At 68.8% G+C, this 56913-nt stretch carries 52 protein-coding genes, 3 rRNA genes and 2 pseudogenes (2 of these 57 running past the window's edge); 21 read left to right on the top strand and 36 right to left on the bottom strand.

The features are described from left to right. Nucleotides 1-89, bottom strand: partial view of a CTP synthase gene (locus OH809_RS32795; protein ID WP_406418143.1) — the start only. The gene continues 1597 nt to the left of window position 1, outside the view; only the first 89 of its 1686 coding nucleotides appear in the window; its start codon is at nucleotides 87-89; the stop codon falls past the left edge of the window. 405 nt (nucleotides 90-494) lie between these two features. Here OH809_RS32795 and OH809_RS32790 point away from each other — a divergent pair, with 405 nt between their 5' ends. The 3 genes from OH809_RS32790 to OH809_RS32780 all read left to right on the top strand — a co-directional run bounded on the left by OH809_RS32790 (nucleotide 495) and on the right by OH809_RS32780 (nucleotide 5556). Beyond that, nucleotides 495-2297 carry a glycoside hydrolase family 15 protein gene (locus OH809_RS32790; protein ID WP_406424839.1) on the top strand — a complete coding sequence of 601 codons (1803 nt, stop codon included), beginning with the start codon at nucleotides 495-497 and terminating at the stop codon, nucleotides 2295-2297. Between the two features lie 101 nt (nucleotides 2298-2398). Beyond that, entirely contained in the window at nucleotides 2399-3817 is a 1419-nt protein-coding gene (locus tag OH809_RS32785; protein ID WP_406418145.1) for an FAD-binding oxidoreductase, read from the top strand. Between the two features lie 95 nt (nucleotides 3818-3912). Beyond that, nucleotides 3913-5556: a PucR family transcriptional regulator gene (locus OH809_RS32780; RefSeq protein ID WP_406515993.1), complete on the top strand. Its 1644-nt coding sequence runs from the start codon at nucleotides 3913-3915 to the stop codon at nucleotides 5554-5556. 43 nt (nucleotides 5557-5599) lie between these two features. Here OH809_RS32780 and OH809_RS32775 read toward each other — a convergent pair whose 3' ends face one another. From OH809_RS32775 to OH809_RS32750, 6 genes are all read right to left on the bottom strand, one after another. Continuing rightward, nucleotides 5600-6700 (bottom strand): glycosyltransferase family 4 protein, encoded by a 1101-nt coding sequence (locus OH809_RS32775; RefSeq protein ID WP_406418149.1) that lies wholly within the window; start codon nucleotides 6698-6700, stop codon nucleotides 5600-5602. A gap of 185 nt (nucleotides 6701-6885) precedes the next feature. Further along, nucleotides 6886-7656: a hypothetical protein gene (locus OH809_RS32770; protein WP_406424841.1), complete on the bottom strand. Its 771-nt coding sequence runs from the start codon at nucleotides 7654-7656 to the stop codon at nucleotides 6886-6888. 160 nt (nucleotides 7657-7816) lie between these two features. After that, nucleotides 7817-9562, bottom strand: coding sequence for a DNA repair protein RecN (gene recN, locus OH809_RS32765; protein WP_406418151.1), 1746 nt, complete (start codon nucleotides 9560-9562; stop codon nucleotides 7817-7819). A 96-nt stretch (nucleotides 9563-9658) separates the two neighbouring features. Next, on the bottom strand, nucleotides 9659-10564 hold the full coding sequence (locus tag OH809_RS32760) for an NAD kinase (protein ID WP_406418153.1): 906 nt from the start codon (nucleotides 10562-10564) through the stop codon (nucleotides 9659-9661). Beyond that, a complete protein-coding gene (locus OH809_RS32755; RefSeq protein ID WP_406418155.1) occupies nucleotides 10561-11376 on the bottom strand; it encodes a TlyA family RNA methyltransferase in 816 nt (271 codons plus the stop codon). Before OH809_RS32755 ends, OH809_RS32760 begins: the two co-directional genes overlap by 4 nt. 7 nt (nucleotides 11377-11383) lie before the next feature. After that, complete coding sequence (locus tag OH809_RS32750; protein WP_406418157.1) at nucleotides 11384-11683, bottom strand: hypothetical protein; 300 nt, start codon at nucleotides 11681-11683, stop codon at nucleotides 11384-11386. A 42-nt stretch (nucleotides 11684-11725) separates the two neighbouring features. Between OH809_RS32750 and OH809_RS32745 the strand changes: the two genes are divergently transcribed. After that, the gene (locus OH809_RS32745; protein ID WP_406418159.1) at nucleotides 11726-12073 is read left to right on the top strand and encodes an SCP2 sterol-binding domain-containing protein; all 348 of its coding nucleotides are present in this window, start codon (nucleotides 11726-11728) and stop codon (nucleotides 12071-12073) included. 139 nt (nucleotides 12074-12212) lie between these two features. Here OH809_RS32745 and OH809_RS32740 read toward each other — a convergent pair whose 3' ends face one another. The 4 genes from OH809_RS32740 to OH809_RS32725 form a co-directional block, all read right to left on the bottom strand. Then, nucleotides 12213-13031 (bottom strand): ABC transporter ATP-binding protein, encoded by an 819-nt coding sequence (locus OH809_RS32740; protein WP_406424843.1) that lies wholly within the window; start codon nucleotides 13029-13031, stop codon nucleotides 12213-12215. A gap of 77 nt (nucleotides 13032-13108) precedes the next feature. After that, on the bottom strand, nucleotides 13109-14170 hold the full coding sequence (locus OH809_RS32735) for a FecCD family ABC transporter permease (RefSeq protein WP_406424845.1): 1062 nt from the start codon (nucleotides 14168-14170) through the stop codon (nucleotides 13109-13111). Between the two features lie 5 nt (nucleotides 14171-14175). Further along, nucleotides 14176-15135, bottom strand: coding sequence for a FecCD family ABC transporter permease (locus OH809_RS32730; protein WP_406424847.1), 960 nt, complete (start codon nucleotides 15133-15135; stop codon nucleotides 14176-14178). Nucleotides 15136-15400: 265 nt separating this feature from the next. After that, a complete protein-coding gene (locus OH809_RS32725) occupies nucleotides 15401-16429 on the bottom strand; it encodes an HAD hydrolase-like protein (RefSeq protein ID WP_406418160.1) in 1029 nt (342 codons plus the stop codon). Nucleotides 16430-16501: 72 nt separating this feature from the next. On the opposite strand from OH809_RS32725, the gene OH809_RS32720 reads away from it, so the two are divergent. Then, nucleotides 16502-17779, top strand: coding sequence for a DUF1015 domain-containing protein (locus OH809_RS32720; RefSeq protein ID WP_406418162.1), 1278 nt, complete (start codon nucleotides 16502-16504; stop codon nucleotides 17777-17779). Between the two features lie 71 nt (nucleotides 17780-17850). Here the strand turns inward: OH809_RS32720 and OH809_RS32715 are convergent, their stop codons facing one another. From OH809_RS32715 to OH809_RS32690, 6 genes are all read right to left on the bottom strand, one after another. Next, a complete protein-coding gene (locus OH809_RS32715) occupies nucleotides 17851-18573 on the bottom strand; it encodes a tetratricopeptide repeat protein (RefSeq protein WP_406418164.1) in 723 nt (240 codons plus the stop codon). Next, nucleotides 18573-19844 carry a hypothetical protein gene (locus tag OH809_RS32710; protein ID WP_406515992.1) on the bottom strand — a complete coding sequence of 424 codons (1272 nt, stop codon included), beginning with the start codon at nucleotides 19842-19844 and terminating at the stop codon, nucleotides 18573-18575. The genes OH809_RS32715 and OH809_RS32710 overlap by 1 nt, the downstream gene beginning before the upstream one ends. A gap of 301 nt (nucleotides 19845-20145) precedes the next feature. Beyond that, nucleotides 20146-20262: ribosomal RNA gene (gene rrf / locus OH809_RS32705) — 5S ribosomal RNA — on the bottom strand. 108 nt (nucleotides 20263-20370) lie between these two features. Then, a 23S ribosomal RNA gene (locus OH809_RS32700) occupies nucleotides 20371-23493 on the bottom strand. A gap of 309 nt (nucleotides 23494-23802) precedes the next feature. Next, nucleotides 23803-25328: ribosomal RNA gene (locus OH809_RS32695) — 16S ribosomal RNA — on the bottom strand. Together the 16S, 23S and 5S rRNA genes form the textbook arrangement of a ribosomal RNA operon. Before the next feature lie 681 nt (nucleotides 25329-26009). Further along, nucleotides 26010-26651, bottom strand: coding sequence for a DNA-3-methyladenine glycosylase (locus tag OH809_RS32690; protein WP_406418167.1), 642 nt, complete (start codon nucleotides 26649-26651; stop codon nucleotides 26010-26012). 73 nt (nucleotides 26652-26724) lie between these two features. Here OH809_RS32690 and OH809_RS32685 point away from each other — a divergent pair, with 73 nt between their 5' ends. The 3 genes from OH809_RS32685 to OH809_RS32675 all read left to right on the top strand — a co-directional run bounded on the left by OH809_RS32685 (nucleotide 26725) and on the right by OH809_RS32675 (nucleotide 28746). Beyond that, complete coding sequence (locus OH809_RS32685; RefSeq protein ID WP_406418169.1) at nucleotides 26725-27507, top strand: sporulation protein; 783 nt, start codon at nucleotides 26725-26727, stop codon at nucleotides 27505-27507. Nucleotides 27508-27550: 43 nt separating this feature from the next. Next, nucleotides 27551-28081 (top strand): YbhB/YbcL family Raf kinase inhibitor-like protein, encoded by a 531-nt coding sequence (locus OH809_RS32680; protein WP_406418171.1) that lies wholly within the window; start codon nucleotides 27551-27553, stop codon nucleotides 28079-28081. A gap of 158 nt (nucleotides 28082-28239) precedes the next feature. Beyond that, nucleotides 28240-28746 carry an HNH endonuclease gene (locus OH809_RS32675; protein WP_406418172.1) on the top strand — a complete coding sequence of 169 codons (507 nt, stop codon included), beginning with the start codon at nucleotides 28240-28242 and terminating at the stop codon, nucleotides 28744-28746. 69 nt (nucleotides 28747-28815) lie between these two features. On the opposite strand, the gene OH809_RS32670 is transcribed toward OH809_RS32675, so the two are convergent. From OH809_RS32670 to OH809_RS32655, 4 genes are all read right to left on the bottom strand, one after another. After that, complete coding sequence (locus tag OH809_RS32670; protein WP_406418173.1) at nucleotides 28816-29583, bottom strand: sulfite exporter TauE/SafE family protein; 768 nt, start codon at nucleotides 29581-29583, stop codon at nucleotides 28816-28818. Between the two features lie 62 nt (nucleotides 29584-29645). Continuing rightward, entirely contained in the window at nucleotides 29646-30575 is a 930-nt protein-coding gene (locus OH809_RS32665) for an SPFH domain-containing protein (protein WP_030920228.1), read from the bottom strand. Between the two features lie 126 nt (nucleotides 30576-30701). Beyond that, nucleotides 30702-31130: an NfeD family protein gene (locus tag OH809_RS32660; protein WP_266987230.1), complete on the bottom strand. Its 429-nt coding sequence runs from the start codon at nucleotides 31128-31130 to the stop codon at nucleotides 30702-30704. Nucleotides 31131-31214: 84 nt separating this feature from the next. Further along, nucleotides 31215-32012: an ABC transporter ATP-binding protein gene (locus OH809_RS32655; protein WP_406418176.1), complete on the bottom strand. Its 798-nt coding sequence runs from the start codon at nucleotides 32010-32012 to the stop codon at nucleotides 31215-31217. A gap of 123 nt (nucleotides 32013-32135) precedes the next feature. On the opposite strand from OH809_RS32655, the gene OH809_RS32650 reads away from it, so the two are divergent. After that, nucleotides 32136-32918 (top strand): hypothetical protein, encoded by a 783-nt coding sequence (locus OH809_RS32650; protein ID WP_398958380.1) that lies wholly within the window; start codon nucleotides 32136-32138, stop codon nucleotides 32916-32918. A 204-nt stretch (nucleotides 32919-33122) separates the two neighbouring features. Here OH809_RS32650 and OH809_RS32645 read toward each other — a convergent pair whose 3' ends face one another. The 3 genes from OH809_RS32645 to OH809_RS32635 all read right to left on the bottom strand — a co-directional run bounded on the left by OH809_RS32645 (nucleotide 33123) and on the right by OH809_RS32635 (nucleotide 35303). Beyond that, a complete protein-coding gene (locus OH809_RS32645) occupies nucleotides 33123-33371 on the bottom strand; it encodes a chaplin (RefSeq protein ID WP_406418177.1) in 249 nt (82 codons plus the stop codon). Nucleotides 33372-33520: 149 nt separating this feature from the next. Next, entirely contained in the window at nucleotides 33521-34165 is a 645-nt protein-coding gene (locus OH809_RS32640) for a response regulator (RefSeq protein ID WP_406418179.1), read from the bottom strand. Beyond that, nucleotides 34158-35303: a GAF domain-containing sensor histidine kinase gene (locus OH809_RS32635; protein ID WP_406418181.1), complete on the bottom strand. Its 1146-nt coding sequence runs from the start codon at nucleotides 35301-35303 to the stop codon at nucleotides 34158-34160. Before OH809_RS32635 ends, OH809_RS32640 begins: the two co-directional genes overlap by 8 nt. 192 nt (nucleotides 35304-35495) lie before the next feature. Here OH809_RS32635 and OH809_RS32630 point away from each other — a divergent pair. From OH809_RS32630 to OH809_RS32620, 3 genes and pseudogenes are all read left to right on the top strand, one after another. Then, nucleotides 35496-35690 (top strand): annotated as a pseudogene (locus OH809_RS32630) (SDR family NAD(P)-dependent oxidoreductase); the annotation flags it as partial. After that, a pseudogene (locus OH809_RS32625) lies at nucleotides 35687-36262 on the top strand (S-adenosylmethionine:tRNA ribosyltransferase-isomerase); the annotation flags it as partial. The pseudogenes OH809_RS32630 and OH809_RS32625, both read left to right, overlap by 4 nt. Before the next feature lie 270 nt (nucleotides 36263-36532). Beyond that, nucleotides 36533-37315: a transglycosylase SLT domain-containing protein gene (locus tag OH809_RS32620; protein ID WP_406418183.1), complete on the top strand. Its 783-nt coding sequence runs from the start codon at nucleotides 36533-36535 to the stop codon at nucleotides 37313-37315. A gap of 96 nt (nucleotides 37316-37411) precedes the next feature. Here OH809_RS32620 and OH809_RS32615 read toward each other — a convergent pair whose 3' ends face one another. Next, nucleotides 37412-39967, bottom strand: a complete 2556-nt coding sequence (locus OH809_RS32615; protein WP_406418185.1) for an FHA domain-containing protein — start codon at nucleotides 39965-39967, stop codon at nucleotides 37412-37414. Between the two features lie 245 nt (nucleotides 39968-40212). Between OH809_RS32615 and OH809_RS32610 the strand changes: the two genes are divergently transcribed. Both OH809_RS32610 and serB read left to right on the top strand, forming a co-directional pair. Then, nucleotides 40213-41853 (top strand): streptophobe family protein, encoded by a 1641-nt coding sequence (locus tag OH809_RS32610; protein WP_406418187.1) that lies wholly within the window; start codon nucleotides 40213-40215, stop codon nucleotides 41851-41853. 263 nt (nucleotides 41854-42116) lie between these two features. Beyond that, nucleotides 42117-43379 carry a phosphoserine phosphatase SerB gene (gene serB, locus OH809_RS32605; RefSeq protein WP_406418189.1) on the top strand — a complete coding sequence of 421 codons (1263 nt, stop codon included), beginning with the start codon at nucleotides 42117-42119 and terminating at the stop codon, nucleotides 43377-43379. Nucleotides 43380-43455: 76 nt separating this feature from the next. On the opposite strand, the gene OH809_RS32600 is transcribed toward serB, so the two are convergent. The 4 genes from OH809_RS32600 to OH809_RS32585 all read right to left on the bottom strand — a co-directional run bounded on the left by OH809_RS32600 (nucleotide 43456) and on the right by OH809_RS32585 (nucleotide 45850). Continuing rightward, nucleotides 43456-43974 (bottom strand): SixA phosphatase family protein, encoded by a 519-nt coding sequence (locus OH809_RS32600; RefSeq protein ID WP_406418190.1) that lies wholly within the window; start codon nucleotides 43972-43974, stop codon nucleotides 43456-43458. A gap of 74 nt (nucleotides 43975-44048) precedes the next feature. Continuing rightward, entirely contained in the window at nucleotides 44049-44255 is a 207-nt protein-coding gene (locus OH809_RS32595; RefSeq protein WP_406418192.1) for a hypothetical protein, read from the bottom strand. A 168-nt stretch (nucleotides 44256-44423) separates the two neighbouring features. After that, nucleotides 44424-44540, bottom strand: a complete 117-nt coding sequence (locus OH809_RS32590; protein WP_266987204.1) for an SGM_5486 family transporter-associated protein — start codon at nucleotides 44538-44540, stop codon at nucleotides 44424-44426. A gap of 17 nt (nucleotides 44541-44557) precedes the next feature. Then, the gene (locus OH809_RS32585; RefSeq protein WP_406418194.1) at nucleotides 44558-45850 is read right to left on the bottom strand and encodes a CynX/NimT family MFS transporter; all 1293 of its coding nucleotides are present in this window, start codon (nucleotides 45848-45850) and stop codon (nucleotides 44558-44560) included. A gap of 109 nt (nucleotides 45851-45959) precedes the next feature. On the opposite strand from OH809_RS32585, the gene OH809_RS32580 reads away from it, so the two are divergent. Beyond that, entirely contained in the window at nucleotides 45960-46634 is a 675-nt protein-coding gene (locus tag OH809_RS32580; RefSeq protein ID WP_376664423.1) for a FadR/GntR family transcriptional regulator, read from the top strand. Nucleotides 46635-46649: 15 nt separating this feature from the next. Here the strand turns inward: OH809_RS32580 and OH809_RS32575 are convergent, their stop codons facing one another. The 6 genes from OH809_RS32575 to OH809_RS32550 all read right to left on the bottom strand — a co-directional run bounded on the left by OH809_RS32575 (nucleotide 46650) and on the right by OH809_RS32550 (nucleotide 50103). After that, a complete protein-coding gene (locus OH809_RS32575; RefSeq protein ID WP_406418197.1) occupies nucleotides 46650-47018 on the bottom strand; it encodes a hypothetical protein in 369 nt (122 codons plus the stop codon). Nucleotides 47019-47184: 166 nt separating this feature from the next. Continuing rightward, entirely contained in the window at nucleotides 47185-47952 is a 768-nt protein-coding gene (fabI, locus tag OH809_RS32570; RefSeq protein WP_267005884.1) for an enoyl-ACP reductase FabI, read from the bottom strand. 5 nt (nucleotides 47953-47957) lie between these two features. Continuing rightward, nucleotides 47958-48677 carry a 3-oxoacyl-[acyl-carrier-protein] reductase gene (fabG, locus tag OH809_RS32565; protein WP_406418198.1) on the bottom strand — a complete coding sequence of 240 codons (720 nt, stop codon included), beginning with the start codon at nucleotides 48675-48677 and terminating at the stop codon, nucleotides 47958-47960. A 131-nt stretch (nucleotides 48678-48808) separates the two neighbouring features. Then, entirely contained in the window at nucleotides 48809-49195 is a 387-nt protein-coding gene (locus OH809_RS32560) for a PIN domain-containing protein (protein ID WP_406424849.1), read from the bottom strand. 5 nt (nucleotides 49196-49200) lie between these two features. Then, nucleotides 49201-49488: a type II toxin-antitoxin system Phd/YefM family antitoxin gene (locus tag OH809_RS32555; protein ID WP_406418200.1), complete on the bottom strand. Its 288-nt coding sequence runs from the start codon at nucleotides 49486-49488 to the stop codon at nucleotides 49201-49203. Nucleotides 49489-49626: 138 nt separating this feature from the next. Continuing rightward, complete coding sequence (locus tag OH809_RS32550) at nucleotides 49627-50103, bottom strand: ATP-binding protein (RefSeq protein WP_406418201.1); 477 nt, start codon at nucleotides 50101-50103, stop codon at nucleotides 49627-49629. 188 nt (nucleotides 50104-50291) lie between these two features. Here OH809_RS32550 and OH809_RS32545 point away from each other — a divergent pair, with 188 nt between their 5' ends. The 5 genes from OH809_RS32545 (at nucleotide 50292) to tyrS (ending at nucleotide 56315) form a co-directional block, all read left to right on the top strand. Further along, nucleotides 50292-51161 (top strand): helix-turn-helix domain-containing protein, encoded by an 870-nt coding sequence (locus OH809_RS32545; protein WP_406424851.1) that lies wholly within the window; start codon nucleotides 50292-50294, stop codon nucleotides 51159-51161. Continuing rightward, complete coding sequence (locus OH809_RS32540) at nucleotides 51158-51382, top strand: DUF397 domain-containing protein (protein WP_406418203.1); 225 nt, start codon at nucleotides 51158-51160, stop codon at nucleotides 51380-51382. Before OH809_RS32545 ends, OH809_RS32540 begins: the two co-directional genes overlap by 4 nt. A 695-nt stretch (nucleotides 51383-52077) precedes the next feature. Further along, nucleotides 52078-53601, top strand: coding sequence for a TldD/PmbA family protein (locus OH809_RS32535; RefSeq protein WP_406418204.1), 1524 nt, complete (start codon nucleotides 52078-52080; stop codon nucleotides 53599-53601). Continuing rightward, nucleotides 53598-54992, top strand: coding sequence for a metallopeptidase TldD-related protein (locus OH809_RS32530; protein ID WP_406418206.1), 1395 nt, complete (start codon nucleotides 53598-53600; stop codon nucleotides 54990-54992). The genes OH809_RS32535 and OH809_RS32530 overlap by 4 nt, the downstream gene beginning before the upstream one ends. Before the next feature lie 54 nt (nucleotides 54993-55046). Beyond that, on the top strand, nucleotides 55047-56315 hold the full coding sequence (gene tyrS, locus OH809_RS32525; RefSeq protein ID WP_406418208.1) for a tyrosine--tRNA ligase: 1269 nt from the start codon (nucleotides 55047-55049) through the stop codon (nucleotides 56313-56315). Between the two features lie 74 nt (nucleotides 56316-56389). Here the strand turns inward: tyrS and OH809_RS32520 are convergent, their stop codons facing one another. Then, complete coding sequence (locus tag OH809_RS32520) at nucleotides 56390-56665, bottom strand: GlsB/YeaQ/YmgE family stress response membrane protein (RefSeq protein WP_406515991.1); 276 nt, start codon at nucleotides 56663-56665, stop codon at nucleotides 56390-56392. Nucleotides 56666-56867: 202 nt separating this feature from the next. Here OH809_RS32520 and OH809_RS32515 point away from each other — a divergent pair, with 202 nt between their 5' ends. Continuing rightward, nucleotides 56868-56913, top strand: the start of a protein-coding gene (locus OH809_RS32515) for a DUF3099 domain-containing protein (protein ID WP_406424853.1). The gene runs 329 nt beyond the window's last position; 46 of the gene's 375 nt are visible here — the first part of the coding sequence; it begins with the start codon at nucleotides 56868-56870; the stop codon falls past the right edge of the window.

Genomic DNA, 56913 nt, shown 5'->3' with positions numbered 1-56913 from the left:
AGGCTGGAGGCAGTCAGACCCTTGCCGAGGGATGAGGCGACACCCCCGGTGACGAAGATGTGCTTGGTCGTCGTGGATGTGGGCTGCATAGCCAAAGGGGGCTCCCGTGGTCGCGGATCTTGAGGTGCGTACCGGCGTTGCCATCCGGAGATTCGGAGGCGCCGTCGCTGCGGTTCGGGGGCCTCGTCCGCTGTTGCTGACGACCACCGGTCCACGGGCTACCAGGGTATCAGCGACCGGGGGAGCCCGCTTCCGGCCACACCCGGCACACTCGCCACACAGAATCACCACGCCACGTTCACGCCCCACCCGTTCGGCGCAGACGCATTGCCGGGGCCGTCGCGCGGTCATGCACGTGCGTCGTATCCTGCTCGGACACTCGCCCCGGGCGAGGCATTGGAGCCCTCGGCTCACCACAACAACCCCTTGCAACGACCTCTTGACCCGCAGTAAGCGCCCCACGGGGCGACATGGCCGTTCGACTGGAGATGCACGTGGCCGGGCGCATCGAGGATTACGCACTCATCGGAGACATGCAGACCGCTGCCCTGGTCTGCCGGGACGGCACAGCCGACTGGCTTTGCCTGCCCCGCTTCGACTCGCATGCCATCTTCGCGGGACTGCTGGGTACCGAGGAGCACGGCTTCTGGCGCCTGGGCCCCGCGTACGCGACCGGGGCGGAGGCACCGGCAGCGGACCGGCGGCGCTACCGCGGGGACTCCCTCATCCTGGAGTCGGAGTGGGACACGCCGCGCGGCACGGTCCGCGTGACCGATTTCATGCCCCCGCGTGACGGCGCGCCGCAACTGATCCGGATCGTGGAAGGGATCAGCGGCCGGGTGCCGATGCGCTCCGAGCTGCGCATGCGGTTCAGCTACGGGCGGGTCATCCCGTGGGTGCACAAGGTCGACGGCCGTACGGTCGCGGTCGCCGGCCCGGACTCCGTCTGGCTGGACACGCCCGCCGACACGTACGGCGAGAACCTGACGACGTACTCCGACTTCACCGTCGCACCGGGGGACCGGATCGCCTTCACCATCAGCTGGCAGCCCTCGCACCACGAGCCGCCCGGACTGCCGGACCCCGAGGGGTCGCTGGAGGCGACGGAGGACTTCTGGCGCGAGTGGGTCGAGCAGTGCACGTACCACGGCCCCTACCGCGAGGCGGTGGTCCGCTCCCTGATCACCCTGAAGGCGCTGACGTACGCACCGACCGGCGGCATCGTCGCCGCCCCGACCACCTCCCTGCCGGAGGACATCGGCGGCTCGCGGAACTGGGACTATCGCTACACCTGGCTGCGCGACGCGGCAATCACTCTCTCCTCGCTGCTGCGCACCGGCTACCGCGAGGAGGCCCGCGCCTGGCGCGAGTGGCTGCTGCGGGCCGTCGCGGGTGACCCGGAGAACCTGCAGATCATGTACGGCATCGCGGGCGAGCGCGAGCTGGGCGAGGCCGAGCTGGACTGGCTGCCCGGTTACGAGAACTCAGGCCCGGTCCGGGTCGGCAACGGCGCGGTGGGCCAGCTGCAGCTCGATGTGTACGGCGAGGTCATCGAGGCGCTGCACCTCGCCCACATGACGGGCCTGACCCGCAACGACTACGCGACGGGGCTCCAGCTCAAGCTGATCTCGTACCTGGAGAACCACTGGGACGAACCGGACGAGGGCATCTGGGAGGTGCGCGGGCCGCGCCGTCACTTCGTCCACTCCAAGGTCATGGCCTGGGTCGCCGTCGACCGCACCATCAAGCTGATCGAGTCCGGGGACACCGAGGGACCTCTGGAGCGGTGGCGGGAACTGCGCGACGTCATCCACCGCGATGTCTGCGAAAACGGCTACGACAAGGAACGCAACACCTTCACCCAGTCCTACGGGTCGAGGGAGCTCGACGCGTCACTGCTGCTGATCCCGCAGATGGGCTTCCTGCCGCCGGACGACAAGCGGGTCATCGGCACGATCGAGGCGATCCAGCGCGAGCTGTCCACGGAGGACGGCTTCGTGCTGCGCTACCCCACCAAGGGCGAGGACACGGGCGTCGATGGTCTCGAGGGCGACGAGGGCGCGTTCCTGGCGTGCTCGTTCTGGCTGGCCGACGACCTGGCGATGATCGGACGGGTCGACGAGGCACGCCAGCTCTTCGAACGGCTGCTCTCGCTCCGCAACGACCTGGGGCTGCTCGCGGAGGAGTGGGATCCGCGGCTGCAGCGGCAGGTGGGGAACTTCCCGCAGGCGTTCAGCCATGTGCCGCTGATCGACACGGCACTGCGGCTGACGGCGAGCGGGGCCTACGTCGGCTGACCGCCGGATGCGTTGGCAGGGCCGGTCTTCCCGGGCCGGTGCGGTCCGGGAGCACCGCCCTACGATGGAACTGACCTGTCACGCCCTCGGAAGGGGGCATCATGACGCCCCGCAGCACGGCCGGCACCAGTGACACCGCCGGTACGACGGACCTCGCCGTGGACAGTCTCCGTCGCGATCTCACCGGCGAAGCCTTCGCACCCGGTGACGCCGGATACGACGGGGCGCGCATGATCTTCAACGGCATGATCGACCGACGGCCCGCAGTGGTCGCCCAGTGCGCCTCGGAGGCGGACGTGGCGCTGTCGGTCCGGTTCGCCCGTGAGCACGGCCTGGAGATCGCGGTCCGTGGCGGCGGCCACAGCGTCGCAGGCATGTCACTCACCGACGGCGGACTGGTGGTCGACCTCCGCCGCATGAACAGCGTGACGGTCGCCCCGAGCGACCAGGCGGCACGCGTCGGCGGCGGCGCGACCATGAGCGATCTGGACCGGGCCACCCAGCCGTACGGGCTGGCGACCACCGGCGGCCGGGCCTCCACCACCGGTGTTGGCGGCTTCACACTGGGCGGCGGCTCCGGCTGGCTGGAGCGGAGATTCGGTCTGGCCTGCGACAACCTGCTGGCCGCCGAGCTGGTGATCGCGGACGGCAGCATCGTCCACGCGAGCCTCGACGAGAACCCTGAACTGTTCTGGGCGCTGCACGGCGGCGGCGGCAACTTCGGCGTCGCCACCTCGCTCACCGTCGACCTGCACGAACTGCCGGAGATGTCCTTCGCGCTGCTGCTGTACCGCCCGGAGGCCGGTCCCGAAGTGCTGCGTGCGTACCGGGACCTGATGGCCTCCGCGCCTGACGAGGCCGGCGGAGCCCTTCTCTACATCACCGGGCCACCCGAGGAATTCGTACCGGAGCATCTGGTCGGCACACTCGTCTGCGGCGTCCTGCTCACCTGTACCGGGCCGTCGGCCCGGGCCCGGGAACTGGCCGGGCCGCTGCTCGTCCTCGACCACGAGTCCGAGGTGATCACCGACATCCCGTACGCGGACCTGCAGTGCATGCTCGACGCCCCGCCCGGGATGCGGAACTACTGGTCCGCCGAGTACCTGGACACCTTCCCCGACGAAGCGGTGGACCTGTTCTGCTCCCGCGCCGCAGACATGCCCGTCCCCTCCGCTTCGCAGCACGCCCTCTTCCCGATGGGCGGTGCGGTGGTCCGCGGCCCCGCCGAGTACCCGCTGCCTTGGCGCACCGCCCGCTGGGCCGTGCACCCGTTCGGCGTCTGGGAGAGCCCGTCCGACGACGAGCGCGGCCGCCAGTGGGTACGTCAGGTGCGCGCCGATGTGCGCCCCTGGTCCACCGGCGCCGTCTACCTCAACTTCATCGGGCGCGAGGGCTCGGACCGGGTCGTCGCCGGACTCGGCGCCGAGAACTACGCCCGGCTCGCTGCGGTCAAGGCCGCCTACGACCCTGACAACGTGTTCCATCTCAACCACAATGTCGAGCCTGCCGCCGCCCGGTGAACTCCCCCGACGACGGCACCGCAGCATCCGGCCGGTACCTTCCTGACCAGGACGACAGCCCGCCCGACCCGAACGGAAGCACGAGGCCAGAACCAGTGGAGAACCAAGGCGGAATCACCGTGCAGCGCGCCCTGGAGCTGCCGGGGCTGCGCAGCGGACTCCCCGAGGTGGTGGCCGGCGCGGACCGGCTGAACCGCACGGTGCGCTGGGTGCATGCGGGCGAGGTCCCGAACATCGCATCCCTCCTCAAGGGCGGTGAGCTGCTGCTCACCACCGGTCTGGGGCTCGGCACCCGCCCCGCCGAGCAGCGCACCTTCGTGCGCAGACTCGCCGACCGCGGGATCGCCGCCCTGGTGGTGGAGCTCGGGCCGCGCTTCAGCAGACTGCCCGCCTCGATCGTGGACGCCGCGCGGGCAGCCGGTCTACCGCTCGTGCAGCTGCACCGCGAGGTGCCGTTCGTGACGGTGACCGAGGAGATCCACACCGAGATCGTCAACGGCCATTACGCGCTGCTGCGGCAGGCCGAGGACGTGCACCGGCGGTGCACGGAGGCGCTGCTCGGCGGCGGCGGGGTCCCGCAGGTGCTCGGCATCCTGGCGGACTTCACGGCCAACCCGGTCTTCCTGGAGACGGCGGACGGCCAGCTGCTGTACGCGGCGGGCACCGAGTCCGGTCCGGTCTCCGCCGATCCGCTCCAGGTATGGGACGGGATGCGCGGTGGCCGGGCGGCCCGCGAGGCACCGCCCACGGGTGCGGTGCTGGTGGATGTGCCGGGCGGTGGCCCCGGGTCCGGTTCGGTACGGGCCAGGCTGGTGCTCCTCGCGGTGTCCGGGCCGCTGGTGACGGTGCACCGGATGGCGGCGGAGCGGGCGGCGGGCATCCTCGCCGTGGTGCTGATGCAGGCCCGCCAGGAGGAGGAACTCGCCGCGCGCGGCCGCGGCGACTTCCTGACGGACCTCGCGGAGGGCCGGATCACTCCGGAGGACGCACCCGCACAGGCCCGCGTACTGGGCTTCAAGCCGGGCGAGGCGCCGCTGCTGCCGGTGGTGATGCGACTGGCCCCCGAGCTGTCCCCGTCGGGCAACTGGGCGCTGCTGGCGCGCGCGGTCCTGGAGGAGCTGTCATCGGTGGGCGTGCCGGTGCTGCTTGGCGTACGCCCCGTGGAGGGCAGGGTTCCGCTGCTGCTCGGCCTGCGGTCCGAGTCGGAGCGTACGGCGGTGGCCGACCGGGTCGCGGCAGCGCTGCGGGCCGGCGTCGAGCGGGCCGGGCTGGAGCGGGCGGGCGCGCAGCCGCCGGTCGTGGTGGTCGGGGTCGCGGGCGGCTGGGCGGCGGCCGGGGCGGGGCTGCGGCACGCGGCGGAGACGGCGACGGCCGCGCAGGGGCTCAGCAACCGGCCCTGGTACGACGCCCGGCGCCTGGACATCGACCTGCTGCTGTGGCGGCTGCGGGACCATCCGGACCTGGCGGCGTTCGTGGAACGGGCGATCGGACCGCTGCGCGATCACGACCGCACCTCGCGCCCGCCGCTGCTGCCCACCCTGGAGTCGTATCTCGCCCACGCCAGCCGCAAGGCGGAGACGGCCCGCGAACTGCACCTTAACCGCCAGACCCTCTACAACCGTCTGGCCCGCATCGGCGAGCTGCTGGGCACGGACCTGGACGACCCCCAGACGGTCCTGGCTCTGAGCCTGGCCCTGAGAGCCCGCCGCCACGCCAAACCGGGAGCATCAGGCGACTGAGAAAAAGACGGCCGCGGGACGCTCCGACAACCCCGCCGTCACCTCACCATCCCCGCCCGATCGCCAACGACTGAGCCAACTCGTCGTAAACGCTGAGGACTTGCGCAATCGTGTCGTCCTCCGTTGGCCAACTCGCCGCCTGCACACGCCCCGCGTCGGCCATCCGCTCCCGAGCCGCCGGGTCCCCCAGCAGCCGCACAACAACCCGCGCCATGGCCTCCGCGTTGCCGTACGGCACAAGTTCCGCCGCGTTCCCGACCAGTTCGGGCATCCCCCCCACCGCCGTGGCGACCAATGGCACCCCCATCCGCAGCGCCTCCTGCGCCACCAGCGACCGCGCCTCCCACCGGCTGGGCAACAGAGCCAGATCGGCGACGGCAAGAAGCTCGGCGACGTCGTCGCGGCTCCCGATCAGCCTGACGGGCAGTTCCTCGTCCCGGATCCGCCGCTGGAGCGCACCCCGCTCCCGCCCCTCCCCCGCGATGACCAGCAGGGGTACGGGGTCGAGTTGACGCCACATCCGTGCCACGTCGAGCAGTGTGTCGTACCCGTGATGCGGTACGAGACTGCCGATGGAGACAAGTAACGGCCGCCCCACCACTCCGAGTTCGGCCCGCACCTTGCCATCGTCGCGGACAGCGGCGGAAATGCGCGACAGGGGAATGGCAACCGGCGCGAGTCTCGCGTCACGCGCGCCCCGCCGCCGCGCCCGGTCGACCAGATCCGACGACGTACCGAGCACAACGGCCGCCGCCCGGGCGGCCTTTCGCTCCAGGAGGTGGAGCAGCCGGCTGCGGGCACCTTCGGCGTACGCCCGGGTGTGCCAGGTCAGAACCAGTGGGGTACGCCGCCCGCCGAGCGCAAGACCCGTGCGTACGGCGGCGTGCAGCCCGTGCGCATGGACCACATCCGCCCCCACGCAGGCGCCCCGCAGGGCGGCGACGGCGGCGGGGTCACTGCGCCGCGGTACGGGGACAAAGCGGGCCCCCGTGCCGGAGAAGTCGTAGGCGCGGTCCAGTTCGGCGGGGGCGCAGACGGTGACGTGTACGCCTCTCGCGATCAGCCCCGCGGCCAGCGAGCTGACGTGAGCGCTGCTGCCCGCACTGCCGCCGCCCAGGACTTGGACCGTACGCAGCTGTGACACGTTGAATGGCTCCAGGGGCTACCGAGTCGGCGGTATGTGCACCGCCAAGGATGCCAGTCCGTACGCACGTTCCGGCACCTCGGAGCCGTGGTTCCGGTGTGCACAGCGACAACCGGGCGTGCGTTACCACCCGGACGGGTGAGGACAACGGTGCGATATTGCCACGCCGGCGACCCGGCGACGCGTCAGCGCCCCGACAGCACGTCACCGATCCGACAGCGCCGGGCGAGCCCGCTGATCCGGTCCCCGTACACCGCCGCGGCCAGGACCCCCGCCGCATGGGCGGCGAGCCCGCCCCGGCCGTTGCCCGCAACGATCGCGAGACCGACGGCCGCGCCCAGGGCATGCGCGCCCGCGTCCCCGAACATGGTGCGTTCCCCCAGCTCCTCGGCGGCGAGGGCTGCCACGGCCCCCATCGGCGCGGCAGCGAGTCCGCCCCTGACCAGCCCCGGGGTCCCGAGGGCGAGCACGGTGGCGGTCGCGACGCCCGGCCGCAGGTCCGTGAGGTTGACGAGATGAGTGGTTCCGGCGATCACGACACCCGCGAGGATCCGGTCGACGGGCCGTTCCTTCAGCAGGACGCCCGCAGCGAGCCCGGCCGCCCCGATACCGAAGAGCTTCACGGCGCCACTGGTCACCTCGCCGTGCCGCAGCGCGGTGAGATGGGCGCGGAACCCGCGGCGCGGATCCTCGGCGCCGGCGAAGTCGTCGTACCCGCCACAGCCCCCGGCGGCCAGCACGGCGAGGGCGGCGGCGGTCCGGGTACGGGGCGACAGCGGGAGCACGGCGGCTCCGGCGGCGGCACCGAGCGCGACGGCGGGCCCGGCGTACAGATCGACGGTGCGCCCCGCGTAGTTGGTCCGCAACCACCCCGGGCGCGGCCGCCCCCGCAGCGCCCGGTACACCCCGCCCGCGACCCCGGCGGCGACGGCACCGGCAGCGACCCTGCTGATCATTGCTCCCATGCGCGCCAGGCTACGAGTCGGCCCCGAACACTCGGACACAGGGGCGCCGAGGCCCGCCCGCACACCGCACCGCACCGCACCGCAGAAACCGAAGCCGGCCCGTCCCCGCGCCGAACGGCAAAGACTCCCCCGCACAGCAGTGCGCCGCCGCCTACCCGTCCGTCCGCGCCGCGGCCAGCAGCTCCTCCGCATGCGCCCGCGCCGTCTCCGAGTCCTCCTGTCCCGCAAGCATCCGGGACAGCTCCCGTACCCGGTCCTCGCCCTCCAGGACCGTGACGCCGCTCCGGGTCACCGCCCCGTCGACCGTCTTCTCGACCAGCAGCTGCCGGTCGGCGAACGCCGCCACCTGCGGCAGGTGCGTGACGACGACCACCTGCGCGGACTTGGCGAGCTTCGCCAGCCGCCGTCCGACCTCGACGGCCGCCTTGCCGCCGACGCCCGCGTCGACCTCGTCGAAGAGGTACGTGGGTACGGGGTCGGAGCCCGCGAACACCACCTCGACGGCGAGCATCACCCGGGACAGCTCACCGCCCGACGCACCCTTGGCGATCGGCCGGGGCTGGGCGCCGGGGTGCGGGGCCAGCAGCAGTTCCACCTCGTCGGCGCCGGACGGACCGTAGAGCACGCTCCGCCCGCCGATGTCGATGCCGGACGCCTCGTCCGCCGCGTCGGTCTGCCGGATGTCGAAGGAGACCCGGGCGTGTGGCATGGCGAGGGAGGCCAGTTCCTCGGTCACCGCTTCGGCGAAGAGCGCCGCCGCCGCCGTCCGGGCATCGGTCAGCGCCTGTCCGAGCCCGGAGAGTTCGGCCCGCAACGCGTCCCGCTCGGCCGTCAGCCCGCCGATCCGGTCGTCGTCGCCCTCGAGTTCGGTGAGCCTGCCGGCCCCGTCCTCGGCCCAGGCGAGCACGGCGGCGATGTCCTCGCCGTACTTGCGCGTGAGCGCGGTGAGCGCGGCGCGCCGCTCCTCCACCGCGGCGAGCCGCAGCGGGTCGGCGTCCAGCTGGTCGGCGTACCCGGCCAGTTCGCCCGCCACATCGGCGAGCAGGATGGAGATCTCGCCGATCCGGTCGGCGAGGGCGGCGAGCGCCGGGTCGTGGGCGCGGACGGCGTCGAGCGACCGCCCGGCCGCGGCGACGACGGTCGTCGCGTCGACGGCCTCCTGGTCCTCCGGGTTGCCCGCGAGCGCGGCGTGCGCGAGGGCGGCCGCGGAGGCGAGCGCTTCGGCGTGACCGAGCCGTTCGGCCTCGGCGGCGAGATCGGTGTCCTCGCCGGGCAGCGGTTCGACGCCGGCGATCTCGCCCAGTCCGAAGCGCAGCAGATCCGCTTCCTGGGCGCGTTCGCGGGCGCGCGTGGTCAGCTCCTCGAGCTCCGTGACGACGGCCCGCAGCCGCCGGTAAGCCGCCGCGTACTTGGCGTGCGGCACGGCGACGCCGTCGCCCGCGTACCGGTCCAGGGCCTGCCGCTGCCGCGCGGGCTTGAGCAGCCCCTGCTGGTCGGTCTGGCCGTGCACGGCGACGAGTTCGTCGGCGAGTTCGGTGAGGACGCCCACCGGCACGGACCGTCCGCCGAGATGGGCGCGCGAGCGCCCTTCCGCGGAAACGGTACGGCTGATCAGCAGCGCACCCTCGTCGATTTCGGCCCCGGCCTCCTCGGCCCGTACCGCTGCCGCGTCACCGGCGGACACCGTGATCCGTCCCTCGACGACGGCAGCCTTGGCACCGATCCGCACCAGGGCGGGGTCGGCGCGCCCGCCGAGCAGCAGCCCCAGGCTGGTGACGACCATGGTCTTGCCCGCGCCGGTCTCGCCCGTCACCGCGGTGAACCCGGGTGACAGCTCCACCACCGCGTCGTCGATGACTCCGAGCGACCGTATCCGCATCTCCTCCAACACGGACACGACCTTACGAGGTCCGGACCCCGGTGTGCGACGGGCCCCGGCCGCGGATTCACTCTCCCGTGCGCCGGAGGACCGTGATCTGCGGCACCGACGCGATCAGTGGGGCGCGCCCCGCCACCCCGAGACGGGCAGCGCGAACTTCGCCACCAGCCGGTCCGTGAACGAGGCCTGGTGCAGCCGCGCCAGCCGTACGGGCACGGCCCCGCGCCGCACCTCGACCCGCGCTCCGGCCGGCAGCACCACGGTCCTGCGCCCGTCGCACCACAGCACCCCGTGCGGCGTATGCGGCTGGACCTCGACGGCGAGCACCGAGGCCGGCGACGTCACCAGCGGCTTGGCGAACAGGGCGTGGGCGCTGATCGGGACCATCAGCAGCGCCTCGACCTCCGGCCACACCACCGGCCCGCCCGCCGAGAAGGCGTACGCGGTGGAGCCGGTCGGCGTCGCACAGACGATCCCGTCGCAGCCGAAGCCGGTGACCGGGCGCCCGTCGATCTCCAGGACGACTTCGAGCATCCGCTCGGGCGACACCTTCTGCACGGCCGCTTCGTTCATCGCCCAGTCGGTGTGGACGATGTCGCCGTTGCTGTGCACGAGGACGTCGATCGTCATGCGCTCCTCGACCTGGTACGCCCGGGTGACGACCCGGTCGACCACCTTGTCCAGGTCGTCCCGCTCGGCCTCGGCGAGGAAGCCGACCCGGCCGAGGTTGACGCCGAGCATCGGCACCCCGGAGGCCCGGGAGATCTCGGCGCCGCGCAGCAGCGTCCCGTCCCCGCCGAGGACGATCAGCAGCTCACAGCCGTCCACGGCCGCGGGCGTGGCGTCGTCGACCGTCTCCACGGCCGTCGGGAGCGGCAGGTCGGCGGCCTCCGCGGCAAGGACCCGTACCCCGAGTCCGCTGCGCAGCAGCCCCTGCACCACGAGCTCGGCGCTGCGGATCGCGGCCGGCCGGCCGGTATGTGCCAAAAGAAAGACAGTTCGTGCCGCATTCGTCGTCAACGAGGCCCCTCCGCCACTGCACGGTCGACATCCGCGGGATCCAGTTCAGGCGCTCCGGCCCGCAGCCAGAGAAAATACTCGACATTGCCGGAAGGCCCGGGCAGCGGGCTCGCGGTCACTCCGCGCACTCCGAGTCCCAGCGCCCAGGCCCGGCGCGCCACCTCCCGTACCGCTTCGGCCCGCAGCTCGGGGCTGCGCACCACGCCACCGCTGCCCAGCCGCTCCTTGCCGACCTCGAACTGCGGCTTGACCATCAGGACCAGGTCCGCGTCGGGGGCCGCACAACGCGCCAGGGCAGGCAGGACGAGCCCCAGCGGGATGAACGACAGATCGCCGACCACCAGGTCCACCGCCTCTCCGTCGATCGCCTCCAGCGTCAATTCACGTACGTTGGTACGGTCCTTGACGGTGACGCGTTCATCGGACTGCAGCGACCAGGCGAGCTGCCCGTAGCCCACGTCGACGGCGACGACATGACCGGCTCCGGCCCGCAGCAGTACGTCGGTGAATCCACCGGTCGACGCCCCTGCGTCCAGCGCCCGCCGTCCCTCGACCTCCAGCCCGAGGGGTACGAAGGCGGCGAGGGCGCCCGCGAGCTTGTGCCCGCCGCGCGAGACGTACTCGGGGTCGCTGTCGTCCTTGATGACGACGACCGCGGCGCTGGTCTCGACCTGGGTGGCGGGTTTGGTCGCGGTGTTGCCGCCGACGGTCACCCGCCCTGCGGCGATCAGCTGGCTCGCATGCTCGCGTGAGCGGGCGAGCTTTCGGCGTACCAGCTCGGCGTCGAGGCGGCGACGTGCCACTCCTGCCACGTTCGGTTCAGCTCCTGTTGTTGTACGGGGGCATCGGTGCGGGTACCGGTGCGGGTGCGGGCCGGGCATCCAGCGCGGTCAGCGCATCGCGCAGCCCACTGTGTACATCCTCGTACACCTCGATGTGTCCCTCCGCCGGGAGGTGGTCCGCATCGGTCAGCCGCTCCAGTCCCGCGTCCACCTCGGCGTGTCCGGTGGGGGTGCGCGTGACGCCGAGGGGCGCGGCGGCTGCGGGCTCAGGTGCGGGGCCGGCCGCCTCCGCCGATTCCCCGGGCGCCGTCCCGGGCTCCGGCATCAAGTCGCTCATGCGGAAACGCTACCGCGAAGGCCTGGGGTACCGTCGGTCACGATGGCGACCATGACGGAGTGCCGCAGCGCACTCGACAAACTTTCCGACAACCTCGCGACGGCCGAGGGCGACGTGCGCAGCGCGGCTGCCCTGGACCGCTCGCTGAGCTGTCACATCAAGGACCTCGGGATCACCTTCACCGGCCGTCTCAAGGATGGCCGGATCCAGGTACTCGACACGATCGAGGGCCCGCCGAGCGAGAAGGCCGAGATCCGGCTCGCGATGAACGGCGACGACCTGGTGGCCATGGTGAACGGGAACCTGAACTTCGCAAAGGCCTGGGCCTCGGGCCGAGTCCGGCTGGAAGCAAGCCTCCGAGACCTCATGCGCCTCAGAACACTGCTGTAGTACACCCACCCCACCAGTCCCTGGGGCAACCGACCACACCCACACCATTGAGCCCGTCGCGCTGACCGATCACGCCCGCCGGAATCAAGCCCGTCCGGTGATTGCGGACAAAGCGCGCCGACAGGCAGCGCAACCCCGCTCAGGCCCGCACCGAATCCGCAACGCGAGCGCCCCGCGCGCCCCGCGCAGCCGGCACCACCAACGGCGTCCCCGTCTCCGGATCAGCAATCACCTGACACCGCAGCCCGAACACCCGTTCCACCAGCTCCGCCGTGACCACGTCCCCCGGCGCCCCCTCGGCAATGACCTCGCCCCCGCGCATGGCAATCAGATGCGTGGCGTAGCGCGCGGCGTGGTTCAGGTCGTGGAGCACGGCGACCAGCGTCCGCCCGCGCGTCTCATGCAGCTCCGCGCACAGGTCGAGGACATCGATCTGGTGCTGAATGTCGAGGTACGTCGTCGGCTCGTCGAGCAACAGCAACGGCGTCTCCTGCGCAAGCGCCATCGCGATCCAGACACGCTGCTGCTGACCGCCGGACAATTCGTCGACATAGCGATCGGCCAGCTCGCGGACACCGGTCGACACCATCGATTCCTCGACAATGCGCTCGTCGTCCGGCGACCACTGCCGCAGCAGCCCCTGATGCGGATACCGCCCGCGTGCGACCAGGTCCGCGACGGTGATGCCGTCGGGCGCGATCGAGGACTGCGGCAGCAGGCCCAGGGTCTTCGCGACCTTCTTCGCGGGCATCGCATGGATCGTCTGCCCGTCCAGCAGCACCTGCCCCCGGCTCGGCTTGAGCATCCGGGACAGTGCCCGCAGCAGCGTGGACTTCCCACAGGCATTGGGGCCGACGATCACGGTGAACGAGTTGTCGGGAATCTCGACCGAGAGGTTCTCCGCGATGACCCGCTGGTCGTAGCCGAGGGTCACCGAGTCCGCGGTGAGGCGCTGCATGGTCGTACTCCGGGAGTCGGTGGGATGGGTCATTGATGGGCTCGTCCTTCGGGGCGGATTCACCGTCCGACGGGTTCTCATATCCGCCCAGCCCTGCGCTCGGAGACGAGCAGCCACAGCAGGTAGCAGCCACCCAGCACGCCGGTGACGACACCCACCGGCAGCTGCCGGTCGCCGAAGGCGTCCATCGCGATCCAGTCGGCGACGAGCAGCAGCGCAGCCCCCATGGAGGCGGCAGGCGCCAGATTGGGGCCGGGCGAGCGGGTGAGCCGGCGTGCCAGCTGGGGGGCACTCAGCGAGACGAACGCGATGGGCCCGGCCGCGGCGGTGGCGACGGCGACGAGCAGCACAGCACAGCCCATGAGGACGAGCCGGGTGCGTTCCACCCGTACACCCAGGGCGTACGCGGCGTCGTCACCCATCTCCATCATGCGCAGCGCCCGTCCGTGCCCGAGCACCAGCGGAATGAGCAGCCCGCACACCGCGAGCAGCGGCCAGACCTGCGCCCAGTCCCGCCCGTCGAGCGAACCGGTCATCCACACGACGGCACGGGTCGCGTCGACCAGGTTGGCCTTGGTGATCAGGTACTGCGAGGCGGCGGTGAGCATCGCGGCCGCGCCGATACCGACGAGCACCAGCCGGTAGCCGTGGACCCCTCGTTTCCACGCCAGCAGGTACACCGCGGCGCCGGTGAGCAGCCCGCCGACCACGGCGCCGCCCGCGACCGCGGCGGCCCCGCCCTGGAAGAGGACGATCACCGTCAGCGCACCGACGGTGGCGCCCTGGCCGAAGCCGAGCACGTCGGGGCTGCCGAGCGGGTTGCGGGAGATGGTCTGGAACACGGCGCCGCCGACCCCGAGTGCCGCGCCGACCAGGAGCCCGACGAGGACCCGCGGCAGGCGCAGGTCCGTGACGATGAACTCCTGCTGGAAGGTGCCGTGCCCGAACAGCGTGCTGACAACCTCGCCGGGCGTCATCGCGTAGTCCCCGCTGCCGATGAGCACGATCCCGGCCCCGGCTGCCACGGCGCCAAGGAACACGATCACCACGAACGCCCGGGCGTCCACCCGGAAGGAGAGCCCTCCGCCGGTCCGTACGGCCCGAACCACGCCGGCTCCGCCCTTCGTACGGGTCTTCATGGCCTTCACAGCTGGGCCATCCTCTTGCGGCGTACGAGATGGATGAAGACGGGACCACCGAGCAGCGCGGTGACGATGCCGACCTGCAGCTCGGACGGTCGGGCGATCACCCGCCCCACCACGTCCGCGCCGAGCAGCAGCACCGGCGCGAGCACGGCCGCGTACGGCAGGATCCACCGCATGTCGGGGCCGGTGATCGCGCGCACCAGGTGCGGGATCATCAGCCCGATGAAGACGATCGGCCCGCAGGCGGCGGTCGCGGCCCCGCACAGCAGAGTGACGGCGAGCATCGCGAGGACGCGGGTGCGGGTCGGATGGGCGCCGAGCGCCCTGGCGGTGTCGTCGCCCATCTCCAGGGCGTTCAGCGGCCGGGCGATGAGCAGTGCGAGGACGACACCGACCGCGATGAACGGCCACACCTTGCCGACGGTCTCCATGTTCGCCGAGGCCAGCGACCCGACCGTCCAGAACCGCAGCCGGTCGAGCGCCGCCGCGTCCAGCAGCTGTACGGCGTTGACATAGCCGAACAGCGCGGCGCCGGCCGCGGTCCCGGCGAGGGCGAGGCGTACAGGCGTCGCGGACCGGCTGCCACCGAGCAGGTACACCGCGACCGACACGACCGCGGCGCCGAGGAGCGCGAACCACACATACCCGGTCAGCGAGGTGACACCGAAGAAGCTGATCGCGGACACGACAGCTGCCGAGGCTCCTGCGTTGACCCCGAGCAGTCCGGGTTCTGCCAGTGGGTTACGGGTCAGGGCCTGCATCACCGCGCCGGCGAGGCCGAGTGCGGTGCCGACGATCAGCCCGAGCACGGTCCGCGGGATGCGCACCTCCCGTACGAGGACATCGCCGTGGGTCCCCGAGGCGTGGAACAGACCGTGCCAGACATCGGCGAGGGGCAGCGCCTTGGCACCGATCGCGATACTCGCGAGGCATACCAGCACCAGCGCGACCACAGCGATCAACAGCCCTACGGCACGGATCGCATGGCGCCCGGGGGACGCGGATGTCACCGGCGCGGCCCTGGGGCCTGCGCTCGATTCCGGCGGACTCTCAACCAACACGAGGTTAGGTTAGCCTAACCTATTGAGTTGTCGAGCCGCCCGGCTCCCCGTACCCAACGGAACGCCACATACGCCCGATTCATCCCACAAGGATCTGTCGCCCCCGCCGAATTCCAGGACGCCTCCGCCCAGTTGCCCACGCCCCGCCCGCAGCACCCTCCGGCTACAGCCCGAGCCTGGCCACCGCCTTCCCCGCATCAAGCCGACACGTGCCCTCACCGGCATACGACCAGGCAGCCCCGCACAGCGCCCGCAGCCCGTCGAGCACGTCCCCGTCGCCCTCCAGCGCCAGCTCGTCGCCGCGCACCGCGGCCGTCCAGCCGCCGCAGCCGAACCCACCGCCGTTCTCCGTCACCTCGGGCTGTCCGGTGAGCAGTCCCCGCAGATCCGCATCCACATACGTCGGCCGGTGCTTCGGCTCTGCCGCCACCAGCTGCGCCGCGTCCGTCACCCCGGTGAGCACCAGCAGTGAGTCCACTCCACCGTTGAACGCACCCTCGATGTCCGTGTCCAGCCGGTCCCCGACCACCAGCGGCCGCTCCGCCCCGGTCCGCAGCACGGTCTCACGGTGCATCGGCGGCAGCGGCTTCCCGGCGACCTGCGGCTCGGCACCGGTGGCGAGCCGTACGACCTCGACCGCCGCACCATTGCCCGGCGCGATCCCCCGGGCGCTCGGAATCGTCAGATCGGTGTTGGACGCGAACCACGGCACCCCACGGTTGATCGCGTACGCAGCCTCCGCGAACCGTCCCCACGCCATGTCGGGACCGCCGTACCCCTGCGCCACCGCCACCGGCTCGTCGTCCGCCGACTCCACCGGCACCAGCCCGCGCTCCACCAGCGCGACCTTCAGCCCCTCGCCCCCGACCACAAGCACCCGGGCCCCGGCCGGCAGCTGATCGGCCATCAGCCGCGCCACCGCCTGCGCCGAGGTGATCACGTCGGCGGGCTCGGCCGGCACCCCGAGCTCGGTCAGATGGTCCGCCACGGCAGCCGGCGTACGCAGCGCATTGTTGGTCACGTACGCAAGATGCATTCCACCGTCCCGCGCGGCGCCCAGCGAATCGACGGCATGCACGATCGCGTGACCGCCCGCGTACACCACCCCGTCAAGATCCAGCAGAGCCGTGTCGTACGCCTCGCTCAGCGCAATGCTGATCCCGCTCGGCCGGGTCCTGCTCGCCTGACTCATATCTTTTCGCTCCTCATTGCATGCTTCTTCCCCGATCATCGCGCATCGCCACAACGCACATACGATGCAGAAATGAAGACATCAGGTCCGACCGGCCAGGGACTGCGCCTGATCCCGTTCCGCGGTCTTCGCTACGTCCCCGAGCGGGTCGGCAGTCTCGCCGCGGTGACCTCACCGCCGTACGACGTCGTCGTGCGCCCCGACGGGCTGCACCACCTGGAATCGGCGGACCCGCACAACATCGTCCGGTTGATCCTGCCGCAGGCCGACACGCCCGCCGCCCGCCAGGAGCAGGCCGCCGAGACTCTGAACCGCTGGCTCGACGAGGGCATACTGGTCCCCGAGAGCGAGCCCGCGCTCTACGTCTACGAGCAGCGCAGCGGCGAGATCCTGCAGCGCGGCATCGTGGGAGCACTGGCGCTCTCCTCCCCCGCCGACGGCATCGTCCTGCCGCACGAGGACGTCATGGCCCATGTCGTCGAGGATCGCGCCAACCTGATGCGCACCACATCCGCCCACCTGGAACCGCTCCTGCTCACCTACCGCAGCGAGGGCGACCAGACCGGCGTGACCGCTGTGATCGAGCGCACCATCCACCGGCCGCCGCTGCTCGCGACGACCACCGAGGACGGCTACCGGCACCAGCTCTGGGCGGTCACCGACCCGGCCGACCGGTCCGAGATCGAGACCGACCTCGCCCGCCACCAGGCGCTCATCGCCGACGGCCACCACCGCTGGGCCACCTACCTCCGGCTGCAGCAGGAACACACCGAGCCGGGCCCCTGGGACTTCGGCCTGGTCCTCCTCGTCGACACGGCCCGCTACCCGCTCCGGGTCCGCGCCATCCACCGGCTGCTGCACCGCCTCCCCGTCGCCGACGCACTGGGTGCGTTGAACGGCACCTTCCGAGTCCGCGACATCGAGGAACCACTCCCCGTTGCCCTCGACGCCCTCGCCGAGGCGGCCGCCGAGGGCAACGCCTTCCTGCTGGCGGGCGACGGCCGCTTCCATCTCGTCGACCGCCCGGACGAGGCACTGCTGGCCCGCACAATCCCGGCCGACCGCCCACTCGCCTGGCGCACTCTCGATGCGACGGTCCTGCACTCGACGCTTCTCGACCATGTGTGGCAGATCCCCGACAGCCCAGAACGCATCGCGTACATACACGACACCGAGGCAGCCGTGGAACAGGCCGAGCGCCGCAACGCCACCGCGGTCCTGATGCATCCGGTACGCGAAGAAGTCGTCCGGGACCTGGCCCGACAGGGAGTCACCATGCCCCGCAAGTCGACATCGTTCGGCCCCAAGCCGGCCACGGGCCTGGTCCTGCGCAGCCTCGCCCTCGACTGACCGTGGGCACGGACGCCGGACACAAAAAAAGAGGGCGGCATCCCTTCCGGGATGCCGCCCTCTCTCAGGTCTTACGCCTTCGTCGACCCGTCCTCATCCGCATCGTCGACATCGCCATCGACATCGACATCAGCGTCGGTGCCGGCTTCGGCCTCGACCGTCTCGTCGTCGCTCTCACCGAGAGCGTCGACGAACTCGACACCGTCCAGCTCGGCGAGCCGGTCGGACGCGTCGGTGGCACCGTCCTTGTCTGCCTCCAGGGCCTTCGCGAACCACTCACGCGCCTCGTCCTCGCGCCCCGCGGCCAGCAGCGCATCGGCGTACGCATAGCGCAGTCGCGGCGTCCACGGGTGCACGGCGCTCGATGCGAGCTCGGAGCTCTGCAGGGTGACGATGGCGGCATCGATCTGCCCCATGTCCCTGCGCGCCCCGGCAGCCACCAGACGCATCTCGACCTGCCCGGCCTTGTCCAGCTTCTGCACCTCGGGCTCGCCGGCCATGGCCATCGCCCGCTCGGGCCGCCCGAGTCCACGCTCGCAGTCGGCCATGACGGGCCACAGCTCCACGGAACCGGTCATCCGCTTCGCCGCCCGGAACTCGGCCAGCGCCTCCGAGTACTTCTGCGTCGCGTACGCGGCGAAGCCGGCCGCCTCCCGCACAGCAGCCACCCGCGAAGCCAGCCGCAGCGCGATACGCGAGTACGCGTAAGCCTGCTCGGGGTCCTCGTCGATGAGCCGGGCGACCATGACGAGGTTGCGGGCAACATCCTCGGCCAGGGTCTTCGGCAGGCTCATCAGCTCCTGCCGCACATCCTTGTCGATCTCGTCACCGGTGACGTCGTCAGGAATGGGAAGCCTCTTGATCGGCTCACGGTCCCGGTCGTCCCGGCGGTCGTAGCCACCACGGTCGTCGCGCCCCCGGTAGCCACCGCGCTCGCGGTCGTCCCGCTGTCCGCGGTATCCACCGCCGCCACGGCTGTCGTCACGGCGGAAGCCGACGCTGCGGCTGTCGTCGTCGCGACGGGGCCCACGCGGCCGGTCCTCACGACGCTCGAAGCCACCACCGGGACGCCCACCGCGGTCGTCATCACGACGCGGCCCGCGGTACCCACCACGATCGTCCTCACGCCGCGGCGCACGGTCGTCGCGGGGGAACCTGCCGGCGCCGCCACCGCCACGACTGTCATCCCGACGGAAGCCACCGGCACGGTCGTCGCGACGGAAGCCACCCCGGTCGCCGCCGCTCGTGGGCCGACTGTCATCCCGGCGGAACCCACCACCGGAGCCACCGCGGCTGTCGTCGCGACGGGGCCCACGCGGCCGGTCCTCACGACGCTCGAAACCACCACCGGGACGCCCACCGCGGTCGTCATCACGACGCGGCCCGCGGTACCCACCACGATCGTCCTCACGCCGCGGCGCACGATCATCGCGACGGAACCCACCACCGGAACCGCCACCGCGGCTGTCGTCACGACGGAACCCACCCCGGTCGCCGCCGCTCGTGGGCCGACTGTCATCCCGGCGGAACCCACCACCGGAGCCACCGCGGCTGTCGTCGCGACGGGGCCCACGCGGCCGGTCCTCACGACGCTCGAAACCACCACCGGGACGCCCACCGCGGTCGTCATCACGACGCGGCCCGCGGTACCCACCACGGTCGTCCTCACGTCGCGGCGCACGATCATCGCGACGGAACCCACCACCGGAGCCACCGCCACGGCTGTCGTCACGACGGAACCCACCACCGGAACCGCCACCACGGCTGTCGTCACGACGGAACCCACCACCGGAACCGCCACCACGGCTGTCGTCACGACGGAACCCACCACCGGAACCGCCACCGCGGCTGTCGTCACGACGGAACCCACCACCGGAACCGCCACCGCGGCTGTCGTCACGACGGAACCCACCACCGGAACCGCCACCGCGGCTGTCGTCACGACGGAACCCACCACCGGAACCGCCACCGCGGCTGTCGTCACGACGGAACCCACCACCGGAACCGCCACCGCGGCTGTCGTCACGACGGGGCCCGCGGTCGCTGTCGTCGCGACGGAAGCCACCCCGGTCGCCGCCGCTCGTGGGCCGACTATCATCGCGACGGAAGCCACCACGGTCGTTGTCCCGACGCGGGCCGCCGGACCGGTCGTCACGACCACCCCGGAAGCCGCCCCGGTCACCACCGTCCCTGCGACGCGGCTCGCGCTCCGAACGATCGTCGGGAGAGTTGGTGGACATGGGTGGAACTCCTGTCTTCGGGTACTACAGACATTCTCGCGCAGCCGGACACCCGACGCGCTTCGGCAAAACAAAAGGACCCCTGGTCCCAGCGTGAACGCTGGGACCAGGGGTCCTTGAAAGATTGTTCGGCGGCGTCCTACTCTCCCACAGGGTCCCCCCTGCAGTACCATCGGCGCTGAAAGGCTTAGCTTCCGGGTTCGGAATGTAACCGGGCGTTTCCCTAACGCAATGACCACCGAAACCCTATCGGGTTCTAGCGAACAAGCACACTTTTTAATTAATGAGTGAAGCTGTTCAACCGGTGCGACTGTTCGCAACCCGGGAACAACACAGTGGACGCGAGCAACTGAGGACAAGCCCTCGGCCTATTAGTACCAGTCAGCTCCACCCGTTACCGGGCTTCCACATCTGGCCTATCAACCCAGTCGTCTACTGGGAGCCTTAACCCCTCAAAGGGGGTGGGAATACTCATCTCGAAGCAGGCTTCCCGCTTAGATGCTTTCAGCGGTTATCCTTTCCGAACGTAGCCAACCAGCCATGCCCTTGGCAGGACAACTGGCACACCAGAGGTTCGTCCGTCCCGGTCCTCTCGTACTAGGGACAGCCCTTCTCAATATTCCTACGCGCGCAGCGGATAGGGACCGAACTGTCTCACGACGTTCTAAACCCAGCTCGCGTACCGCTTTAATGGGCGAACAGCCCAACCCTTGGGACCGACTCCAGCCCCAGGATGCGACGAGCCGACATCGAGGTGCCAAACCATCCCGTCGATATGGACTCTTGGGGAAGATCAGCCTGTTATCCCCGGGGTACCTTTTATCCGTTGAGCGACAGCGCTTCCACAAGCCACTGCCGGATCACTAGTCCCGACTTTCGTCCCTGCTCGACCCGTCGGTCTCACAGTCAAGCTCCCTTGTGCACTTACACTCAACACCTGATTGCCAACCAGGCTGAGGGAACCTTTGGGCGCCTCCGTTACTCTTTAGGAGGCAACCGCCCCAGTTAAACTACCCATCAGACACTGTCCCTGATCCGGATCACGGACCCAGGTTAGACATCCAGCACGACCAGAGTGGTATTTCAACGGCGACTCCACAACCACTGGCGTGGCTGCTTCAAAGTCTCCCACCTATCCTACACAAGCCGAACCGAACACCAATATCAAACTGTAGTAAAGGTCCCGGGGTCTTTCCGTCCTGCTGCGCGAAACGAGCATCTTTACTCGTAGTGCAATTTCACCGGGCCTATGGTTGAGACAGTCGAGAAGTCGTTACGCCATTCGTGCAGGTCGGAACTTACCCGACAAGGAATTTCGCTACCTTAGGATGGTTATAGTTACCACCGCCGTTTACTGGCGCTTAAGTTCTCAGCTTCGCCGACCCGAAAGTCAGCTAACCGGTCCCCTTAACGTTCCAGCACCGGGCAGGCGTCAGTCCGTATACATCGCCTTACGGCTTCGCACGGACCTGTGTTTTTAGTAAACAGTCGCTTCTCGCTGGTCTCTGCGGCCACCCCCAGCTCATGGAGTAAATCCAATCACCAGTGATGGCCCCCCTTCTCCCGAAGTTACGGGGGCATTTTGCCGAGTTCCTTAACCATAGTTCACCCGAACGCCTCGGTATTCTCTACCTGACCACCTGAGTCGGTTTAGGGTACGGGCCGCCATGAAACTCGCTAGAGGCTTTTCTCGACAGCATAGGATCATCCACTTCGCCACAATCGGCTCGGCATCAGGTCTCAGGCTCATGTGTGACGGATTTGCCTATCACACGCCCTACACCCTTACCCCGGGACTACCACCGCCCGGGCTGGACTACCTTCCTGCGTCACCCCATCGCTTACCTAGTACAAGTCTGGTTCGTCGGCTCCACCACTACCCTCAACTCCGAAGAGATCGGGCCGGCTTCACGGACTTAGCATCGCCTGATTCAGTATTGGGCGTTTCAAAGCGGGTACCGGAATATCAACCGGTTGTCCATCGACTACGCCTGTCGGCCTCGCCTTAGGTCCCGACTTACCCTGGGCAGATCAGCTTGACCCAGGAACCCTTAGTCAATCGGCGCACACGTTTCTCACGTGTGTATCGCTACTCATGCCTGCATTCTCACTCGTGAACCGTCCACAACTCGCTTCCGCGGCTGCTTCACCCGGCACACGACGCTCCCCTACCCATCCCAGCAGGCGTTGGCCCTATACGCTGGAATGACACGACTTCGGCGGTACGCTTGAGCCCCGCTACATTGTCGGCGCGGAATCACTTGACCAGTGAGCTATTACGCACTCTTTCAAGGGTGGCTGCTTCTAAGCCAACCTCCTGGTTGTCTCTGCGACTCCACATCCTTTCCCACTTAGCGTACGCTTAGGGGCCTTAGTCGATGCTCTGGGCTGTTTCCCTCTCGACCATGGAGCTTATCCCCCACAGTCTCACTGCCGTGCTCTCACTTACCGGCATTCGGAGTTTGGCTAAGGTCAGTAACCCGGTAGGGCCCATCGCCTATCCAGTGCTCTACCTCCGGCAAGAAACACACGACGCTGCACCTAAATGCATTTCGGGGAGAACCAGCTATCACGGAGTTTGATTGGCCTTTCACCCCTAACCACAGGTCATCCCCCAGGTTTTCAACCCTGGTGGGTTCGGTCCTCCACGAAGTCTTACCTCCGCTTCAACCTGCCCATGGCTAGATCACTCCGCTTCGGGTCTTGAGCGTGCTACTAAAACGCCCTATTCGGACTCGCTTTCGCTACGGCTTCCCCACACGGGTTAACCTCGCAACACACCGCAAACTCGCAGGCTCATTCTTCAAAAGGCACGCAGTCACGACATGCAAGCAAGCTTGCATGCGACGCTCCCACGGCTTGTAGGCACACGGTTTCAGGTACTATTTCACTCCGCTCCCGCGGTACTTTTCACCATTCCCTCACGGTACTATCCGCTATCGGTCACCAGGGAATATTTAGGCTTAGCGGGTGGTCCCGCCAGATTCACACGGGATTTCTCGGGCCCCGTGCTACTTGGGTGTCTCTTAAACGAGCCGTCAATGTTTCAGCTACGGGGGTCTTACCCTCTACGCCGGACCTTTCGCATGTCCTTCGCCTACATCAACGGTTTCTGACTCGTCTCACGGCCGGCAGACCGTGAAAAAGAGATCCCACAACCCCGCATGCGCAACCCCTGCCGGGTATCACACGCATACGGTTTGGCCTCATCCAGTTTCGCTCGCCACTACTCCCGGAATCACGGTTGTTTTCTCTTCCTGAGGGTACTGAGATGTTTCACTTCCCCTCGTTCCCTCCACACTGCCTATGTGTTCAGCAGCGGGTGACAGCCCATGACGACTGCCGGGTTTCCCCATTCGGACACCCCCGGATCAAAGCTCGGTTGACAGCTCCCCGGGGCCTATCGTGGCCTCCCACGTCCTTCATCGGTTCCTGGTGCCAAGGCATCCACCGTGCGCCCTTAAAAACTTGGCCACAGATGCTCGCGTCCACTGTGAAGTTCTCAAGCAACGACCAGTCACCCATCAGCTCACCTTTGCAGGCGAGTTCACTGGGGCCGGCGTTCGAAGGCAGCCTTACGGCCATACCTTCAGACACCCAACAGCGCGCCCAGTACCCGGAATTCAATCGGTTCGCTTTCCACGCTCCAAAGAGCAGTACTTACGACCCGGTTGAACAACCAGGTACTGAATAGTCAACGTTCCACCCATGAGCTACCACCGTCGAACATTTGCCGACGTAGTGGCCTCTGACCAAGCAGGCTTGGTAAGAAGTGCTCCTTAGAAAGGAGGTGATCCAGCCGCACCTTCCGGTACGGCTACCTTGTTACGACTTCGTCCCAATCGCCAGTCCCACCTTCGACAGCTCCCTCCCACAAGGGGTTGGGCCACCGGCTTCGGGTGTTACCGACTTTCGTGACGTGACGGGCGGTGTGTACAAGGCCCGGGAACGTATTCACCGCAGCAATGCTGATCTGCGATTACTAGCAACTCCGACTTCATGGGGTCGAGTTGCAGACCCCAATCCGAACTGAGACCGGCTTTTTGAGATTCGCTCCGCCTCGCGGCATCGCAGCTCATTGTACCGGCCATTGTAGCACGTGTGCAGCCCAAGACATAAGGGGCATGATGACTTGACGTCGTCCCCACCTTCCTCCGAGTTGACCCCGGCAGTCTCCTGTGAGTCCCCATCACCCCGAAGGGCATGCTGGCAACACAGAACAAGGGTTGCGCTCGTTGCGGGACTTAACCCAACATCTCACGACACGAGCTGACGACAGCCATGCACCACCTGTATACCGACCACAAGGGGGGCACCATCTCTGATGCTTTCCGGTATATGTCAAGCCTTGGTAAGGTTCTTCGCGTTGCGTCGAATTAAGCCACATGCTCCGCTGCTTGTGCGGGCCCCCGTCAATTCCTTTGAGTTTTAGCCTTGCGGCCGTACTCCCCAGGCGGGGAACTTAATGCGTTAGCTGCGGCACCGACGACGTGGAATGTCGCCAACACCTAGTTCCCAACGTTTACGGCGTGGACTACCAGGGTATCTAATCCTGTTCGCTCCCCACGCTTTCGCTCCTCAGCGTCAGTAATGGCCCAGAGATCCGCCTTCGCCACCGGTGTTCCTCCTGATATCTGCGCATTTCACCGCTACACCAGGAATTCCGATCTCCCCTACCACACTCTAGCCTGCCCGTATCGACTGCAGACCCGGGGTTAAGCCCCGGGCTTTCACAACCGACGCAACAAGCCGCCTACGAGCTCTTTACGCCCAATAATTCCGGACAACGCTTGCGCCCTACGTATTACCGCGGCTGCTGGCACGTAGTTAGCCGGCGCTTCTTCTGCAGGTACCGTCACTTTCGCTTCTTCCCTGCTGAAAGAGGTTTACAACCCGAAGGCCGTCATCCCTCACGCGGCGTCGCTGCATCAGGCTTTCGCCCATTGTGCAATATTCCCCACTGCTGCCTCCCGTAGGAGTCTGGGCCGTGTCTCAGTCCCAGTGTGGCCGGTCGCCCTCTCAGGCCGGCTACCCGTCGTCGCCTTGGTAGGCCATCACCCCACCAACAAGCTGATAGGCCGCGGGCTCATCCTTCACCGCCGGAGCTTTTAACCCCGTCCCATGCGGGACAGAGTGTTATCCGGTATTAGACCCCGTTTCCAGGGCTTGTCCCAGAGTGAAGGGCAGATTGCCCACGTGTTACTCACCCGTTCGCCACTAATCCACCCCGAAGGGCTTCATCGTTCGACTTGCATGTGTTAAGCACGCCGCCAGCGTTCGTCCTGAGCCAGGATCAAACTCTCCGTGAATGTTCTCCCGTAATCGGGATGACACACACGAGAGCGGAACGACCGGTCGGAATAGGACCGATCGTTCACAGCGTCCTCGCTGTGTAATTGCCTACCGGAACCGTGAGGCCCGGCAGGACTTTCAAAGGAACCTCCAACCTGCCGAAGCAGGCCGGGGTATCAACATATCTGGCGTTGACTTTTGGCACGCTGTTGAGTTCTCAAGGAACGGACGCTTCCTTTGTACTCACCCTCTCGGGCTTTCCTCCGGGCTTTCCCTTCGGTCTTGCGTTTCCGACTCTATCAGACTCTTTCGTGTCCGATTCCCGGTCGAAGCGGGCCCTCTGCGAAGCAGAAGATTTGTTACTGCGCTTTCCAGTTCTTCGCTTTCGCGTTTCCCTTTCCGGCGGTTCCAACCTTACCAGACTCTTTTTCGTTTCCGTTTCCGGTCCGAATTTGATTCCGGTGGCCTTTGGAGTGGCCTTTGCCTTTCGGCGTGTCCACTACTTTAGTCGATTTCCTTGGCAGCTCATAATCGAGCCGATGGGATCGAATTACGGCATGCCGAATTCGCACCCGCCAGGGTGAGTCGAAGGTAGTGATTGGTCGCTTCCGGGTGCTCAGCCTCGGTCCGATGGACCGTGCCGACAGCAGTACCCGTTCAAGCGGCTCGGACTACGTTAGGTGTCCGGCAGGGGCGAGTCAAGTTGCGCGGCGGCGTGGTGTGTGGGGTCGGTACAGGCTCACCGTGGGGTCTCCGTCGATCCAGAAGCGCCAGGGGTGTGTGGCTCCGTCACCGCCCACGCCGGTGCGGGGGCCGTTGCGTACCTGGTCGCGCGGTGGTGGGGTGCCGTGCAGTACGGACAAGGGGGCACCCCGGTGGGCGATGGCGTCAGTGCCGTTCAGGCCTCGGCCGATGTCGAGGGCGGTAGCCAGACGGGCCGGGCCTTTGGCCAGTTCTCGGTCATTGCGGGCCGAGATTCGACGTTTACGGCTTAGCTCGGCACCCACCTGGACCTCGCCCGCCCGGAGCAGTACACCGCTCGCCACGCCTTCGGGGCCGCACACCAGGTTGAGGCAGTGCCACATGCCGTAGGTGAAGTAGACGTAGGCGTGGCCGGGTGGTCCGAACATTACGCTGTTGCGCGCGGTGCGGCCGCGGAAGGCGTGCGAGCCGGGGTCGATCTCGCCGGCGTACGCCTCCACCTCGGTGAGGCGGAGTTCGATGGGGCCGTCGCGCGTGATGCGTACCAGGGTCCGGCCCAGCAGGTCGGGTGCCACCTCCAGCACGGGACGGTCGAAGAAGTCCCGCGTCAGCGGCGTACGGTCCAGGCCCTCGATCATGGGGTTCGAGGCTACCGGGAACCGACTACGGTCGTGGCGCGTATGTAGGGGTCAGAACCAAGGAGGAGTAAATATGGGCTTCAAGCGGCTGCTCGCGAGCATGGGTGCCGGTGGCGCTTCGGTGGAGACGGAGCTGACCGAGCTCAACGTCGTACCGGGTGGGGTTGTCCAGGGCGAGGTGCGGATCCAGGGCGGTTCCGTGGCGCAGCAGATCGAGGGGCTCTCGGTCGGTCTGCAGGCACGCGTCGAGGTCGAGGGCAACGACCAGGAGATGAAGCAGGACATCGAGTTCACCAAGCTGCGGCTCGGTGGCGCGTTCGAGGTGCAGGCCGGTGCCGTGCATGTCGTTCCGTTCGGGCTCGAGATCCCGTGGGAGACGCCGATCACGATGTTCGGCGGTCAGCACCTGCACGGCATGAACATCGGTGTGACCACCGAGCTGGAGATCGCGCGGGCGCTGGATTCGGGTGACCTCGACCCGATCAACGTCCATCCGCTGCCGGCGCAGCAGGCGATCCTGGATGCGTTCGGACAGCTCGGCTTCGGATTCCGCAGCGCGGACATGGAGCGCGGTCATATCCGCGGCACGCGTCAGCGGCTGCCGTTCTACCAGGAGATCGAGTTCTTCCCGCCGCAGCAGTACCGCGGGCTGAACCAGGTGGAGCTGACGTTCGTCGCGGACGACCACGAGATGGATGTCGTGCTGGAGATGGACAAGAAGGCGGGGCTCTTCAGCGAGGGCAGCGACTCGTACCGGGCGTTCAAGGTCGGTCTGAACGACTTCCGTGGGACCGATTGGGCGGCCTACCTCAATCAGTGGCTCGCCCAGGTCGGCGGCCAGCGCAACTGGCTCTAGGGTCGGTGGCGAGACTCCAGAGCCGATCAGGAGAGGTGCTGACGTGACCGAGCCGAAGAGGCCGCCGCTGCCGCATGACTTCCATCCCGAGGTGCCTTCGTTCGCGGTGGTGAGCGAGGATCTCGATCCCGGGGCCGTGCTGGCGGACGCCCAGGTGTTCGCGGCCGGGAACACTTCGCCGCAGCTGCGGTGGGAAGGGTTCCCGGTAGAGACCAAGAGTTTCGCCGTGACCTGCTTCGACCCGGATGCTCCGACGGGCAGCGGGTTCTGGCACTGGGTCGTGTTCGACATCCCGGCATCGGTCACGGAGCTGCCGGCCGGTGCGGGCACCGGGAAGTTCGAGGGGCTGCCCGCCGGTGCCGTTCAGGTCCGTAACGACTACGGCTCGAAGGAGTTCGGCGGCGCCGCGCCGCCGGCCGGGGAGAACCACCGGTACGTCTTCACCGTGTATGCGGTGGACAGCGAGAAGCTGGGGCCGGACAGTGATGTGTCGCCCGCTGTGGTCGGGTTCAATCTGCGGTTCCACACACTGGGACGGGCTCAGCTGATCGGTGAGTACACCGGTCCCGCGTAGTACCTGGTGAGCTGAGAGTTCCCCTGCTGTTTGCCCTGCCCTGGTCCTGGAGAGATCAGGGCAGGGCATTTTTTTTATTGCGTTGTCCATCCCGGCCCGCCCAGCCAGAGTTGATCCGGGCCTGCCAGGGGGTGGGCGGCACACGGGAGGTGGGCGAGATGCGGGACACGCTGGTTCTCAACGCGAGCTTCGAGCCGCTGTCGACGGTGACACTGAACCGTGCGGTGGTGCTGATTCTGCAGGACAAGGCTGTTGTCGAGCAGTCGCATCCCGATCTCCGCATGCGTGGTGCCGCCGTGGACATTCCGGTACCCCGGGTGATCAGGCTCTGCCGGTACGTACGGGTGCCGTTCCGAAGACAGGCGCCGTGGTCCAGAAGGGGTGTGCTGATACGGGACCAGCACCGGTGCGCGTACTGCGGGCGACGGGCGACAACCGTCGACCATGTGATGCCGCGCGCCCAGGGCGGCCAGGACACCTGGCTCAATACGGTGGCGTCCTGTGCCGAGGACAATCACCGCAAGGCGGCCCGGACGCCGGAGCAGGCGGGGATGCCGTTGCTGCGGCAGCCCTTCGTACCGTCGCCCGCGGAGGCGATGCTGCTGGCGATGGGGGCCGGTGAGCGGTCGGCGCTGCCGGAGTGGCTGGACCGGACCGCCGCCTAGTCGGCGTGGGCCGCCTACGTGGATCGTCGTATCGGAAGCCCGTCTCCGTGCGGAGGCGGGCTTCCGGGTTCAGCGGAACACCAGCTGGACGATGGCGACCGTGCCGACCGCCACGATGAGACCGCGCAGCACGGTGGGGCTGAGGCGGCGCCCGACCTTCGCGCCGATCTGGCCGCCGAGCGCGGAGCCGGCCGCGATCAGTGCGACGGCCGTCCAGTCGAAGTCCGCGACGAAGAGGAAGAAGAGCGCGGCAACGCTGTTGACGACTGCTGCCAGCACGTTCTTGACGGCGTTGAGGCGCTGCATCGTGTCGTCGAGCAGCATGCCCATCAGGGAGAGGTAGATGATCCCCTGGGCGGCGGTGAAGTAGCCGCCGTAGACGCTGGCGAGCATCAGTCCGACGACGAGGAGCGGGCCGCCGTCGGAGCGGGCGGTGGTGCCGTTGAGCTCGCGGCGGCGCTGGACAGCTTTGCTGATGCGAGGTTGCAGAATGACCAGGGCGAGGGCCAGGGCGACCAGGATGGGCACGATGGTCTCGAACGCCGTGGAGGGCAGGGCCAGCAGCAGGGTGGCGCCGGTGAGGCCGCCGATGAGCGCGCCGATGCTCAGCTTGAGGACGCGGCGCCCCTGTCCGGCGAGTTCCTTGCGGTAGCCGATGGCGCCGCTGATGGAGCCGGGGATCAGGCCGAGGGCGTTGGAGACGGTGGCGGTGACCGGGGGCAGGCCGGTGGCGAGCAGGACCGGGAAGGTGATCAGCGTCCCGGAACCGACGACCGTGTTGATGGCGCCCGCGCTGATACCCGCGCCGAAGACCGCGAGCATTTCCCACATGGACATTCCGATTCCCCCGTGCATGATCAGTGCTTGGTGCACTGATCATGCACGATGGTATGTACGCGTCAGTCGACCGGGGGTTCCTCGCGGCGCTCCTTGCCGGTGTTGAAGCCGGGGACGCCGGTGCCGAGGTTTCCGAAGGCACCGCTGAGGCCCTTGAGAGCGTCACCGATCTCGCTCGGCACGATCCAGAGCTTATTGGCGTCGCCCTCGGCGATCTTCGGGAGCATCTGGAGATACTGGTACGAGAGGAGCTTCTGGTCCGGGTCGCCGGCATGGATGGACTCGAAAACCGTACGGATGGCCTGGGCCTCGCCCTCGGCGCGCAGGGCCGCGGCCTTGGCCTCACCCTCGGCGCGCAGGATCGCGGACTGCTTCTCGCCCTCCGCGGTGAGGATCGCGGACTGCCGGGTTCCCTCGGCCTGAAGGATCGCGGCACGCTTGTCACGGTCGGCGCGCATCTGCTTCTCCATCGAGTCCTGGATGGAGGTCGGCGGCTCGATCGCCTTGAGCTCGACGCGGTTGACGCGGATACCCCACTTGCCGGTGGCTTCGTCGAGGACGCCGCGGAGGGCGGCGTTGATCTCCTCGCGGGAGGTCAGGGTCCGCTCCAGGTCCATGCCGCCGATGATGTTGCGGAGGGTGGTGACGGTGAGCTGCTCGATCGCCTGGATGTAGCTGGCGACTTCGTACGTCGCGGCCCGCGCGTCCGTCACCTGGTAGTAGATGACGGTGTCGATATTGACGACCAGGTTGTCCTGGGTGATCACCGGCTGGGGCGGGAAGGGGACGACCTGTTCGCGGAGGTCGATCCGGTTGCGGATGGTGTCGATGAACGGAACGACGATGTTCAGGCCTGCGTTGAGCGTGCGGGTGTAGCGGCCGAAGCGCTCAACGATGGCGGCGCTGGCCTGCGGGATGACCTGGATCGTCTTGATCAGGGCGATGAAGACGAGCACCACCAGAATGATCAGGACGATGATGATCGGTTGCATCGTGTTCCTCGTGCCCTTCGGTTGCCGACGGATCGCGATGATCGGGGTCGGATCTCATGAGGTCCGGATCTCATGATGATCGACATCGAGTCTGGCAGACCGCGGTCCGCCGTGTGAGCGGTTCGGTCACATGACGACGGCCGTGGCACCGTCGATGTCCACGACATCCACCTGCCGGCCGGGTTCGAAACTCTGGTCTCCGTCGTAGGCACGGGCCGACCAGATCTCTCCGGCCAGCTTGATCCGTCCACCGCTGCCGTCGACCCGTTCCAGGACGACGGCCTGACGGCCTTTCAGTGCATCGATGCCGGTGGCCAGTTGGGGCCGGTCGGCGCGGTGCCTGGCGGCGATCGGGCGGACCACCGCGATGAGCGCGACGGAGACGACCACGAAGACCAGGACCTGGGCCACGATGCCGCCGCCGAGTGCCGCGACGACCGCCGCGGCGACCGCTCCGACGGCGAACATCCCGAACTCGGGCATCGCGGTCAGGACGAGCGGAATACCCAGCCCGACCGCGCCGATCAGCCACCACACCCACGCATCGATGTCCACCCGGTCATGGTAGGACCGCGAGTCCCTCGCCGACAGGGCTTCGATCAGGACATTCGGGGCACAGTGCGTTCAGGACGCCGGCGTTCAGGACAGCGGGAGGCCGTGTGCGGTGTACCGGTCGCCGGTGTGCTCGACGATGAGCGGCAGACCGAAGCAGAGGGAGAGGTTGCGGGAGCTGAGCTCGGTCTCCATGGGGCCCGCGGCGAGGACCTTGCCCTGGCGGATCATGAGGACATGGGTGAAGCCCGGGGCGATCTCCTCGACGTGGTGCGTCACCATGATCATGGACGGGGCGAGCGGGTCGCGGGCGAGCCGGCCGAGGCGGCGGACCAGGTCCTCGCGGCCGCCGAGGTCGAGACCGGCGGCGGGCTCGTCGAGGAGGAGCAGCTCGGGGTCGGTCATCATGGCGCGGGCGATCAGGGTGCGCTTGCGCTCGCCCTCGGAGAGGGTGCCGAACCTACGGTCGAGGAACTCGGTCATGCCGAGCCGGTCGAGGAAGGCGCGGGCCCGGTCCTCGTCGACGGCGTCGTAGTTCTCGTGCCAGGTGGCGGTCATGCCGTACGCGGCGGTGAGCACCGTCTGCAGGACGGTCTGGCGCTTGGGCAGCTTCTCCGCCATGGCGACGCCCGCGATACCGATCCGCGGGCGCAGGTCGAAGACGTCGGTGCCGACGCCGCCGAGTTGTTCACCGAGGATCGTGGCGCTGCCCTTGGTCGGGAAGAGGTAGCTGGACGCGATGTTGAGGAGGGTGGTCTTGCCGGCGCCGTTCGGGCCGAGGATGACCCAGCGCTCCCCCTCCTTGACCGACCAGGAGACGTCGTCCACCAGAGCGCGTCCGTCGCGGACCACGGATACGTCCACCAGCTCCAGTACATCGCTCATGAGCGCGTTGTCTCCCCATGCAGTCTCGAGATCGTCGCGTGCCTGTGGGCACAGCTCCCAGGGAAAACCTACGCCACCCCGGGAGTGCTCCAGCTCCTAGGTCCGGTTCCCTAGGCTGTTCCCATGCTTTCGGAACCACGCTCGGGGCTGCTGGCCTCATGGGGAAACGCGCTTCTGGCCGGACTTGTCTCACCGGACGATGCTGCGCTCGCGATTGTCGGAGAGGACGCGGTGCACCGCGTCGAGGGGCTGCCGGGTGAGGCGGGGCCGGTCGGGCTCACGCTGGCGCTGGGGCGGCTGCGGGGATTGGGAGTGACGGGCTTCCGGGTCGCACTGCCGGTGCCGGGGCATCCGCTCGGGCTCAGCGGCCCGCCCGAGTTCAATGCGCGGGCGCTGGAGGCGGAGGAGGCGGTGGTCGCGTCCGGTGCGCCGTACGGGCTGGTGCCCGAGGTGCGGGAGGCGGGGCCTGCCGGTGATCTGCACGTCGAGGTGGTGTGGCACTGCCTGCCGGTGCGGGAGGCGCCGCCGGCCGATGTGCCGTCGCTGAGTGAGGCGGAGCGTGAGCTCGCGGAGGCGTTGCGGGATGCGACGGCGGCACTGTCGCGGCTCGACGTGGCCGGGTCCGGGCCGGTGGCGGAGGCGGCGCTGGATGCGTACCGGGCGCGGGCGGAGCGGGGGCGGGAGCTGCTCGCTCCGGGATATCCGCCGCGGGCGGTACGGGTGCTGGAGCTGGCGCAGCGGGTGGGGCTGCTGATCTCGCTGGCGTACGAGAACGGGCACGGCGGGGCGGTGAGCGCGTCGGAGATCGCGGCCCGGGGGGCGGCGCTGCGGCCGGTGGAGCGGGTGGCTCGGCGGGCGCAGGTGGCGGCGTACAACGCGTATGTGGAGGGGCGGGAACGGGGCTAGGCGGTGGGGGACGAGGCACCGGGGCGTCGGGGGGTGCTCCGTCCTCGGTCGCCGGACGGGCTTGATGGTGCCGGGCGGGCGTTGCTCGACCCGTTGCGGCTCGATCCTCGGTGGTGAGGGACCGTGAGTTGTGGTGTGGGGCAGCATGGTTGATGCCGGACCAGTCCCTTTCGGGGCCGTCCGGCATCGAGGGAACCGGGATGGTCAGCCGTTGTGGCCGACGTTGCCGAAGGCCGGGTTGAGCAGGCCGATCACGTTCACCGTGTTGCCGACCGCGTTCACCGGGACGTGGACCGGGACCTGGATGACGTTGCCACTGACCACGCCCGGGGAGTGGGTCGCCACACCGTGGGCGCCCGCGCCGTGACCGGTGGCGGAGGCCGCGCCGGCGCCTGCGGCGATGATGCCACCGGCGATCATGGTGACGGCAGCGGCCTTCTTCAGGTTCTTCACTTCTGGATCCTCCTCGCGGTCGCTGCGGCCGGCTGCCGCAGCTCGCCATGGAGAACGCCCTCGGGCCCGAACAGGATGCGCCGTACGGGTGACATACACCCGACAGTATGAATCTCAGTCCGGAGGGAACCGTTCCGTTTCGGTGCTGATCAGCCCGCCACCCCATGGCGGACGGCCCAGAGCGCTGCCTGGGTGCGGTCCGCCAGATCCAGCTTCATCAAGATGTTCGAGACGTGCGTCTTGACGGTCTTTTCGGAGAGAACCAGGGCCCGCGCGATCTCGCGGTTGGAGCGGCCGTCGGCGATCAGGCCGAGGACCTCCCGCTCCCGTTCGGTGAGGGTGCTCCCCCGGCCGGTCCCGGTGCCTCCGTCCTCCTGGGCGAGGAGAGCCCCGGCGACCTCCGGCTGGAGCAGGACATGGCCCGCATGGACCGAGCGGATGGCGCCGGCCAGCGCTTCCGGGTCGACGTCCTTGTACACGTAACCGGAGGCGCCCCCACGCAGGGCCGGGACCACCGTCCGCTGCTCGGTGAAGCTGGTGACGATCAGCACCTTGGCCGGGTTGTCCAGTTCGCGGAGCCTGCGGAGCGCCTCGATGCCGTCGGTGCCCGGCATCTTGATGTCCATCAGCACCACGTCGGGGTGGAGTTCCTCGGAGCGGGCGACTCCTTCGGCGCCGTCGGCCGCCTCGCCGACGACCTCTATGTCGTCCTGGATCTCCAGGAACGTACGCAGACCGCGGCGGACCACCTGGTGGTCGTCGACCAGCAGCACCCTGATGATCTTGTCAGCCACCGGGGACCTCCATCTCGATCGTGGTGCCCTTGCCGGGCGCCGATTCAACGGTGAGTCTGCCGCCGACACCGCTCGCGCGGTCCCGCATCGACACCAGACCCAGATGGCGGCCCGCCTGCCGCGTCGCCGTGGGCTCGAATCCGCTGCCGTCGTCCGTGATCCGCAGCACCGTGCCGTTGCCACGACGGGCGAGCGTGACGCAGACCTGCTCGGCGCCCGAGTGGCGCAGTGCGTTGTGCAGGGCCTCCTGGGAGACCCGGAGCAGCGCCTCCTCCTGGGCGGCGGGCAGGGCTCGCACACCGAGGCTCTCGAAGGTGACCTTGGCGGTGTGGGCGCGGTCCAGGACCTGGACCTGGGTGCGGAGCGTGGCGATCAGGCCGTCCTCGTCGAGCGCTGCGGGGCGCAGTTCGACGACGGCGGCGCGCAGCTCGTCCACTGCCTCCGCGGCCAGCGCGGCGACCTGCTGGAGCTCGCCCTTGGCGCGGGCCGGGTCGCGGTCGACGAGGGCGGCGGCTGCCTGGGCCGTCAGCCGCAGGGAGAACAGCTTCTGGCTGACCGCGTCGTGCAGCTCGTGGGCGAGGCGGGAGCGCTCCTCGGCGATGGTGAGCTCGCGGCTGCGCTCGTACAGCCGGGCATTGGTGAGGGCGATCGCCGCGTGCTGGGCGAGGATCGACAACAGCTCTTCGTCCTGCGCGGTGAAGCCGCAGCCGCCCTGGGGTTTGGGGCAGCGCTTGTTGGCGAGGAAGAGCGCGCCGATGATCTCGTCGCCGTCCCTGATGGGCAGGCCCAGGAAGTCGGACATGTCCGGGTGGGCGGCCGGCCAGCCCTCGAAGCGGGGGTCCTTGCGGACGTCCGCGAGGCGCTCCGGCTTCGCCTCGTGGAGCATCGCGGCGAGGATGCCGTGCTGCCGGGGCAGCGGACCGATGGCCTTCCACTGCTCGTCGCTGACGCCGTCGACGACGAACTGGGCGAAGCCGCCGTGGTCGTCGGGGACGCCCAGGGCCGCGTACTCGGCGTCCAGCAGTTCGCGGGCCGAGGCGACGATGGTCTTCAGGACGTCACGCACTTCGAGGTGGCGGCTCATGGCGAGCAGCGCGTCACTCACCGCTGCGAGGCCCGACGGTGGGCTGTGGCTCATGGCCTCACCGTACCGGCGTGGGTGGGGGTTCCGTATGGGCCTGTGGACGGCCGGTGCCTAGGGCGTCGGCCCTAGGCCGAAGTGCCTTGCGGGGGTGCGGCTCGCGGACGAGGCGCGGGGCACGGCGACGTTCCTACGTTGGGGGTGCCGAGGTCCATCGGTGATCGCCTGGGTAACAAGGGGACGGTTGGCATGCCTGTCGCGTTGATCACGGGCGCTTCGAAGGGACTGGGGCGTGCGCCGGCGGCCGCGCTCGCTCAGCGGGGCTGGGATCTGGTGCTGGACGCCAGGACCGCGAGCGCGCTGGAGGAGACGGCGAAGGAACTGACGGCGTGCGGGGCGCGGGTGGCGGCCGTACCCGGGGATGTCACGGATGCCGCCCCGCGTATCAGACGGTGTTCGCGGTGGAGGCCCCCGACGGGAGCGGTTCGGCGGAGATGCCGAGCGCAGCGAGGCCGTTCACGCCGCGGATGGTGGCCGCGCTGGTGCGTCGCGGGGTGCAGTTCGCGCCGCTGACGCTGCATACCGGGGTGGCGTCGGCCGAGGCGTACGAGCCGCCTTACCCGGAGCGCTTCGAGGTGCCGCGGACGACGGCCTGGCTGGTCAACGCGGCGCGGGCGACGGGCGGGCGGGTGATCGCGGTCGGTACGACGGCGGTGCGGGCGCTGGAGTCGTCGGCGGGCGCGGACGGGGTGGTGCGGCCGGCGGCCGGCTGGACGGATCTGGTGGTGACGCCGCGGCGCGGGGTGCGCACGGTGGACGGGCTGCTGACCGGACTGCACGAGCCGGGGGCCTCGCATCTGCTGATGCTGGAGGCGGTCGCGGGGCGGGCCGCGCTGCAGTGCGCATACCCGGAGGCGCTGCGGCACCGGTACCTCTGGCATGAGTTCGGAGACGTGCATCTGCTACTCCCTGAACCGGAGCCTCACGCTCCGAATTGCCGAAGCAACGATTGGTGAAGTTGTTACGCGGCCGATGTGAGGCCGCGCATAGGACCCACGTCACTTACGAAGCCGGCTAGTGGATGCCTAAGGGCCACATGAGTGGTCATGAGCGCGGACCGTCCCGTTCGAGCGCTCCCCTGATCCACTACCCGGCTTCGTACGTCACTCCTTTGCCACGGGATTTTGCGGCCGCTAAGAATTGCACTCGTCCCCGACGGAGATGCGAACCGTCGCTTCCGTCTCGTCCTCCGTGAGGACTCCAGCGATTCGAAGAGGTACGACTGAATGTCCGCGTCCAGCATCACCCGCCGTATTCGCTGCCTGAACAAGACCCAGAAGCTCTCCGTGGCGGGCGTCTCCGCTGTCGCCGCCGCCGCTCTCTCGCTCTCCCTCGTCCCGGCCCACGCCGAGACGCCGGCCAAGCCGCAGACCGACCCGCAGGCCGCTTCCGCCGCTCCGGTGGCCTTCAGCCTCACCCCCAGTGCCCCACAGGCCAGGACCATCCAGGCCAGCATCATCGAGCAGCACTCCACCGCCGAGAATCTGGTGAAGGCCGCTGACGCCGCCAGGGCGAAGCAGGCCGCCGCGGCCAAGGCGAAGGTCGAGGCCGCCGCGAAGGCCGAGGCCGCTGCCAAGGCGAAGGTCGAGGCCGCCGCGAAGGCGAAGGCTGAGGCGAAGGCCAAGGCCGATGCCGCGAAGCGGTCCACCGAGGTCACCACGCGCTCCGTCGCCCGTACTCCGGTCTACGCCAACAACCTGGACGGCTGGATCTCCGAGGCGCTGGCCATCATGAAGGCCAAGGGCATCCCGGGTTCGTACGACGGTCTGCACCGCAACATCATGCGGGAGTCCACCGGCAACCCGAACGCGATCAACGGCTGGGACGTCAACGCCCAGAACGGCACCCCGTCCTGCGGTCTGCTGCAGGTCATCCAGCCGACGTTCAACGCGTACCACGTCCCCGGTACCTCGATGAACATCTACGACCCGGTCGCCAACATCACCGCCGCGGCCAACTACGCCGCCGACCGGTACGGCTCGATCGACAACGTCAACAGCGCGTACTGATCGACGCGGCACGGCATCGCGCACAGGCATACGCCGAAGGGCGGCACCCGACCCGGGATGCCGCCCTTCGGCGTTCCGTGTGCGCGGTGCTCGCGTCTACTTGCGCATGACCTCGGGCTCGTGGCGGCGCAGCAGTCGTGCGACCGCGAAGCCGCAGATGACGCCGAGGAACAGCAGCACCGAGATGTTCATTCCCCACTGACCCGCCGTGTGCTCCCACAGCGGGTCCAGGTCGGTCGGGTTCTTCTGGTCCCACGGCGGCATCAGGTGCGACAGGTCGAGCGTCGCGCCCGCGGCCGCGATGGCCCAGCGGGACGGCATCAGCCACGCGAACTGCTCCAGGCCGGGCGATCCGTACACCTGGAAGAGGATGCCGGTGAAGACGACCTGGACGATCGCGAACATGACCAGCAGAGGCATGGTCTTCTCGGAGGTCTTCACCAGCGAGGAGATAACCAGACCGAACATCATCGAGGTGAAGCCGAGCGCGGTGACCGTCACGCAGAGCTCGACGGCCGGCGGCATGATCAGACCCCCTTCGGGCAGATCGCGGGTGGCGAAGCCGATGCCGCAGATGATGACGCCCTGGATGGCCGTGATCACGCCGAGGACGATCACCTTGGACATCAGATAGGCGGAGCGGGAGAGGCCGGTGGCCCGTTCCCGTTCGTAGATGACGCGTTCCTTGATCAGTTCTCGTACGGAGTTGGCCGCACCGGAAAAGCACATGCCGACCGCGAGGATCAGCATGATCGTTCCGGCATCTCCGTTGAACCGGGACGGCGGCTTCGGCGGGGCCAGGCCGAAGTCGGCCGGGATGACCACGCTGACGATGCCGAGCACCGCGGGAAGGATCACCATCAGACCCATGAAACCCTTGTCGGACGCGATCACCGACACGTATCTGCGCATCAGCGTCCACAGCTGCGTCCCCCAGCCCTGCGGCTTCGGCGGGCGCATCTGCTGCGGGGGCGGCATGTGTACGGACTGTGCGGCGACGGCGTCGATGTCCGCGGCGTACATCTGGTAGTGCTGCGAACCGCGCCAGCGGCCGGCCCAGTCGTAGTCGCGGTAGTTCTCGAAGGCGGAGAAGACGTCGGCCCAGGTCGTGTAGCCGAAGAAGTTGAGCGCTTCCTCCGGCGGACCGAAGTAGGCGACGGAACCGCCGGGCGCCATGACGAGCAGTTTGTCGCAGATCGCCAGCTCGGCGACGGAGTGCGTGACGACGAGGACCGTACGGCCGTCGTCGGCGAGGCCGCGCAGCAGCTGCATGACGTCGCGGTCCATGCCCGGGTCGAGGCCGGAGGTCGGCTCGTCCAGGAAGATCAGCGACGGCTTGGTGAGCAGCTCCAGGGCGACCGAGACACGCTTGCGCTGGCCACCGGAGAGCGAGGTGACCTTCTTGTCCTTGTGGATGTCGAGCTTGAGCTCGGCGAGGACCTCGTGGATCCGGGACTGGCGCTCGGCCTCGGTGGTGTCCGCGGGGAAGCGGAGCTTGGCCGCGTACTTGAGGGCCTTGGTGACAGTGAGTTCCTTGTGCAGGATGTCGTCCTGCGGGACCAGCCCGATGCGCTGGCGCAGCTCGGCGAACTGCTTGTACAGGTTCCGGTTGTCGTAGAGGACGTCCCCCTGGTTGGCGGGCCGGTAGCCGGTGAGCGCCTTGAGCAGGGTGGACTTGCCGGAACCCGAGGGGCCGATGACCGCGATCAGCGACTTCTCCGGGACGCCGAACGAGACGTCCTTGAGGATCTGCTTCCCGCCGTCGACCGTCACCGTGAGGTGGCGGGCGGAGAAGGAGACCTCACCGGTGTCGACGAACTCTTCCAGCCGGTCGCCGACCAGGCGGAAGGTCGAGTGACCGACACCGACGATGTCGTTCGGGCCGATCAGCGCGGAGCCGGACTTCTGGAGCGGCTGACCGTTGACGTAGGTGCCGTTGTGGGAACCGAGATCGCGGATCTCGAAGCGGCCGTCGGGTGTCGCGTGGAACTCGGCGTGGCGGCGCGAGACCTGGAGGTCGGAGACGACGAGTTCGTTCTCCAGCGCACGACCGATGCGCATGACCCTGTCCAGGGCCACCTGGTGGAACGTCGTCGGGCTGCGGTCTCCGTAGACCGGCGGAGCCCCCGCGGCACCACCGGGTCCGCCCGCGGCGGGCGGCTTCGCCACGCCCTGCTGGTGCGGGACATGAGGCTGCTGCGGCGCGCCCTGCTGCTGCCATGCCTGCTGCTGGTGCGCTGCGGGGTCCTGCTGCTGCCCCGGCCGGCCCGCGCCGCCCTGCTGGGGCTGCTGAGCGGGGGCCTGCTGCGCGCCCGCGCCCTGACCGCTGTACACATCGGCGGCCGCGGCGGCGCCGCTGAAGCTCAGCCTCGGTCCGTCAGTGGCGTTGCCCAGGTGCACGGCCGAGCCCGGCCCGATTTCCATCTGGTGGATGCGCCGGCCCTGTACATAGGTGCCGTTGGTGGAACCGTGGTCCTCGATGAACCAACTCCGGCCCGCCCAGCTGATCGTGGCATGCCGCCACGAAACCCTGGCGTCGTCGATCGTCAGGTCGCCCTGTGGATCACGACCGAGGGTGTATGGCCTGGACGGATCGAGCGTCCAGGTCCTTCCATTCAATTCCAGTACGAGTTCCGGCACTCCGCGCCCCACTAGTTGTCCCCCGAGTTACCCCCGTCGCAGGGAGTCTAGGGATGCTGAACATCGTGGGGAACTATTCCAGGAGCTGTCCCCGATACGAAAGTCGGGCGGGGTCAAGATCGAATCGAGACCTTCCTGCGACGCACCGTTGACGGGGGAGAAACAGGCTCGGAGAGTAGTAAGCGCCCACGAGTGCGCACGGATCATGAGTGACCAGGTCAACTCAGGGCATCTCGGTGCGGATTGAGGGGGTCCTGATGGCGAGGTACGCACGCGGGAGCGGGGGCCGCAGTGCGGGGCGTATCCCGTGGGGGGACGTGGTGTTGGCGTCCATCGCCTCGGTCAGCTGGGCGATGGCCGGGATGGCGGGGACGGCGGCCCTCGGGCTGCATCTGCTCGGGGCCGACTCGGCCGGGGCGCTGGGACCGATGACGGCGGCCGTCATGGTGCTGGGAGCGGGTGGATCGGTCTCTCCGTCCGGCGATGTCGAGGCGTTCGGGCTGGACGGCGCCGAGGCGCACACCGCTCTCGCCGTCACACCGCTCGGGGTGGGGCTGGTCGGCGCCCTGCTGCTCTCCCTTTTCTTCCTGCGGTCGTTGCGCGGGGTGGGAGTGGTGGTCTCCGGTGCCGAACTCGCGGTCCGTGCAGGGGTGGTGGCGGTCATGTTCGTCGCCGTGCTCGGCGGGCTCGCCTGGGCAGGTCACGACGTCGTGACGATCGACGGCGGGGCGCTGGGGCCGGCCGGGATACCAGGGGCGGGAGGAGGTGGCGGTCTGCCCGGCGGGCTCGGCGATCTGGGCGATCTGGGTGGGCTGTTGCCGGACCGGCTGGCGGATCTCGCACGAGCGCAGGCACAGGTCGGGTTCACCGTCGACTCATCCAAGTCCCTTGCAGGTGGCGCGTGTTGGGTTCTCGGAGTGCTGGTCATCGCCCTACTCGCCTCGCGCCGCACCCCGTTGCCGTCCGGGCTGGCACGGTTGGACCGGACGGTGCGGCCTGCGGCGTCCGCGGTCGTGTCGGTGCTGCTGATCGCGGTGGTCGCCGGCTGCGCGGCCGCGGCGTACGCGGCGGTCGGCGACGCCCACCCGAAACGGATCGCGGGCGCCGCGCTGCTCGGGGCGCCGAACGGGGCGTGGCTCGGGGTGCCGATCGGCCTCTTCGTGCCGTGGGACGGTCAGGCGACCGGTGAGCTGGCCAAGGTGCTGCCCGATCCGCTGGACGAGCTGTTACGGGTGTCCGCCGACGAGCCGGTGACGGTCGGGCGGTTGGCCGGGCTGGACGGCCGGGTCTGGCTGCTGACGGTCGCCGCCGCAGTGATGATGCTGTACGCGGGGGTGCTGGCCGCGACCCGCACGCCCCGGGGGGAACTGACCGGGACCGGGTTCGTGGGGCGGTGTGCGGTGCGGCTCGGAGGCGTCACAGCGTCGGCACTGGCGCTCCTGGTGTGGCTGACGCAGGTGTCCGCGGATGCGTCGCTGTCGGTGCTGGGCTTCGACGCGTTCGGCGCCGGGATCGAGCTGCACGGGCGGACGGGGACGGCTGCCTTGCTGGGTGCGGTGTGGGGTGCGGGCGCGGGTGCGGTGGGGGCGGCGGTGGCCTGGTTGGCGGGGGCGGTTCCGTCGGCGGCGGGGCCGGCCGGCGGTGGCGGAGGCAGCGGTGGCGGTGGGGGACCCGGACCGTACACACCGTCGCGGGTGTACCGGCCGTCGCACGACGAGACCAATCCGTATCTGCGTCCGTATCCGGATCCGGCGAGGGACGGGATTCACGGTGCGCCGACGGTGGTGGGGCCGATCGGTCCGCCCGTACGGCCGGCAGTGCCGCCGCCGGGGCCCGGGCCCGGGCCGGGGGACGTGGAAGGGTTGCCGCCGTCCGGCCGCCCGCCCGGGGCCGGCTGACCGCGTTGTCCGCGACGGCCGGACGGACCCGGGAGCGCGTCCGGCCCGATGGCGGCCCCCGGACGGGGCGCGATCCTGCCTTGAGAACATGCGGGACCCCCGGACGGGCTTGAATGTCCCACCGCATAGAACACGCGTCGTGTGGGGCTGCTCACTCCCGCCGGGGACAGGGGCCGGTCCGATCGGCCGGGGACCGTTTCCGCTGTCCGGTCCGCGGGACGGGGGTTCGAGGGCGTGATGGGGACCGATACGGTGGGAACACCATGAGCGCATCTCAGTCCCCTCAGTCCTCCCCGTCTCCCGAGCCCTCTGAGGCCCCTGAGTCCCGTCAGGGCACCGACACCCCCACCCTTCTCGTGAAGATCTTCGGGAAGGACCGTCCGGGAATCACCGCCGGGCTCTTCGACACGCTCGCCGCCTATGCGGTCGATGTCGTCGACATCGAGCAGGTCGTCACCCGTGGCCGCATCGTTCTGTGCGCACTGGTCACCGCCCCCACCGCGGGCGGTACCACCGAGGGCGACCTGCGGGCGACCGTGCACAGCTGGGCCGAATCGCTGAAGCTGCAGGCCGAGATCATCTCCGGTACGGGTGACAACCGGCCGCGTGGATACGGGCGCTCCCATGTGACCGTGCTCGGACACCCGCTGACCGCCGAGTCGACCGCCGCCATAGCGGCCACGATCACGTCGACCGGCGGCAACATCGACCGGATCTTCCGGCTGGCGAAGTACCCGGTCACGGCCGTCGAGTTCGCCGTGTCCGGCACCGGAACCGCGGAGCTGCGGACCGCGCTGGCGACCGAGGCCGCCGGCATCGGCGTCGATGTGGCGGTCGTGTCCGCCGGGCTGAGCCGCCGGGCGCAGCGGCTGGTTGTCATGGATGTCGACTCGACGCTGATCCAGGACGAGGTCATCGAGCTGTTCGCGGCGCACGCCGGCTGTGAGGACAAGGTCGCCGAGGTGACCGAGCAGGCGATGCGTGGCGAGCTCGACTTCGAGCAGTCGCTGCACGCGCGGGTGGCGCTGCTGGCGGGGCTCGATGTGTCGGTGGTGGAGAAGGTGCGCGCCGAGGTGCGACTGACCCCCGGTGCGCGCACGCTGATCCGTACGCTGAAGCGGCTCGGCTATCAAGTGGGCGTCGTCTCCGGCGGGTTCACCCAGGTCACGGACGACCTGAAGGAACGGCTCGGGCTCGACTTCGCCTCTGCCAACACTCTGGAAGTGGTCGACGGCAAGCTCACCGGACGGGTCGTCGGCGACGTCGTGGACCGGGCGGGCAAGGCCCGGCTGCTGCGCAGTTTCGCCGAGCAGGCCGGGGTGCCGCTGGCGCAGACCGTCGCGATCGGTGACGGTGCGAATGACCTGGACATGCTGAACACGGCCGGTCTCGGGGTCGCCTTCAACGCCAAGCCGGTCGTCCGCGAGGCCGCGCACACCGCGGTGAACGTGCCGTTCCTGGACACCGTGCTGTATCTGCTCGGGATCACCCGTGAAGAGGTCGAGGCGGCCGACGGCGGCGCCTGACCGATCCACCGCTCCGTGTACGCGGATGGGCCCGGCACCTCACCCGTGCCGGGCCCATCCGCCTACGACGTCGCGATCAGTCGTTCGGCGTCCAGTACTCGATCAGCTTGCCCACACCGTGCTCCACGCCCTTCCAGGAACCGGAGAACTCGACGACGGCGAACGCGGCGGTCGGGAATCCGCCGTGGGTCATCCGGGCCAGGGTGTCGCCCGCCGCCGATGCGGAGAGGGCGTCGGCGAGAGCGTGCATCCCTGGGTTGTGGCCGATGATCAGCAGGTTCCGCACTTCATCGGGGGTCTCGTTGATCAGGGCGATCAGCTCGCCGAGCGAGGCCTCGTAGAGCCGCTCCTCGTACACGGTCTTGGGACGCTTCGGCATCTCGTGTACCGCCAGCTTCCAGGTCTCGTGCGTCCTGACGGCGGTCGAGCAGAGGGCCAGATCGACGACAATGCCGGAATCGACGAGTTTGCGGCCTGCCACCGGCGCATCCTTACGGCCGCGCTCCGCGAGCGGCCGCTCGTGGTCGGAGTCCTGCGACCATTCCGCCTTTGCGTGTCTGAGAAGGACGATCCTGCGAGGTGTATCGACGCTCATACACCTCAGCTTCGCATGAAATGTTCCGCCCGTCGCAGGGTGTTGAAGGGCTCCCCCGCCGCGGGTGAACGCCCTCAGAGGATCAGCAGGTCCACGATTCGCTGAAGCAACCGGCCGATCGCCGGGTCGGCCGTCGCCGCGTGAGCCTGGCCGGATCCCACCATCATCAGCAGGAGGGCGGCGAACGCCACCGAGGGGAGCGCGATGGCCCACCACGGCAGCCGGACCTCGACGCCGGCCGACGCGGGGCGGGGGGACCGGGTGTACGTACGGGCCGACATGTCCGCCTCCGTGGGTCATCGGTTCTGATACCTGAAACCTACGGATCCGGCGGCGCCCGTCCCATCCGGTGACCCACCCACTTCACCCTGACCCTGGCCCCCTAGGGGATGGTGGTGCTAGCCCCACCCTCCCCGGCGGGGACGTCGGGGCGTGGCACCGGGCAGGTGTCAGGGAGAGGCGATCGAAGCGATCACTCCGATGATCACCGTGATCAGGAGCATCACTCCGAGCACGAGGAGAAGCTTCTTCTGACCGTTCTGAGGATTTGGATCGAGCACTGGCATGGGGCCAGTCTCGCATCTCAGCTTTCGTCCTCGATCGTCCGGTCCCGCCCGGCCAGAATTCCCGCCGCCATCTGCGGCACCATGAGGCCCGCCATCAGCGCGATCGGCAGCCCCCACCCGCCGCTGTGCTGGTAGAGCACGCCGACCAGCAGCGGGCCGGGGATCGAGATCAGATAGCCGGTGGACTGGGCGAACGCCGAAAGCCGGACCACTCCGGCACCGCTGCGGGACCGCATGCCGATCATGGTGAGGGCGAGCGGGAAGGCACAGTTGGCAATGCCGAGGAGGAGCGCCCAGGCCCAGGCGCCGCCCGCCGGTGCGAGATAGAGACCGGCGTAGCCGATGAGGCCGCAGGTGCCGAGTACGACGACGATCGGGCCCTGGTTCCGCATCCGGGCGGCGGCCCGAGGGATGACGAAGGCGAGCGGCACACCCATGGCCATGGTCACGGCGAGCAGCACCCCCGCCGTACCGGCGGAGACCCCGGCGTCGCGGAAGATCTGCGGCATCCAGCCCATGGTGATGTACGCGGCCGTGGCCTGGAGGCCGAAGAAGCAGGCGAGGGCCCAGGCGGTGCGGGAGCGGGTGATCCGCAGGGCCGGGGCGTCCTGGTGCCGCTGGGCGGCGGGCTGTCCCTGGGCGCCGCGCCGGTCCCGTACCAGCGGGATCCAGGGCAGGATCGCCGCCGCTGCGAGCACGGCCCAGATCCCCAGACCGGCCTTCCAACTGCCGCCGAGCGCATCGGTCATGGGCACGGTGACGGCCGCGGCCAGTGAGGTGCCGAGGGCCAGCGCCATGGAGTAGAGGCCGGTCATGGAGCCGACCCGGTCCGGGAACCAGCGCTTGACGATCACCGGCATCAGGACATTGCTGACGGCGATGCCCATGAGCGCGAGGGCGCTGGCGGCGAGAAAACCGGCTGTGGAGCCGACGAGGGGCCGGATCAGCAGTCCGGCCGTGATGGCGACCATGCCGGCGCAGACGACCGCGACGGGGCCGAAGCGACGGGCGAGGCGCGGCGCCATGATGCCGAAGACGGCGAAGCAGAGCGGCGGTACGGAGGTGAGGACACCGGCGACGCTGCCGCTCATGTGCAGCCCGTCCCGTACCTCTTCGAGGAGGGCGCCGAGGCTGGTGATGGCGGGGCGGAGGTTGAGCGCGGTGAGGACGAGACCGACGGTGACCAGGCGGAGGAGCCAGGGGGCGGGGCCTGCGGCGGCCGGCGGGGCCGGGGCGTCCAGGGGGATGTTCGCCACGGTGGTGTGCCTGTTCAGGGTCAGGGACTGGCGCTGGGTCTCGTCGTCGGGCATGGGGCCCATCATAGAATCATGGGATGATTGATTGTCCAATCGTCTGAGAAACTTCGGAAACCCGCAGACCCGAGAATCCCGAGACCCAAGGAACCGAGCAAGGAGCATCATGGCACTGACGTCTCCGCGACGTTCGGCACTCGCCGACCAGGTGATCGCCCAGCTGAGGAATCAGATCACCTCGGGCGAGTGGCCCGTCGGTTCGCGGATTCCGACCGAACCCGAGCTGGTCGAGCAGCTGGGGGTGGCCCGCAACACCGTCCGCGAGGCGGTGCGCGCGCTCGCGCACAACGGGCTGCTGGACATCCGTCAGGGGTCGGGCACGTATGTCGTCGCCACCAGCGAACTGGCCGGGGTGATGCACCGCCGTTTCGCTTCCGCCGACCCGCGCCATGTCGCCGAGCTGCGCTCGACACTGGAGTCGTCGGCGGCCCGGCTGGCGGCCGTCCGGCGCACCGAGCGGGATCTGAAGCAGCTGGACGCTCTCATGGCGCGCCGCGAGGAGACCTGGGCCGCGGGGGACGCGGAGGCGTTCGTGGCGGCGGATGCGACGCTGCATCTGGCCGTGGTCGCCGCCTCGCACAATGACGTACTGACGGGTCTCTATGCCGATCTGGGGGATCTGCTGCGCGACTATCTGCGGGTCGATGTAGGGCACGAACTGCGGCCGGAGAACCATATGGACCATGGGCGACTGGTCGAGGCGATCCGGGCAGGTGACGCGGAGACCGCGGCCGCCGAGGCGGCGAGTCACGCACTGAGCTGTCTGGTGGAACGGGGATGACCCGGAGGGATGGATCTATATCCGCCGGTGGGTGACCCAGGCGGAGGCGACTTCCTTCCAGCAGCGGTCGTCGAGCCGCACCGTCTGTCCGGGTGCGACGTCGACGGGTATGCCGTCCGCGTCGATGTCCCACCAGCGGCCGCATTCGGTGTGCAGCTGTACCCGGTCGATGGAGGGATACGGGTTGTGGCAGTAGGCGACCACCTGGGAGCCCTGGACCGTCGTACGGCAGTCGGCGCCGGAGGGGTCGGGCGTAGGGCCGGCGGGTGCGGACGCTCCGGCGCCTATCCGCCCCACGACGGATATGCCGATGGGGGCGGCAACTGCGACGGCGACGGCCGAGGCCGCCAGCAGGGCCCAGGTTCGGCGACGTGTGGGGCGCACAGCGATCACCTCCGCAGCCTGACCAAAAGTCCGGTTCCACCACATTCTGCGGTGGATCGACCGTCTTTTCGACTTGAGCGGGGGAAGACCGGGCGGAGACGCACGACGGCCGCGCACCACCCGCTCGGAGGTGGTACGCGGCCGGTTCGTGCCGGGTCGTACGAGGTCAGGCACCCATCATGTGCACGCCACCGTCGACGTGGATGATCTCACCCGTGGTCTTCGGGAAGAAGTCCGAGAGCAGGGCGACGACGCCGCGGCCGGCCGGCTCCGGGTCGGCCATGTTCCAGGACAGCGGGGAGCGGGTGTTCCACACGTCCGCGAGCTCCGAGAAGCCCGGGATGGACTTGGCGGCCATCGAGCCGATCGGTCCGGCGGAGATCAGGTTGCAGCGGATGTCGTCCTTGCCCAGGTCACGGGCGAGGTAGCGGGAGGTGGCCTCCAGCGCGGCCTTGGCCGGGCCCATCCAGTCGTACTGCGGCCAGGCGAACTGTGCGTCGAAGGTGAGGCCGACGATCGAGCCGCCCTCGCTCATCAGCGGCTTGCAGGCCATGGCGAGCGACTTCAGCGAGAACGCCGAGACGTGCATCGCGGTGGCGACGGACTCGAACGGGGTGTTCAGGAAGTTGCCGCCGAGCGCGTCCTGCGGCGCGAAGCCGATGGAGTGGACGACGCCGTCCAGCGAACCGAGCTCCTCACGGACCAGCCCTTCGAGCCGGTCCAGGTGCTCGGTGTTGGTCACGTCCAGCTCGATGACCTTGGCGGGCTTGGGCAGCTTCTTGGCGATGCGCTCCGTCAGCGTGGGCCGGGGGAAGGCGGTCAGGATGACTTCGGCACCCTGCTCCTGGGCCACCTTGGCGGTGTGGAAGGCGATGGACGACTCCATCAGCACACCGGTGATGAGGATGCGCTTGCCGTCGAGAATTCCGATCATGGTGGTCAGTGACCCATGCCCAATCCGCCGTCAACGGGGATGACGGCTCCAGTGATGTACGACGCGTCGTCGGAGGCGAGGAAGCGCACCGCGGCGGCGATCTCCTCGGGCTGCGCGTAACGGGCCAGCGGCACCTGGGCGACGATGCCCTTGCGCTGCTCCTCGGTGAGCGCCTGGGTCATGTCGGTGTCGACAAAACCGGGCGCGACGACGTTGAAAGTGATGTTCCGCGAGCCGAGCTCACGCGCCAGCGACCGGGCGAAGCCGACCAGGCCGGCCTTGGACGCGGCGTAGTTGGCCTGCCCCGCCGAGCCGAGAAGGCCGACGACGGAGGAGATGAGGACGACGCGGCCCTTCTTGGCGCGCAGCATGCCGCGGTTGGCACGCTTGACGACCCGGAAGGTGCCGGTGAGGTTGGTGTCGAGTACGGACGTGAAGTCCTCCTCGGACATCCGCATCAGCAACTGGTCCTTGGTGATACCGGCATTGGCGACCAGCACCTCGACCGGACCGTGCTTCTCCTCGATCTCCTTGTATGCCTGCTCCACCTGCTCGGCGTCGGTGATGTCGCACCGGACGGCCAGGACCCCCGCTTCGGTGAGGACCTGGGGCGGCTCGCCCGAGCGGTACGTGATCGCGACCTTGTCGCCGTTGTCGGCGAAAACGCGGGCGATGGCGAGGCCGATGCCCCGGTTTCCTCCGGTGACGAGAACCGAGCGGCTCAACGGATCACCCTTTCGATAGCGGTCTGGTACCTCGAAAACCTATCGGTACCAGGCGCTTCCCAAGGACTCGGCCCCTGACAGTGGCGTCCGCGAGGCACTGTGGGGTTCCTACAGTCGGCAGCGGCCCGGCCTCATTCCATCATTCCGGGCGCATGCACGGACAGGTCCTCTTCCCTCGCCGTTTCCAGTATTCGCTTGTCGTACGTGATCAGGGAGTCAAGGGCTCCGCCGATGACGAGCGCGCTCGCGACGTGGATGGCATCGAGGGGTCTCAGGGCCCCGGAGACCCTGGTGGCCAGGTCCCGGACCTCTTCGGTCAGCAGAATCTCGGTGACCATCCCGTCCAGATCCGACAGCGCGTCGGGGAAGGGTCCGACCTTGTCGAGCTGCCGGACGGTCTCGACGATGCCGATGGTGCTGGTGGCCAAGGGCAGCCCGGGCCGGTCGGACAGGAAGGTCCTGAGCTCGGCGGCACCCGTCCTGCCCGTGACCAGAGTGATGAGCGCCGAGGAATCCATGTAGATCAACGGTCGTCCTCCTCACGTTCGGCCAGAAGGAGCTCCAGCGGATCGGGGGCGCCTGAGGGGAGGTCGTATCGCGGGAAGTGGTCGAGGTCCGAGGTGGTCGCGGCCTTGAGCCGGATCTTTCCCTGGGCCACCAGGTCCGCATAACGGGAAACCGTCCCGGAACCGGGCAGCAGTATGACGATCACCTTGCCGTGCCGGGTGACCTGGACCGCCTCCCCCTTCTCCACGCGGGCGAAGACGGCGCTGGGGTTGTACGAGAACTCTCGGACGGAGATCGAGCTCATGGGACTTCCTTCACGTGCAACCCAGAAAGTACCTACACTTGTGGATTGTACCTACGCATACCGGCCGATATGGTAAGAATCAGCCCGCAAGCGACACGGCCCGGCACTGCCGCACATCCACCCCCCACGTCGCGATGCTCATCCGGCGGGACACGGGACACGACATCGGATCTGCTTACCGATCGACGACCGCACGACATGCCAGCCCGGCGCGAGCAGATCCAGCAACGCGAGACCACGGCCTGCCTCTGCCTCTGCATCGTGCAGCGCAATGCCGCGACGGCGCGGCAGGGTACGAGGATCCGGGTCGTGGACGTTCACCGCGATCCCGAATGCCGCGGCGTACACCTCCACGACCACAGGAACATGGTCCCCGCACGCCCGGACGGCGTTCCCGACCAGTTCCGAGACAACGAGCTGGGCGACATCGGCGGCGTCCACGGGCACGTCCAGTTCCGCCAGAGCCTTGGCGGTCAGCTCACGTACGGAGCGGAGATTCGGGCCGGACGCGTTGATGTGAGCCGCGAAGCCGCGACTCCGGTGACGGATGTAGGAGCCCGGGGAGGGCGGAGGAAATTGCGGATCCTGATCGTCCTCGTCGGCCATGCCGAACATGACACCTCCAGACTGCGGTGCACGACCGCGCTCGCTCTCTTGCTCTGATCTACAACTCACACCTTGTCGAGCCAACTTGAGCGTAGGAACAACAATCCATGCAATCGACTCGCAAGTTTGTCACCCGATTTGATTGCTCGATGGCCTGTCTCGTCGACTTGCTTAGGCGGCACTGTCAGACTCTGGGCATGCCAAACGCGCGACCAATTCCAACTGTTCGACGGCGCCGACTCGGCGAAGCTCTCCGCAGGTACCGAAACGCAGCCGGCCTCACCCTTGACTCGGCAGCCGAAGCGCTCGGGTGGCTCGGCCCCAAGCTGTCGCGGATCGAGACGGCCAACGGTCATGTCCGGCCGACCGAAGTTGCCGAGTTGCTCAGGGTGTACGGGATCGAGGACCGGGAAGTGGTCGCGGCCCTGGAGGGGCTCGCCAAGGACGCTCGCAAACAAGGCTGGTGGCAGACGTACAGCAGCATCGTGTCGCCCACGTACGCGGACTACATCTCACTCGAATCCGATGCCGAGAGCGTGCGTGAATTCGCCCCGCTCCTCATCCCCGGACTCCTTCAAACTGCCGCGTACGCGCGGGAGACCATCGCCGCGAACGCAATCACGCGTGGGCCCGAGGAGGTCGCAGCACTCGCGGAGGTCCGCCAGGCCCGTCAGGCTGTACTCACACGCCCCTCAGGATCGCTGAAGCTCTGGGCGATCATCCATGAGGCCGTGCTCCACCAGCGGTTCGCCGCACGGCCGACTACTATGCGCGAGCAACTGCGCAGGTTGCTTGACGTGTCGGAGATGCCTCACGTGACGCTCCAAGTGATGCCACTCAATGCCACGCCTCACCCAGGCACCATCGGCGGCTTCAGTCTCGTCGGCTTTCCTGGCCCAATGCCTGATGTCGTTCTGCTGGAGAATCTCATCGGGTCGTCCTACGTTGAGGGCGTCGGTGAAGTCCGAACTTTCGCCGACGCGTTCGAGCGCATCGTCGCGGCAGCGCTGCCGATGGACGACTCGCTGATGCTGATTGCCCAGATGGAAGAGAGACACCGTAAGTGAACGACGATCGCAAAGCGGCGCTGTACGCGCACGACCTCTCCGCGGTTGCCTGGCGCAAGGCATCCGCCAGCGGCGGGGAGGGCAACTGCGTCGAGGTCGCGCAGCTTCCCGGTGGCGGCACGGCCGTGCGCGACTCGAAGAACCTCAGTCGCGCACCCCTACGCTTTACTGGCTCGGAGTGGGCCGCGTTCCTCGGCGGCATCATGGCGGACGAGCTCTGAGCGAAGGGTTAGTTCAGTTTCCCAGAAAGCGGACACCTCCCAGCGACGAGGGCCATTCGGAGGCCAGTTGGTCCCGAATGAACCACTCAGGGAAGCATGCTTAATCAACTTCGGCCCGGCCCCACCCATAGGGTGGATCCGGCTCGCGTGTTGATGTTCACGGGCGGGCACGGGAGCCGTTCGGCACCCGCCCGTTCGTCTACGTCTTCACTGGTTCAAGGGGATATCCGACCGGCACGGCCGTGTGCCGTAGTCACCTCGCGGGCGGCGACGCCGCTCCCGCGCCGGTCCCCCTGGACGTACAGGTTCTGGCCTGCACCGGCGTCCTGCACTTCCCAGCCGGCATCGGTGAGTATTCCGCGGCCGATCCATACGCCACGAGCAGGGGCATACGGGGTAGCAGAAAACCGAAGTTTCTGGACTGCCGCGCGAGCCTCGCCAGTCCGGGGTCCGGAGAGTGCGACACACCGCATGTGCTCCTGACCTGCTATCGCTCTCGCTGCTTCGGAAGGCTCGAGGCTGCCGGAAGCCGTTCGAGTGACGTGGCCGAACTCCGTGCCCAGTCACGAGTGTTCCGAACCTGCGAGGAATCCTCGTTTCGCACCCACGCCGAATTCTCCGGGCGAGAGGCGTACGGCCGTGCTTCACTTCCGTCTGGTGGATTCAACGACGTGAGCGAAAAGGGGAGGCCGCACATGGCCCATGCCATCGATCAGGGGTTTCTGGCCCTGCCGCTACGGGCCCTCGCCGACGCGGCGCTCGCCCGGGCCCGCGCGCTGGGCGCCACACATGCGGACTTCCGGTTCGAGCGGGTGCGCAGCGCGTCCTGGCGGCTGCGGGACGCCCGGCCCTCCGGGACCTCGGACACCACCGACCTCGGGTACGCGGTGCGGGTGGTGCACGGCGGGGCGTGGGGGTTCGCGTCCGGGGTGGATCTGACCATGGACGCCGCGGCGAAGGTGGCGTCCCAGGCGGTCGCCATGGCAAAGCTCTCGGCGAAGGTGATCGCGACGGCGGGCTCGGACGAGCGCGTGGAGCTGGCGGACGAGCCGGTGCACGGTGAGCGGACCTGGGTCTCGGCGTACGAGATCGACCCGTTCTCCGTACCGGACGAGGAGAAGGCGGGGCTGCTCGCCGAGTGGAGCAGCCGGCTCCTGGGCGCCGAGGGCGTCGCGCATGTGGACGCCTCGCTGATGACCGTCCACGAGAACAAGTTCTACGCGGACACGGCGGGCACCGTCACCACCCAGCAGCGGGTCCGGCTGCACCCGCAGTTCACCGCGGTCGCCGTGGACGGAACGACGGGTGAGTTCGACTCGATGCGGACCATCGCCCCTCCGGTGGGGCGCGGCTGGGAGTACCTCACCGGAACCGGCTGGGACTGGGACTCCGAGCTGGAGCGGATCCCGGGGCTGCTCGCGGAGAAGATGCGGGCTCCGAGCGTCGAGGCGGGGACGTACGACCTGGTGGTCGACCCGTCGAACCTCTGGCTGACGATCCATGAGTCGATCGGGCATGCCACCGAGCTGGACCGGGCGCTGGGGTACGAGGCGGCGTACGCCGGTACCTCGTTCGCCACCTTCGACCAGCTGGGCAAGCTGGCGTACGGCTCCCCGGTGATGAATGTGACGGGCGACCGGACCGCCGAGCACGGACTCGCGACCATCGGGTACGACGACGAGGGTGTCGAGGGCCAGTCCTGGGACCTGATCAAGGACGGGACGCTGGTCGGCTACCAGCTGGACCGGCGGATCGCGAAGCTGACGGGTCTCGGCCGGTCCAACGGGTGCGCGTACGCGGACTCGCCGAGCCATGTCCCCGTGCAGCGGATGGCGAACGTGTCGCTGCAGCCGGACCCGGGCGGCCTGTCCACCGAGGATCTGATCGGCGGGGTGGAGCGCGGCATCTATGTGGTCGGCGACCGGTCCTGGTCGATCGACCAGCAGCGCTACAACTTCCAGTTCACCGCGCAGCGGTTCTTCCGCATCGAGAACGGCAAGCTGGCCGGACAGCTGCGCGACGTCGCGTACCAGGCGACGACGACGGACTTCTGGGGCTCGATGGAGAAGGTCGGCGGCCCGCAGACGTACGTCCTGGGCGGCGCCTTCAACTGCGGCAAGGCCCAGCCGGGCCAGGTCGCGGCCGTCTCGCACGGCTGCCCCTCCGCCCTCTTCCGAGGCGTGAACATCCTCAACACGACGCAGGAGGCGGGCCGATGAGCCGCGTCAGCAAGCCGTACGAGATCGTCGAGCGCGCGCTCGAACTGTCCACCGCCGACGGCTGTGTCGTCATCGCCGACGAGGAGTCCTCCGCCAATCTGCGCTGGGCGGGCAACGCGCTCACCACGAACGGGGTGACGCGGGGGCGGACCCTGACCGTCATCGCGACCGTCGACGGCGCCGAGGGGGCCGCTTCCGGAGTCGTGTCGCGGTCCGCCGTCACCGCCGAGGACCTGGAGCCGCTGGTGCGGGCCGCCGAGGCCGCCGCCCGTGGCGCAGGTCCGGCCGAGGACGCGCAGCCGCTGATCACCGGTGTGCCGTCGTCTCCCGATTTCACGGACGCGCCGGCCGAGACGGGTTCCGACGTGTTCGCGGAGTTCGCCCCGGCACTCGGTGACGCCTTCGCCCGCGCCCGGGCCGGCGGGCGCGAGCTGTACGGCTTCGCGCACCACCAGCTGACCTCGACGTATCTGGGCACATCGACGGGGCTGCGGCTGCGCCACGACCAGCCGAACGGCACGCTGGAGCTGAACGCCAAGTCGCCCGACCGGTCGCGTTCCGCGTGGGCGGGCCGGGCCACCCGGGACTTCAAGGATGTCGACCCGGCCGAGCTGGACGCGGAGCTGGCACAGCGGCTCGGCTGGGCGGAGCGCCGTATCGAGCTGCCCGCCGGGCGGTACGAGACGCTGCTGCCGCCGACCGCCGTGGCCGATCTGCTGATCTATCAGCTGTGGTCGTCGACGGCCCGGGACGCCGCCGAGGGCCGGACGGTCTTCTCGAAGCCGGGCGGCGGCACCCGGCTCGGCGAGAAGCTGTCCGAGCTGCCGCTCACGCTGCGCAGCGACCCGAACGCGCCGGGGCTCGAGTCGGCGCCGTTCGTGATCGCCCATGCGTCCGGCGACGGGGCCTCGGTCTTCGACAATGGTCTGCCGCTGTCGAGGACCGACTGGATCCGCGACGGCCGGCTGGACCGTCTGACCACCACCCGGCACACGGCGGAGCTGACCGGGCTGCCGGTCGCCCCCGCGATCGACAACCTGGTACTCGACGGCGGCGGTGAGCGGTCGCTGGACGAGATGGTCGCGGCGACGACCGGCCGCGCGCTGCTGCTGACCTGCCTCTGGTACATCCGGGAGGTCGACCCGGCGACGCTGCTGCTGACCGGGCTGACCCGCGACGGGGTGTATCTCGTGGAGGACGGCGAGGTGGTCGGCGAGGTGAACAACTTCCGGTTCAACGAGTCGCCCGTCGACCTGCTCTCCCGGGCGTCCGAGGCCGGCCGCACCGAGAAGACGCTGCCGCGCGAGTGGGGCGACTGGTTCACCCGGGCCGCGATGCCGGCGCTGCGGATCCCGGACTTCAATATGAGCTCGGTCAGCCTCGGCGTATGACCGCCATAGACTGACCGCGGAATCAATCGGAACCGTGCAAGGAGAGAAACGACCGTGACGGACATCGTCGACGAGCTGAAGTGGCGCGGGCTGTTCGCCCAGTCCACTGACGAGGACGCATTGCGTAAGGCGCTCGCGGACGGTCCCGTCACGTTCTATTGCGGCTACGACCCCACCGCGGCGAGCCTGCACGTCGGCCACCTGGTGCAGGTGCTCACCATGCGCCGGCTGCAGCAGGCCGGGCACCGGCCGCTCGCCCTGGTGGGCGGGGCCACCGGCCAGATCGGTGACCCGCGGCCGACGGCGGAGCGCACGCTGAACGACCCGGAGACGGTCGCGAACTGGGTGACGCGGCTGCGGTCCCAGATCGAGCCGTTCCTCTCCTTCGAGGGTGCGAACGCCGCGGTCATGGTGAACAACCTGGACTGGACCGCGGGCATGTCCGCGATCGAGTTCCTGCGGGACATCGGCAAGCACTTCCGGGTCAACAAGATGCTCACCAAGGACTCGGTCGCCCGTCGGCTGGAGTCCCAGGAGGGCATCAGCTACACGGAGTTCAGCTACCAGCTGCTGCAGGGCATGGACTTCCTGGAGCTGTACCGGCGGTACGGCTGCACGCTGCAGCAGGGCGGCAGCGACCAGTGGGGCAACCTCACCGCGGGCATCGACTTGATCCACCGCCTGGAGCCGGGCGCCGAGGTGCACGCGCTGGCCACCCCGCTGATGGTGAAGGCGGACGGGACCAAGTTCGGCAAGTCCGAGAGCGGGGCCGTCTGGCTGGACCCGGAGATGACGACGCCGTACGCGTTCTACCAGTTCTGGCTGAACGTGGACGACCGGGACATCTCGCCGTACATGCGGATCCTCAGCTTCAAGACCATGACCGAGCTGGAGGAGCTGGAGCAGCTCACCCAGGAGCGCCCGCAGGCCCGGACGGCGCAGCGCGCGCTGGCGGAGGAGCTGACGACGCTGGTGCACGGCGCCGAGCAGTGCGCGGCGGTCGTCGCGGCGTCGAAGGCGCTCTTCGGCCAGGGTGAGCTGGGCGAGCTGGACGAGGCGACGCTGAGCGCCGCGCTCTCCGAGGTGCCCCACGCGCAGGTCACCGAGCTCGGCCCGCTGGTCGACCTCCTGGTGGAGGCCGGCCTGGCGCCGAGCAAGTCGGGGGCCCGCCGCACGGTCAAGGAGGGCGGGGCCTACGTGAACAACGTCAAGGTCACGGACGGCGAGGCCGCACCGGCCCGTGAGGAACTGCTGCACGGGCGCTGGCTGGTGCTGCGCCGGGGCAAGAAGAACCTCGCGGCCATCAAGGTCATCGCCGGCTGACCGGAAACGAACACGCACTGCGGCCGGGCACGCGCCATGCGTGCCCGGCCGCGGTGCGCTGTACAGGTGCCGGATCAGGCCTTCTGTCTGGTGCCGCGCATCGACGTCCAGAGCATGTCGCCGACACCGACGACGACCACGGCGCCGATCAGCTGCAGCAGGTGGCGCGTCCAGTCGATGCCCGGGGTGTCATTGACGCCGATCCAGGTCGCGACGGAATTGCCGAGGACGCTGCCGATGATGCCGAAAATGGTCGTCAGCCAGAGCGGGATGTTCTGTTTGCCCGGCAGGATCGCCTTGGCGATCAGACCGAGGACCAGACCCACGATGATTGCCCATAGCCAGCCCATGTCGCCTCCTCATGCGGCGCGCTGTCGCGCATGTGCGCCCAGTCTCGGCCCATCGGCGGTACTCCGCATGTCGGACGGGTCCGTCCGTGCCACGGGGGTGTGGTTATGCATGGATACGGCGTGCCCCGGTCTCGAACCCGTCGGATGCCGGGCGTACCGTGGGAGCGGCTCGCGGAGAGCCCGGGGAAGGGTGGTGGACGTGATGTGGAAGCAGAGCGGGGCGGAGGTCTTCCGGATCACGGGAGCGC

Origin of the sequence: Streptomyces sp. NBC_00873, from assembly GCF_045207415.1 — a bacterium.
GTDB lineage: Bacteria > Actinomycetota > Actinomycetes > Streptomycetales > Streptomycetaceae > Streptomyces.
Note: the sequence above shows the minus strand (reverse complement) of the source record. Positions and strands in the feature narration are given on the sequence as shown.

Bases quoted from the DNA above. Each gene is read 5' to 3' on its own strand.
- OH809_RS32520 (WP_406515991.1), bottom strand. From the start codon at position 56,665: ATGGGCTGGCTATGGGCAATCATCGTGGGTCTGGTCCTCGGTCTGATC.
- OH809_RS32750 (WP_406418157.1), bottom strand. From the start codon at position 11,683: ATGAGCGACTTGATGCCGGAGCCCGGGACGGCGCCCGGGGAATCGGCG.
- OH809_RS32740 (WP_406424843.1), bottom strand. From the start codon at position 13,031: ATGCAGCGCCTCACCGCGGACTCGGTGACCCTCGGCTACGACCAGCGG.
- OH809_RS32535 (WP_406418204.1), top strand. From the start codon at position 52,078: ATGGCCCATGCCATCGATCAGGGGTTTCTGGCCCTGCCGCTACGGGCC.
- OH809_RS32555 (WP_406418200.1), bottom strand. From the start codon at position 49,488: ATGAGCTCGATCTCCGTCCGAGAGTTCTCGTACAACCCCAGCGCCGTC.
- OH809_RS32665 (WP_030920228.1), bottom strand. From the start codon at position 30,575: ATGCAACCGATCATCATCGTCCTGATCATTCTGGTGGTGCTCGTCTTC.
- OH809_RS32610 (WP_406418187.1), top strand. From the start codon at position 40,213: ATGGCGAGGTACGCACGCGGGAGCGGGGGCCGCAGTGCGGGGCGTATC.
- OH809_RS32675 (WP_406418172.1), top strand. From the start codon at position 28,240: ATGCGGGACACGCTGGTTCTCAACGCGAGCTTCGAGCCGCTGTCGACG.
- OH809_RS32530 (WP_406418206.1), top strand. From the start codon at position 53,598: ATGAGCCGCGTCAGCAAGCCGTACGAGATCGTCGAGCGCGCGCTCGAA.
- OH809_RS32745 (WP_406418159.1), top strand. From the start codon at position 11,726: ATGGCGACCATGACGGAGTGCCGCAGCGCACTCGACAAACTTTCCGAC.
- OH809_RS32690 (WP_406418167.1), bottom strand. From the start codon at position 26,651: ATGATCGAGGGCCTGGACCGTACGCCGCTGACGCGGGACTTCTTCGAC.
- OH809_RS32785 (WP_406418145.1), top strand. From the start codon at position 2,399: ATGACGCCCCGCAGCACGGCCGGCACCAGTGACACCGCCGGTACGACG.
- OH809_RS32580 (WP_376664423.1), top strand. From the start codon at position 45,960: ATGGCACTGACGTCTCCGCGACGTTCGGCACTCGCCGACCAGGTGATC.
- OH809_RS32590 (WP_266987204.1), bottom strand. From the start codon at position 44,540: ATGCCAGTGCTCGATCCAAATCCTCAGAACGGTCAGAAGAAGCTTCTC.
- OH809_RS32600 (WP_406418190.1), bottom strand. From the start codon at position 43,974: ATGAGCGTCGATACACCTCGCAGGATCGTCCTTCTCAGACACGCAAAG.
- OH809_RS32620 (WP_406418183.1), top strand. From the start codon at position 36,533: ATGTCCGCGTCCAGCATCACCCGCCGTATTCGCTGCCTGAACAAGACC.
- OH809_RS32585 (WP_406418194.1), bottom strand. From the start codon at position 45,850: ATGCCCGACGACGAGACCCAGCGCCAGTCCCTGACCCTGAACAGGCAC.
- OH809_RS32550 (WP_406418201.1), bottom strand. From the start codon at position 50,103: ATGTTCGGCATGGCCGACGAGGACGATCAGGATCCGCAATTTCCTCCG.
- OH809_RS32595 (WP_406418192.1), bottom strand. From the start codon at position 44,255: ATGTCGGCCCGTACGTACACCCGGTCCCCCCGCCCCGCGTCGGCCGGC.
- OH809_RS32720 (WP_406418162.1), top strand. From the start codon at position 16,502: ATGAAGACATCAGGTCCGACCGGCCAGGGACTGCGCCTGATCCCGTTC.
- OH809_RS32670 (WP_406418173.1), bottom strand. From the start codon at position 29,583: ATGTCCATGTGGGAAATGCTCGCGGTCTTCGGCGCGGGTATCAGCGCG.
- OH809_RS32560 (WP_406424849.1), bottom strand. From the start codon at position 49,195: ATGGATTCCTCGGCGCTCATCACTCTGGTCACGGGCAGGACGGGTGCC.
- OH809_RS32735 (WP_406424845.1), bottom strand. From the start codon at position 14,170: ATGAAGACCCGTACGAAGGGCGGAGCCGGCGTGGTTCGGGCCGTACGG.
- fabI (WP_267005884.1), bottom strand. From the start codon at position 47,952: ATGATCGGAATTCTCGACGGCAAGCGCATCCTCATCACCGGTGTGCTG.
- OH809_RS32770 (WP_406424841.1), bottom strand. From the start codon at position 7,656: ATGATCAGCAGGGTCGCTGCCGGTGCCGTCGCCGCCGGGGTCGCGGGC.
- OH809_RS32545 (WP_406424851.1), top strand. From the start codon at position 50,292: ATGCCAAACGCGCGACCAATTCCAACTGTTCGACGGCGCCGACTCGGC.
- serB (WP_406418189.1), top strand. From the start codon at position 42,117: ATGAGCGCATCTCAGTCCCCTCAGTCCTCCCCGTCTCCCGAGCCCTCT.
- OH809_RS32685 (WP_406418169.1), top strand. From the start codon at position 26,725: ATGGGCTTCAAGCGGCTGCTCGCGAGCATGGGTGCCGGTGGCGCTTCG.
- OH809_RS32725 (WP_406418160.1), bottom strand. From the start codon at position 16,429: ATGAGTCAGGCGAGCAGGACCCGGCCGAGCGGGATCAGCATTGCGCTG.
- OH809_RS32715 (WP_406418164.1), bottom strand. From the start codon at position 18,573: ATGAGCCTGCCGAAGACCCTGGCCGAGGATGTTGCCCGCAACCTCGTC.
- OH809_RS32635 (WP_406418181.1), bottom strand. From the start codon at position 35,303: ATGAGCCACAGCCCACCGTCGGGCCTCGCAGCGGTGAGTGACGCGCTG.
- OH809_RS32650 (WP_398958380.1), top strand. From the start codon at position 32,136: ATGCTTTCGGAACCACGCTCGGGGCTGCTGGCCTCATGGGGAAACGCG.
- OH809_RS32655 (WP_406418176.1), bottom strand. From the start codon at position 32,012: ATGAGCGATGTACTGGAGCTGGTGGACGTATCCGTGGTCCGCGACGGA.